A 57079-nucleotide genomic window follows, 5' to 3' on the forward strand; every position below is an offset into this window, starting at 1 on the left:
GCCAGGATCAAACTCTCCGTGAATGTTTTCCCGTAATCGGGACAACACACACGAGAGCGGAACAGCCAGGCGGAATAAGCCCGACCGTTCACAGCGTCCTCGCTGTGTTTTCTTCAAAGGAACCTCGCCCTCCCAAAAGATCGGGAGAGACGGGGTATCAACATATCTGGCGTTGATTTTTGGCACGCTGTTGAGTTCTCAAGGAACGGACGCTTCCTTCGTACTCACCCTCGCAGGCTTTCCTCTGGGCGCTTCCCTTCGGTGTTTCTCAACTCTATCAGGGTTTTCNTGGGCGCTTCCCTTCGGTGTTTCTCAACTCTATCAGGGTTTTCCTGTCTCTCTGACCACGGTCCTGCGGGCACGCAGAACGGGTCCCGAGATAGGATCCGACAAGTTGGGTGCTGCCAGGCAAGGACGCTTGGTCGCGTCACCCCGCCTCAAGCAGGTGTACGACCCTACATGGAGGGGCGGAGCAGGCGCAAATCGTTTGTGCTGTGCTCTACGGTCGCCAACCGGGAACTCTCGCGCGGAACCGTCACTTTTCATGACTTACCCTGCTCAACGGTGTGCCGTCCGGGACAAGCACCGACGGCCCATATGAATCTCCACCCCTGGGAGGCTTCCCATGACCACCGTGACGTCCCCTCTTGCCGGACGCGCCATCGAACTCGCGGCCGTACCCGATCCGGTCTTCTCCGGAGCGATGGTCGGACCGGGCACCGCGATCGACCCCGTACGTGAGGCCTCGGAGGCCGTGTCCCCGGTCGACGGCGTTGTTGTCTCGCTCCACCCTCACGCCTTCGTCGTGGTCGACGAGGAGGGCCATGGCGTGCTCACCCACCTCGGGATCGACACTGTTCAGCTGAACGGCGAGGGCTTCGAGCTGCTCGTCAACAAGGGCGACACCGTGCAGCGCGGGCAGGCCGTGGTGCGTTGGAACCCGGTTGCCGTCGAAGCGGCCGGCAAGTCCCCGGTGTGTCCCATCGTGGCTCTCGAGGCCACGGCCGAGTCCCTCTCCGACCTGAACGTTGACGGCGACGTGAAGGCTGGCGACGCTCTCTTCAGCTGGCACTGAACCCAGTGCCGTCATGGATGACAGGCAGGACGACCATCGCGGTGGCGGGACCCGCCGCTCTATCGGAGACAGGTGACATGGAAACAACGCTGCGAGGCGTCGGCGTGAGCCACGGTGTGGCGATCGGCGAGGTTCGGCATATGGGAACGGCAGTGCTCGAGCCGCCTGCCAAACAGATTCCGGCGGAGGACGCGGAGCGCGAACAGGGGCGTGCTCGCAAGGCCGTGGAAGCTGTGGCGGCCGACCTGATGGCGCGCGGCAATCTGGCGGGCGGCGAGGCTCAGGCGGTGCTCGAGGCCCAGGCCATGATGGCTCAGGACCCGGAGCTCATCGCCGATGTCGAGCGGCGTATCGCGGTCGGGAGCACTGCGGAGCGCGCGGTGTACGACGCGTTCGCGGCGTACCGCGCCCTGCTTGCGGGGGCCGGTGAGTATCTGGCCGGTCGTGTGGCGGACCTCGACGACGTGCGGAACCGTATCGTCGCGCGTCTGCTCGGTGTTCCGATGCCGGGCGTTCCGGACAGCGATGAGCCCTACGTCCTTATTGCTCGTGACCTTGCGCCTGCCGACACCGCCTTGCTGGACCCCTCTCTGGTCCTTGGTTTCGTCACCGAAGAGGGAGGGCCGACCAGCCACAGCGCGATTCTGGCGCGTGCGCTCGGCGTTCCGGCCGTGGTCGCGCTGCCGGGAGCGGGTGAGCTTGCCGAAGGCACGGTGATCGCCGTGGACGGCAGCACCGGCGAGATCTTCGTGAACCCGAGTGCGGAGAAGAAGGCCGAGATGGAGGCCGCAGCCGCTGCGCGCAAGGCGGCGCTGGCCGCGTCGACCGGGCCCGGCGCCACCTCGGACGGGCACAAGGTCCCGCTGCTGGCCAATGTCGGTGGTCCCGCCGATGTGCCTGCGGCGGTCGAGGCCGGTGCCGAGGGTGTGGGTCTGTTCCGGACGGAGTTCCTTTTCCTCGACGACAGCAAGAACGCGCCGTCGGAGGACAAGCAGGTCGACGCGTATCGCCAGGTGCTCGAGGCCTTCCCCGAAGGTCGTGTCGTGGTGCGTGTGCTTGATGCGGGCGCCGACAAACCGCTCGACTTCCTGACGCCCGCCGACGAGCCGAACCCGGCGCTGGGTGTGCGTGGCCTGCGGACGCTGCTCGATCACCCGGAGGTGCTGCGCACGCAGTTGTCGGCGCTGGCGAAGGCTTCCGAGGGGCTGCCCGTCTACCTCGAGGTGATGGCGCCGATGGTCGCGGACCGTACCGACGCCAAGGCGTTCGCGGACGCGTGCCGTGAAGCCGGCCTTCAGGCGAAGTTCGGGGCCATGGTCGAGATACCGTCGGCCGCTCTGCGGGCACGGTCGATTCTGCAGGAGGTCGAGTTCCTGTCGCTGGGCACGAACGATCTCGCGCAGTACACCTTCGCCGCCGACCGTCAGGTGGGCGCGGTGTCCCGGCTCCAGGATCCGTGGCAGCCCGCGCTGCTCGACCTGGTCTCGCTGTCCGCCGAGGCGGCCAAGGCCGAGGGGAAGAGCTGTGGTGTGTGCGGCGAGGCCGCGTCGGACCCGCTGCTCGCGTGTGTGCTGACCGGTCTGGGCGTTACCTCCCTTTCTATGGGTGCGGCGTCGATTCCGTATGTCCGGGCGACGCTGGCCAAGTACACGCTGGCGCAGTGCGAGCGTGCCGCGGCGGCGGCGCGTGCGTCGGACAGTGCCGAGGACGCGCGCAACGCGGCTCAGGCGGTGCTGTCCGGCGAGTAGCCGGCCCGCGTCGTTGATCGGCTGTCGTCGAGGGGCGCTCCACCTCCGGGTGGGGCGCCCCTCGCGTGGTTCAGTGCGTGTGGCCCGTCGTACGGCCGTCGTCCCCCAGGTCGGGTGGTGCGCAGTAGTCGACGCCGGACTCCGGGGAGATCAAATCGCCGGATTCGATGTCGGTGCAGTAGGCGTCGAAGACCTCTCCGGCGGTCAGCGGTTCCAGGCCTTCTCCGCGCAGGCGCCAGCCGAAGACACGGTCGGTCGTGTCGGTGAGGCCGGTGCGCATGACGAGGCCTCCGGCGCTTCGGGTGGCGATGCCGACGGCCAGGACAGTGGTGAATTCGAGGGCGTCCGTCTTGTCGAGTCGGGGCGTGCCGTGGACGTCGTCGTCGGCCCGGAGGACGGCGACGAGGGGTTCCGGCGCGACGGAGACACTGCACACGAGGTGGCGCTCGCCGGGCCCTGTGGCGTCGATGATGCGGGCGAGCAGGTCGGAGGCGCGGGTGAAGGCCGCCCGGCCGATGTCCTCGCCGCAGGACGCGCAGTCGCCGAGGTGGGTCAGAAGTGTGGTCGCGTACTCCCAAGTGGCTTGTCGGACGGCCTCGTCGACGAGGCTCGGGACGAGGTCCGCGAGGGGCTGCCCCTCGTAGGGCACGGTGGCGGCCGTCGCGGCGAGCTCTGCCGTGTAGCGGGTGCGGCTGGACGCGGCGTCCGGGTCCAGGCCGGTGTCTGCGCAGAACTCCGCGTACTCCTCGGGATCGAAGAGTGCCACCGTGGTGTGGCCGCCCTCGGCCGCGCGTGTCCTGAGCAGGGCTTCCACCTGCTGGAGATAGCCGGCGTGGTCGTCGAAGGTGAACGTGCGGTAGCGCCGCATCGCGGTGAAGTCCTGCTCGTCGGTCAACAGGCCGATGGTGCCGGCGATTTCGCGGCGCAGGACGCGTCGCATGGTCTGGTGCTGGGTGTGCGCCATTTCTCCCCCTGCGTGCAGTCGATCAATGCTCACTCACCGTAATCGGCGGCACTGACAATGCCCGTAGAGCCGGAGCGCCGGCGCCACGTCGCTCGGCTGGAAGCCGTTGGAGCCTCGCGGGGTGGCGGCTGATCAGGCCCGTTCGCGGGCCAGGTTCTCGTAGAAGCGCAGCAGTTCGACGCTGTCCACGGAGCCGAGGTTGACGGCCTTCTCCAGCGGGGCGCCTTGGAGCAGGCGCTTGACCGGGACCTCGATGCGCTTGCCGGTCAGGGTGTGCGGGACGCCGGGCACCTCGATGACTTCGTCGGGGACGTGGCGTGGTGAGAGCTGTTCCCGGATGGTCTGCTTGATGCGGGCCCGGAGGGCGTCGTCGAGCACGGCGCCCGGGGCGAGGTGCACGAACAAGGGCATCCAGTAGCCGCCGTCGGGCTGTTCGATGCCGATGACGAGGGATTCGCGGATCTCCGGAAGGCGTTCGACGGCCTCGTAGATGTCGGCCGACCCCATGCGCACGCCCTGGCGGTTGAGCGTGGAGTCGGAGCGGCCGTGGATGACCACCGAGCCGCGTGAGGTGACGGTGATCCAGTCTCCGTGGCGCCAGACTCCGGGGTACATGTCGAAATAACTGTCGTGGTAGCGGCTGCCGTCGGGGTCGTTCCAGAAGTGGATGGGCATGGAGGGCATCGGGTTCGTGACGACCAGCTCGCCGACCTCGTCGGTCAGGGGTTTGCCGCTCGGGTCCCAGGACTGCAGGTCGGTGCCGAGACAGGGGGCCTGGAGTTCGCCGATGTACACCGGGAGTGTCGGTACGGCTCCCGCGAAGCAGGAGCACACGTCGGTGCCGCCGCTGACGGACGCGATCCACAGGTCGGCCCCGCTCGCCGCGAACTCGTCGTGCAGCCAGCGGAACCCGTCCGGCGGCAGGGGCGAGCCGGTGGTGGCGACGCACTGCACGCGGGAGAGGTCGAAGTCGCGGGAAGGATGCACGCCGGCCTTGCGGCAGGCCATGACGTACGCGGCGGAGGTGCCGAAGAGGGTGGCTCCCGTGCGTTCGGCGATGCGCCACTGGGCGCCCGTGTCCGGGTGACCGGGGCTGCCGTCGTACAGAACGATCGTCGTGCCGGTCAGCAGACCGGAGACGAGGAAGTTCCACATCATCCAGCCGGTGGACGTGTACCAGAAGAAGCGGTCCTCGGGCCCCAGATCGCAGTGCAGGCCGAGCTGCTTGAGATGCTCGACGAGGATGCCGCCCTGGGACTGGACGATGGCCTTGGGCAGGCCGGTCGTACCGGAGGAGTAGAGCACCCACAAGGGATGGTCGAAGGGGACCTCTTCGAAGACGGGCTCCGTGTCCGCGGAGGTCAGTGCGGACCACTCCAGGGCGCCTTCGGGCGCTTCGGTGCCCAGCAGAGGGATGTGAACCACCGCCCGCAGCGTGGGCAGTTCGCGGCGCAGCTCGGCAACGGTGTCGCGGCGGTCGTGCTCCTTTCCGCCGTAGCGGTAGCCGTCGACGGTGAACAGCACGACCGGTTCGACCTGCTGGAAGCGGTCGAGGACGCTGCGGGCGCCGAAGTCGGGCGCGCAGGACGTCCAGACGCCACCCACGGCCGCCGTGGCGAGGAGGGCGACGACGGCCTGCGGCACGTTCGGGAGGTAGCCGCTGACGCGGTCTCCGGGGCGTACGCCGAGGGTGCGCAGTTCGGCGGCCAGGGAGCCGACCTGACGGCGCAGCTCGGACCAGCTGACGGGGCGCGGTTCGTGGGTCTCGTCCACGTACAGGAGTGCGGGTGCGTCGGGTCGGGTCTCGGTCGCGCGCAGGGCGTGTTCGGCGTAGTTGAGCGTGGCCCCGGGGAACCACTTTGCGCCCGGCATCGAGCGGTCGCCGAGCACGCGCGCGTAGGGGGTGGGGAACCGTACGTCGAACCACTCCGTGACGGCCTTCCAGAAGGCGTCCAGCTCGTCCACGGACCAGCGGTGCAGGGCCGCGTATCCGCCCTCGGCGGGGGCGCCGTGGTGCTCGGCCGCCCAGGTCTGGAACCGGGTGATCTGCGCCTGGGCGATGCGTTCTGGGGCGGGCTGCCAGAGCGGCGAGTGGTTCGCTGAGGACATGGGGGCGGCTCCCGGACTGTGCGCGTCGTGTGCGTGTGTCGCGCACGGGCTGGGGTGTGCGCGTCACGCGGCTGACACGGACGATGCCATGTGATCGACTTCCGCACCAGAGTGCGCCACACGTCGGCCGGGTCGTGAAGATGTGGTCCTACTGCGGGTGAACGCTAGTTGAACGACTCACCCATACGAGGCGGTCAATGGCAGGCTGAGCAGCATGGACGGTCGTGACCTGGTGCGTTCGGTGAAGGCGGTTGGTTCGACGGGGGCGGCCCAGGGGTGGCGTACCGTGCGGGCGGCGTGGCGCAGGAGGCGTGCCGACGTCGCTGGGCTCACACCGCGAGGTGCCGAGCGCGCGCGTGTTCCCGGGCCTGTGCGGGACGTGGAACCGGGTCCGGGAGGCGGACTCATGCGATTCGCCCGATCGGAGCTGCGCATTGTCGTCACCGTGAGCGGAGCCGTCTTCTGGGGCTGGGACGGCGCCGGGCCCGAGCCGTCGTACGCGCTCGCGGGAAGCTCCCCCGAACCGGATCAGCGGGCTGTTCTGGAGCCGGACAAGGACGGTGCCTGGCGGGTGGTGGCGGAGCGTGTGACGGTCGTCGTCTCGCGGCACGGCGCGGTGGAGGTGTGTACGCCGGGCGGGGTGACGCTGCGCCACGATCTGCCGCCGCGGTGGTGGGAGCCGGTCGGCGGAGGCGCCGCTCGCTGGCTGCAGCGATCCGAAGTCTCCGCGGACGCACGCTTCTTCGGCCTGGGCGGGCGAGCCTCGGGGCCACGGCTGCGCGACGGCACGTACCGGCTGTGGAACACCGATCCGGGGCACGCCTTCGGTCCCGGCGACGACCCGCTGTACATCACCATGCCGGTCCAGATGGTGGTGGCGGACGCGGGCACGCATCTGATGTTCCACGACAGCACGTGGGACGGCAGGGTGACCTTGCGCGAGGGCGAGGAGGGGGCGGGGTCGGGTCACGACCGGGCCGGGACGAGCGAAGTGCGGATGGACGGCGGGCCGCTGCGCTGCTGGGTGATGGTGGGCACCCCCGCGCGCGTGCTGCACACCTGGGCGTCCCTCACCGGGGCGCCCGCGCTGCCGCCGGCCTGGGCGCTGGGACACCATCACGCGCGGTGGGGCTTCGGCAGCGACCAGGAGGTGCGGCGGATCGTCCTCGGCTATCACGAGCACGGGCTGCCGCTGGACGCGGTCCATCTCGACATCGACCACTACGACGAGCATCAGGTGTTCACGGTCGACGGGGAGCGCTTCCCGAAACTGCCGGTGATCGCCGAGGAATTGCGTCGGGACGGGATCCGGCTGGTGTCGATCGTGGATCCGGCGGTCAAGGCCGAGCCGGGAAACGCGGTGTACGACAGCGGCACCGTGGAGGACGCGTTCGTGCGGGACTCCAAGGGGAGGCTTGTGCGCGGTGTCGTCTGGCCGGGCGAGGCGGTGTATCCGGACTTCACGCGCGCGCGTGTGCGCCGTTGGTGGGGCGAGCTCTACGAGGAGCGGCTCGCGAAGGGGTTCGCCGGTTTCTGGCACGACATGAACGAGCCGGTGTCGTTCGCGGCCTTCGGGGAGTCCACGCTGCCCCGGTCGGCGCGGCACGACATGGAGGGACGTGGCGGCGACCACCGTGAGGCGCACAATGTGTACGCCCTCGGCATGGCACGGGCCGGCTACGAGGGGCTGCGTGAACTGACGCCGCTGGAGAGGCCGTTCATCTTCTCGCGCTCCGGCTGGGCAGGTATGCAGCGCTACGGGGGGACCTGGTCCGGCGACGTGGCCACGGGGTGGCCGGGGCTGCGGGCGTCGCTGTCGCTGGTGGTGGGGCTCGGGCTGTGCGGAGTGCCGTACTCGGGCCCGGATGTGGGCGGATTCGACGGCAGCCCGTCACCCGAGCTGTATCTGCGCTGGTTCCAACTGGGCGCCTATCTGCCGCTGTTCCGTACGCACGCGTCCCTGCGGGCCGGTCGCCGGGAGCCCTGGGAGTTCGGCGCCGAGGTCCTCGAGCACGCGCGCGTGGCCCTCGTCGAGCGCCGCCGGCTGTTGCCGTACTTCGTGACCCTGGCACAGCTGGCGCATCGTACGGGGGCGCCCTATGTGCGGCCGGTGTGGTGGGGCGCGCCCGAGGACAGGGCGCTGCGCGACTGCGAGGACGCCTTCTTGCTCGGCGAAGCGCTGCTGGTGGCACCGGTTCTGGACCCCGGCACGGGCCGGCGCGCCGTGCAACTGCCTCGGGGGCGCTGGTACGACACGGTGACCGAGCAGGCCTACGACGGGCCTGCCCAGGTGCTGCTCGACGCCCCCCTGTCCCGGATTCCGGTGCTGGCGCGGGCGGGCGCCGTCATACCCGTACGCGGCGACGACGGCGGCCTGGAGCTGGAGGTGTGGGCGCCCGCTCGCGGACGCGCCGGAGGCGGCCTCGTGGTGCCGGACTCGGCTGACGGGTGGGACGAGCCGGAGATCGAGCGGTATGTGACGCGTTGGAAGAAGAAGCGGGTCGTCGTCGAGCTCGACGGGCGGGACGGCCTGAGCGAGCCGTCCCGTCCCGTACGGGTCCGGGGGCTGGGGCGGCGATGACCCGCCGGTAAGGCCCCTCGGCCTCCCGGTATCTCTCAGATGTACCGGCCCTCGAAGAACGCGCGCGCCGCCGAGGTGTGCAGCGGGAAGGCGAGCTCGGCCGCCGTTCGGAGCAGGTGCCAGCCCTCGGTCTCGTCCGTCGTGGCGGAGGGCGGCAGGCCGGCGACAGGGCGTTCCGGGAGGAGGCCGAAGAGCAGGAGGTGGCCGTCGGGGGTGCTCATCGCGTCCGCGAGCCGTACGTCGCGGCTCGCGGCGTCGATGCCCGTTTCCTCCTTGAGCTCGCGGACGACGGCGTGCCGCCAGTCCTCCCGGTGGTCGATGAACCCTCCGGGCAGAGCCGTGCCCCCGCGCGCGGGGGTGATGGTTCGGGTGATGACGACCAGGGCGGTGCCCCTGGTGTCGTACACGGGCTGCAGGGCCACCGCGACCGGGAGTGGGTTGCGGTAGGCCACGCTGCGACAGGCGGCGCAGGTGCGGGGCCAGCCGGAGACGTCCTCTCCGTAGGGTGCTCCGCAGCTCGAACAGTGGGAGTCCGGCACGGAGTCGGAGGGCGGATTCTGGGATGGGGACACGCCGCGGACCTTATCCGATCACCACACGGGCATCTCCGGGGGCCGCCTCAGTGGGACGAGGTGAGGGACTTCTTGGACACCGGGAAGTCGAAGTAGGTGTCCGGGTAGAGCTCCGGCTTGTACGTGAAGTGCCACCACTCTTCGCGCAGGTTCACGAACCCGAGGTCTTCGAGGGTGTCCTTCAGCAGCAGCCGGTTGGCGCGCTGTTGCCCCTGGATGCGCGGGTCGAGGGTGTGCGACAGGGTGTCGAAGCAGTCGTAGCCGGTGCCCATGTCCACGGAGTTGTCGGGGAAGCGTTGGGTCTGGGGTGCGTAGCAGGGCACGAGGGTCTCCCCGGGGACGTACGGCCGGGTCGGCTTGGCCGGGAGCCGCACCAGCGTGAGGTCCAGGGTCGAGCCTCGGCTGTGGCCGGACTTCTCGGCGATGTAGCCGTCCTCGAACAGCCGGGTCTTGTCGACCCGCGGGTAGAACTCGCCCTTCATGGCCTCGTCGTTCAGGTCCTCGGCCCATCGGACGAAGTGGTCCACGGCGCGCTGCGGTCGGTAGCAGTCGTACACCTTGAGGGAGTAGCCCCGGCGCAGCAGCTTCACCTGAGCCTTGTGGAGTGCCTGTGCGGCGGGTTCGGTGAGGATGCACAGGGGCTGTTGGTAGCCGGCGATGCGGTCGCCCACGAAGTTGTGCGGGGTGAAGTACCGGATCTCCTGGATGATCGTCCGGTCTACGGTTCTCAGGGCCACGAAGCCCTCGGGCGCCTTGGGCCCGGGCTTCGCCCGGGCGGTGGCGGAGGCGGCGGTGACGGCGAGCAGGGCGGCGAGCGCGGTGACGAGGCCGCGTACCGCGATGGGGAGTCGTCTCATGCCTCTTGCGTCTATCAGGCGGGGTTCGGTGAAGGAAGCGGGCGAGCACCGTCCGCGGCCGATCAGGTGAGAGACGGCCGGAACCACCCCCGTGGGCCCCGGCCGCCCCTACCGATACTCCGGACGCTCAGGAGGACCTGAGCGGTTCTCGTGACGTACTGCCCAATCGAACCGGCCCGTGGCAAACTTCTGACGTTCCGTCAGATCCAGTGCGAGGGAGGGACCTTGTCACGCACCCGCACACCCGTGGTCACCGGCTGGTTCACCGGCGAGCAAGACGCCTTCCGGCTGCTCGGCACGCGCTGCTCGGCCTGCGCGACGGTGTTCTTCCCCCGTGAGGACGCCTTCTGCCGCAATCCGGGTTGCCCGGGCGGCGAGCTGGCCGAAGTCCCGCTGTCCCGGCGGGGCCGCGTCTGGTCGTACACCGACAGCCGGTACCGGCCACCGTCACCGTACGTGTCCGACCCGGAACTCGAATGGCAGCCGTACACGTTGATCGCTGTGGAGCTGGAATCCGAGCGGATCGTGGTGCTCGGGCAGACGGTTCCCGGGGTCACCGTGGCCGATCTGACGGTGGGCATGGAGGTGGAGGTCGTCCCGGGCGTGCTGAACGAGGACGCGGAGACGACCTGGACGACGTGGCACTGGCGGCCGACGGGGGTGACGGCGTGACAGGAGAGGTGGCCGTGCTCGGCGCGGGCATGCATCCCTGGGGCAAGTGGGGGCGCGGTTTCGTCGAGTACGGGACGGTGGCGGCGCGCGCGGCGCTGGCCGACGCCGGGGTGGACTGGCGGGACGTCGGTTCGATCGTCGGCGCGGACACGGTCCGTGGCGGCTATCCGGGGTACGTGGCGGGGGCGACGTTCGCGAAGGCGCTGGGCTGGCAGGGAGCGCGGGTGGCCAGTGTGTACGCGGCGTGCGCGTCGGGGGCCCAGGCCGTCAGCACCGCACGGGCGCAGATTCTTTCCGGTATCGCGGACGTGGTCCTCGTGGTGGGTGCGGACGCGGCTCCCAAGGGGTTCTTCCGGCCGGCCGGCGGTGACCGGGCAGACGATCCGGACTGGCTGCGGTTCCGCGTCCTGGGGGCGACGAATCCGGCGTACTTCGGGCTGTACGCGCGGCGGCGGATGGCCGTGCACGGGGACACGGTGGAGGACTTCGCCCAGGTCAAGGTGAAGAACGCCGCCTTGGGGGCGCTCAATCCGAACGCGCGGTACCGCAAGCGGGTCACCGCCGAGGAAGTCGCCGCCTCGGCGGTGGTCGCCGACCCGCTGCGGCTGCTCGACATCTGCGCGACCTCGGACGGCGCGGCGGCGCTCGTGCTGTCCAGCATGGAGTTCGCGCGGCGCCATGGGGCCGGGAATCCGGTGCGGATCCGCGCGGTGTCCACGGTGACACCGCGTTTCCCCAACACGGTCCTCGATCTGCCGGACATCGCGACGGACTCCGCGGTCGCGGTGGAGCCGGCGGCCGAGACGTTCCGCGCCTCGATCGCCCGGGCTGCGTACGAGGAGGCGGGCATCGGCCCCGAGGACCTCTCGCTCGCCGAGGTCTACGACCTGTCCACGGCCCTGGAGTTGCAGTGGTACGAGGATCTGGCACTGTGCGGCGAGGGCGAGGCGGCCAAGCTCCTGCGCGAGGGGGCGACGGGTCCGGGCGGGCGCATACCCGTGAACGTCAGCGGCGGACTCGCTTCCTTCGGAGAGGCCGTTCCGGCCCAGGCCATCGCCCAAGTCTGCGAGCTCACCTGGCAGTTGCGCGGTACGGCGGGCGACCGGCAGGTGACGGGCGCGCGGGTGGGGATCACCGCGAACCAGGGGTTGTTCGGGCACGGGTCGTCCGTGGTAGCGGTCCGGTGACGCCCGTGCGTCCCGCACCGTGGCAGCCGTGGAGGGCTTCCGTACGGTCCTGAACCGTTTCGGCACGCGACCTTGACGGCCCTTCACCCCCGGTGAACACTTCCGGATGTCAGTCGGCCTCGCCGCATTCCGGCGTATTCAGGCACTGCGCCGCGCGGGCCTCGCCTGCGCCAACGGGCCGTTCCCACGGGCGAGTCGGCTGCGACGCACGCTCGTCACGGACGCCGGGCGGGGCACGGGACCTCCTGCCTTCGGCTGAAGTAGCCATGGGAAACGCACCTGCACGGTGGCCCGGGGCGGACCGCCCCGGGCGAGGGCCTAGGAGCCGCCATGAGCAATGGAGACATATTCGTCGGTGAGGTCATCGGCACAGCGATCCTGATTCTCTTCGGCGCCGGGGTGGTCGCCGCCGTCGTACTCAACTACTCCAAGGCGAAGGACGCCGGCTGGGTCGTCATCGCGTTCGGCTGGGGCTTCGGTGTGATGGCCGGGGCGTACACCGCGGCGCCGCTGTCCGGCGGACACCTCAACCCGGCGGTGACCATCGGTATCGCCATCGACACCGGGGACTGGGACAAGGTCCCCATCTACATAGCCGGGCAGATGGTCGGCGCCGCTCTCGGCGCGGTCCTGTGCTGGCTGGTCTACCTCGCACAGTTCCAGGCCAACGCCGAGGAGGACAAGGCGCTCCCCACGCTCGGGATCTTCTCCACCTCGCCCACGATCCGCAATCCCGTGGCGAACCTCATCACCGAGATCATCGCCACCGTCGCTCTGGTGCTGCCGATCCTCGCCTTCGGTCTCACCAAGGGCCTCGGCGAGTCCGGCACCGCGATTCTGATCGTTTCCTTCCTCGTCGTGGGCATCGGTCTGTCGCTCGGCGGTCCCACGGGATACGCCATCAACCCGGCCCGCGACCTGGGCCCACGCATCGTCCACGCCCTGCTCCCGATCCCCAACAAGGGCACCTCGGACTGGGGTTACGCCTGGATCCCGGTGGTGGGACCGCTGATCGGCGGTGCGCTGTCCGGGCTCATCTTCAACGCAGCCTTCTGAAGGATCCGACGAAGGGGACGTCATGACGGACAACGCCCAGAAATACGTCGCCGCAATCGACCAAGGAACCACCTCGAGCCGCTGCATCATCTTCAATCAGGACGGTGCGATCGTCGCCGTCGACCAGCGGGAGCACCGCCAGATCTTTCCCAAGCCGGGCTGGGTGGAGCACGACGCCACCGAGATCTGGTCGAAGGTGCAGGCCGTGGTCGCGGGGGCGATCGCGAAAGCCGGGCTCCGCGCCGACCAGGTCAGCGCGCTGGGGATCACCAATCAGCGGGAGACGACCGTCCTGTGGGACCGCGCCACCGGCAAGCCCGTGCACAACGCGATCGTCTGGCAGGACACCCGTACTTCCGCGCTCTGCAACCAACTCGGCGGCTCGGACGGGCAGGACCGTTTCCGTGAGCAGACCGGCCTGCCGCTGGCGAGCTACTTCTCCGGTCCGAAGGCGGCCTGGCTGCTGGACAACGTGCCCGGGCTGCGGGCCCGCGCCGAGCGCGGCGAGATCGCCTTCGGCACGATCGACTCCTGGCTGATCTGGAACCTCACCGGCGGCACGGACGGCGGTCAGCACATCACCGATGTGACCAACGCCGGGCGCACCATGCTGATGAACCTCGAGACCCTCCAGTGGGACGCCTCGATCCTCGCCGCGATGAACGTTCCCGAAGCGGTCCTACCGGAGATCAAGTCCTCGTCCGAGGTGTACGGGACCGCCGTGGGGCAGCTCGCCGGCGTGCCGGTCGCCTCCGCACTCGGCGACCAGCACGCGGCGGTGTTCGGTCAGGCCTGCTACGACGTGGGCTCGGCCAAGAACACCTACGGCACGGGCAGCTTCCTGCTGCTCAACACCGGGAATCGGCCCGTCGCTTCGAAGAGCGGGCTGCTCACCACCATGGGCTACAAGATCGGCTCCGAGGCGCCCGTGTACTGCCTCGAAGGGTCGATCGCGATTACGGGCGCCTTGGTGCAGTGGTTCCGTGACCAGCTCGGCATCATCCGTACGGCCGACGAGATCGAGACGCTGGCGGCGACCGTGGAGGACAACGGCGGCGCGTACATCGTGCCGGCCTTCTCGGGGCTGTTCGCGCCCTACTGGCGCTCCGACGCGCGCGGTGTCGTCACCGGTCTCACGCGGTACGTCACAAAGGCCCACCTCGCCCGTGCGGTACTGGAGGCGACGAGCTGGCAGACGCGTGAGGTCGTGGACGCCATGTTCCAGGACTCCGGGGTGCGGATCACGACCCTGAAGGTGGACGGCGGCATGACCAAGAACAACCTCCTGATGCAGCACCAGGCGGATGTGCTCGATGTGCCGGTGATCCGTCCGAAGGTCTCCGAGACGACCTGTCTGGGCGCCGCGTACGCGGCCGGCCTCGCGACCGGCGTGTGGAACGATCTCGACGAGCTGAAGTCGCACTGGCAGAAGGACGTCGAGTGGACGCCGTCCATGGAGGCGTCGGTTCGCGACCGTGAGTACCACAACTGGCACAAGGCGGTGGAGAAGAGCCTCGGCTGGCAGGAGGACGGCGCGTAGCGCTCCGCGGGAAAGTGCTCTCGTAAGCTGCGGCTCGGGACCACGGCCCGTACCCCGATCGGCGGGGGTGCGGGCCGTACGCGTGCCGGGCGGGGGCTGCCGGGCGTTTCAGGTGGTGACCGTCTGGCGGCGGGCGGTCGCGTAGGCCATGGCGTGCTTGACGACGCCGATGAGGACTTCCTTGACGGACTCCCGTTCGCGCGCGTCACACAGCATGAGGGGCACTTCGGGGTCGAGGTCGAGGGCCTGACGGACGTCTTCGACGGGGTAACGGGCGGCGTCCTCGAAGCAGTTGACGCCCACCACGAAGGGTATGGAGCGCCGCTCGAAGTAGTCGACCGCGGGGAAGCAGTCCTCCAGGCGGCGGGTGTCGGCGAGTACGACGGCGCCCAGGGCGCCGGTGGCGAGCTCGTCCCACAGGAACCAGAAGCGGTCCTGACCGGGCGTGCCGAAAACGTACAGAACAAGGTCCTCGCGAAGGGTGATACGGCCGAAGTCCATGGCGACGGTGGTGGTGTGCTTGCCCTCCACGCCGCTGGTGTCGTCGACGGGGCGGCCCGCCTCGGTGAGCCGTTCCTCGGTGCGCAGTGGCTTGATCTCACTGACCGCGCCCACCAGCGTCGTCTTGCCCACGCCGAAGCCGCCCGCCACGAGGATCTTGAGCGTGACGGGCTCGACGGGGGCCTTGCCGCGTTCAGAACGCCCGAAGATCATCGGTTTTTTCTCCTGCTTCAGTTGCTTCATTGGTGTCGTGCGGTGGTGGACCGTATCCACCGCCGCCGGGGGTTTCGATGACCAGAACGTCGCCGGGGCCGACGTCCGCGGCGTCGCTTCCGCCGAGTTCGGTGACCGTGCCGTCCGCGCGCTCCACTCGGTTGGCGCCCAGTGCCCCGGGTTCGCCGCCCGCCATGCCGTAGGGCGGGACCCTGCGGTGCTGGGAGAGCGTGGAGACGGTCATGGGCTCGTGGAACCGGATGCGGCGAACGGCGCCGTCCCCGCCGCGCCACCGTCCCGCGCCGCCGCTGCCGCGTCGTACGGCGAACTCGTCGAGCCGGACGGGCAGTCGCCACTCCAGGACCTCGGGGTCCGTGAGTCGCGAGTTGGTCATATGGGTCTGGACGACGGAGGCGCCGGGGAAACCGTCGCCCGCCCCGGATCCTGAGGCCACGGTCTCGTAGTACTGGTACCGCTCGTTGCCGAAGGTGACGTTGTTCATGGTGCCGGAGCCCTCGGCCTGCACTCCGAGGGCTCCGTAGAGGGCACCGGTGATCGCCTGGGAGGTCTCGACGTTGCCGGCGACGACGGCGGCCGGGGGCTCGGGGGCGAGCATCGAGCCGGACGGCACGACGATGTCGAGGGGGCGCAGACAGCCGTCGTTGAGCGGGATCTCGTCGGCGACCAAGGTGCGGAAGACATACAGGACGGCGGCGTTGACGACCGAGAAGGGTGCGTTGAAGTTGGTGTCGAGCTGCGGCGACGTACCGGTGAAGTCGATGACGGCGGACCGTTTGTCGCGGTCCACGCGGACGCGGACGCGGACGATCGCGCCGGAGTCGGTCTCGTAGCTGAACTCGCCGTCTTCGAGGGCGTCGATGACGCGGCGTACGGCTTCCTCGGCATTGTCCTGGACGTGCTTCATGTACGCCTGGACGACGTCGAGGCCGAAGTTCTCGATCATGCGGGCGACCTCGTCGACGCCTTTCTGGTTGGCGGCGATCTGGGCGCGCAGGTCGGCGAGGTTGGTCTTCGGGTTGCGCGAGGGGTAGGGCGCCTCCGTCAGGAGCCGTAGTGTCTCCGCCTCGCGCAGGCGGCCGCCCTCCACGAGCAGCCAGTTGTCGAAGAGGATGCCCTCCTCCTCGATGGCACGGCTGTTGGCGGGCATGGAGCCGGGGGCGATGCCGCCGATCTCGGCGTGGTGGCCGCGTGAGGCCACGTAGAAGAGGATCCGGTCACCGTCCGTGTCGAAGACCGGGGTGATCACGGTGACATCGGGGAGGTGTGTGCCGCCGTGGTACGGGTCGTTGACCGCGTACGCGTCCCCGGGGCGCATCCCGGATCCGCGGCGGCGGATGACCTCCTTGACGCTGGTGCCCATCGACCCCAAGTGCACAGGGATGTGCGGGGCGTTGGCGACCAGGTTGCCTCCGGGGTCGAAGAGCGCGCAGGAGAAGTCCAGGCGCTCCTTGATGTTGACCGACTGGGCGGTGGACTCCAGGCGGGCGCCCATCTGCTCGGCGATGGACATGAAGAGGTTGTTGAAGACCTCAAGGAGGACGGGGTCGGCTTCCGTGCCCAGATCGGAACTCTCCGTGACCGCCACGCGTTCCATGATCAGATGCCCGTCGTCGGTCATGGCCGCCTGCCAGCCGTCGTCGACGACGGTGGTCGCACTGGCCTCGGTGATGATCGCGGGGCCGGTGACGGTTTCCCCGCGGGGCAGCTCCTCGCGGCGGTGCAGGCGTACGTCACGCCAGGCACCACCTGTGTGGAGGCTGACCGTCTCCGGGGCGCCGGGGGTGGTGTCGGGGGTGGCGAGGGCGGAGAGATCGGGGGGTTCGGTGAGACCGGTGGCTTCCACGGAGAGGGCTTCGACGACGACCGGACGGTCGAGGGTGAAGGAGTAGGTGGCGCGATGGCGGTCTTCGAAGGTGCGGGTCATGGTGTCGGGCTCGGTCAGCTCGACGACGAGTGCCGTGTCCGTGCCGTCATAGCGCAGCTGGGCCCGGCGGGTGACCTGGATGCGCTCCTCGGGGACGCTCTCGGAGAGGAGTTCGGCGCGGGCCGCGCCCTCCAGGTCGTCCGCGGTCTTCAGGACAGCGGCCATCGAGGACGCCTTCAGGGGCGCCTCGACGGACTGCTCACGCATGGCCGTCGTGTCGGCGAGTCCGATGCCGAGCGCGGAGAGCACACCGGCCATGGGCGGTACGAGGACCGTGCGGATACCGAGCGAGTCGGCGACCATGCACGCGTGCTGCCCTCCCGCGCCGCCGAACGTGGTCAGGGCGTACCGGGTGACGTCGTGCCCCTTCTGCACGGAGATGCGCTTCACGGCGTTGGCGATGTTGGCCACGGCGATCTGGAGGTAGCCCTCGGCGACCTGCTCGGGCGTACGGTCGTCGCCGGTCCTGTCGCGGATCTCGCGTGCGAGGGCGGCGAAGCGGTCGCGGACGAGGGCGTCGTCGAGAGGTTGATCGCCGTCCGGACCGAACACCCTGGGGAAGTGGGCGGGTTGGATGCGGCCCAGGGCGACATTGGCGTCGGTGACGGTGAGCGGGCCGCCATTCCGGTAGCAGGCGGGCCCGGGGTCCGCGCCCGCCGAGTCCGGCCCTACGCGGTAGCGGGAGCCGTCGAAGTGGAGCACGGAGCCGCCGCCCGCGGCCACCGTGTGGATGTCCAGCATGGGTGCGCGCAGCCGCACCCCGGCGATCTGCGTGGTGAAGACACGTTCGTACTCGCCCGCGAAGTGGGAGACGTCCGTGGACGTGCCGCCCATGTCGAAGCCGATGACGCGGTCGAAGCCCGCGAGCTGCGACATGCGCGCCATGCCGACGATGCCCCCCGCGGGCCCGGACAGGATGGCGTCCTTGCCACGGAACTGCCCGGCCTCGGCGAGTCCACCGTTGGACTGCATGAACATCAGCCGCACGCCCTGGAGTTCGTCCGCGACATGCTGGACATAGCGCCGCAGCACTGGCGACAGATAGGCGTCGACAACGGCCGTGTCACCGCGCGGGACGAGCTTCATCAGCGGGCTGACCTCACTGGAGAGCGAGATCTGCGGGAAGCCGGTGCGGCGGGCCAGGTCACCGATGGCCTGCTCATGGGCGGGATGCAGGTGGCTGTGCATGCAGACGACGGCGACGGCGCGGATCCCGGCGTCGTACGCCTCCTGGAGGGCCCCGGCGAGAGCGTCGAGGTCGGGGGCGCGCAGGACGGTGCCGTCGGCGGCGATGCGCTCGTCGACCTCGACGACCCGCTCGTAGAGCAACTCGGGCAAATCGATCTCTCGGGCGAAGATCCGTGGACGATTCTGATAGGCGATGCGCAGCGCGTCGCGAAAGCCGCGGGTGACGACGAGAAGCGTGCGTTCGCCCGTGCGCTCCAGGAGGGCGTTGGTCGCGACGGTGGTGCCCATACGGACGGATTCCACCGGCAGGCCGCTGTCTTGTCCGGGCAGGGCCTCGCCGGCTTCCGTGAGGAGTTCGCGGATGCCCGCCACGGCGGCGTCGGCGTACCTGGCCGGGTTGTCCGAGAGGAGTTTGCGGGTGAGCAGCAGGCCGTCGGGCCGCTGCGCGACGACGTCGGTGAAGGTGCCGCCGCGGTCGACCCAGAACTGCCAGCCCGTCACGTCTGTCTCCCCGATGTCGCGCTGCTCCGACGTTCCAGCCGGAGGTGCCGGTCGACGATCGGTCAGATCATAACGGGGGCGGCCCCCTCGGCGGCCGATCAAGGCGGCCGCCGCTTCTCGGCGCAGTCTCGGACCCCGGCCAGGGCGCCCAGAACGGGCGGTACTGCCCGGCACGGGGTTACGACCAGGCAGTACGGCATACGTGACCGCGGAGCGTGTCGGGGGGCCATCGTCCGGCTCGGCCAGCCGGTCACAGGGCCCGGAGGCCGTTGATCACGTCGCGCAGAATGCTTTCGTCCGGCAGTTCGGCCGGGGGCACCGGACGCTTCACATGGACCATCTCCTCATCCACGAGATCGCCTATGAGAACACGTACCACCCCAATGGGGAGGTTGAGTTCGGCGGCGAGTTCGGCGACCGACTGGGGGGCATCGCGGCAGAGTTCGACGATGTCCACGTGCTCCGGGGACAGCGTGTTGTCCGCGTCCGAGTCGTCGGTGTACGGCTCCGTCACGACAACCGCGATCAGGTCGAGGCGGTGCTGGGCCGCGCTGGTGGTGCGGCCGCGCGTCATGGCATACGGACGGACCACCGGTCCGGCCTCGTCGTCGAACCAGTGGGACATCCCCTGACCGTCTCCGCTCATGCCATCCCACTACCCGCCTGAGGGCAGATCGGTGCGCGGAGCGGAGGCCAGATGCACGCCGACCCTCTTGACCAGCAACGTCATCTCGTACGCGACCTGCCCGACATCCGAGTCGGCGGCCGCGAGGACGGCGAGGCAGCTGCCGTCGCCGGCGGCCGTGACGAACAGGAAGGCGTCATCGAGCTCGACGATCGTCTGCCGGACACTGCCCGCCTCGAAGTGGCGGCCGACGCCCTTGGCGAGGCTGTGGAATCCGGAGGCGACGGCAGCGAGGTGTTCGCCGTCCTCCCTCGTCAGGTCCTTGGAGACCCCCGTGGCGAGACCGTCGCCGGAGAGCACGACGGCCTTGTGGATGCTGGCGACGCGATCCACCAGGTCGTCGAGGAGCCAGTTGAGTTCGCCGGATGCCTTGACGGTGTGGCCGGCGGCCTTCGGTGCGGTCATCGACCGTCCCCCTTAGTCGTTCCTTGTGCTGTGCCGTCCTGGGCCTCGTCGCCCGCGGCGTTCTCCTCGCGGCCGCGCTGCCAGCCTCGCTGCAGCGAGGCCATACGGCTGCGCACCTGGTCGGCGTCGCGCTCTTCGGGCTCCTTCCCGTCCCCGGCGCCGGCTGTGTCGCGATCGGTGCGCCGGTCGGGGCCGTCCCTCAACTGTGGCGCCAGGCTGGCCTGGCGTACGCGGCGGGGCAGTGGGGCCGTGCCGCCCTCTCCTGCCGGGATGCTGGGGCGGCTGTCGCCCGCAGCGGTGCCGCCGGGCGGTGTGCGGCTGGGGAGGAGCGGGGCGGCGTCACCGGCGGCCGGTTCGGCGTCAAGCCGTGCGGCGTCGCCGGACTCGGCTGTCCCGTCCTGCGGTGCCCTGCCGGGCTCCTCGCGACGGTTCGCCGGTTCGGCGCCGCCGTCGGGCCGGCCATCCGCCTCGCCGCGGTGCGCCGCCGACGAGTCCGCCGTTTCCCGGCGCGCCGGCAGCCGTCGGGCCGCTCGCGAACGCTTGGGCAGCTTCGGCAGCTCCTCGAGCACGCCCGGCCGTTCGACCCCCTCGAGCGCCCCTGAGGCCGATTCCGTCGGCTTCTCGGCTTCCACGGGCTCGGAGGATTCCGCACGCCGCGGCTTCGTCTGGGTCACGGGGCGGCCGTGCGAGCTCACGAGTTTGGGCGTCCTGCGGCGCGGGAGCGGCACGGGGTCGCCCGGATGATCGCCGTCGCCCGGGCGGGCCGGTTCGCTGGGGGCCTCGGGCGCCTGCTGGTGCTGCTCGCCCGGTATCGGGACTCCGGCGATGGAGCGGCGCGGGCGGAAGATGCCGCCGCGTTCGCTGTCCTCGTCGCCGAGGGCGCCCGGGAAAGCGCCGCCGAGGGCACCCAGGTCGACGGGAGCCTCCAGCTCGACCGGCCCGTCCAGGATGGAGGCCGGCAGCCCGGGGAGCTGATCGGAGGCTTGAGGGAGCGCGTTCGTACGGTTCTCGTCGTCCTTTTTCGCGGAAAGCGCGCGGTCGAGGCGGAAGCCCACGCCGTTGGTGTCGGGCACGTCGTCCGTCAGCAGCGCGTCGGGGATGAAGACCACGGCGGTGGTCCCGCCGTACGGGGACGGCTGCAGGGAGACGCGTACGTTCTGCCGCTGGGCGAGGCGGCTGATCACGAAGAGACCGAGTCGGTCGGTGTCCGACAGCTCGAACTCCGGGGTCTCGGCGAGCCGCAGGTTGGCGTCGAGAAGCGCCTCGGGGGCCATGCCCAGACCGCGGTCGTGGATTTCCAGCGTGAACCCGTTGGCGACGCGCTCGCCGACCACCTGGACGGCGGTGTGCGGAGGCGAGAACACCGTGGCGTTCTCCAGAAGCTCGGCCACGAGGTGGGTGAGGTCGGCGACGGCCGGGCCGGTGACGGCCATACGCGGCAGTCGGCGTACCTCGACGCGCTCGTAGTCCTCGACCTCGGCGACGGCGGCGCGGACGACGTCCATCAGCTGGATGGGCTTGCGCCACTGCCGGGAGGGGGCCGCTCCGGAGAGGATCACCAGCCCCTCGGCGTGGCGGCGCATGCGCGTGGTCAGGTGGTCGAGGCGGAAAAGGTCGGCGAGTTCGTCCGTGTCCTCGGTTCTGCGCTCCATGGTGTCGAGCAGGGTGAGCTGCTTGTGGAGCAGTACCTGGCTGCGGCGGGCGAGGTTCACGAAGACCTCGGAGACGCCACCGCGCAGTTCGGCCTGTTTGACGGCCGCCTCGACCGCGGCGCGCTGAAGGGTGTTGAGGGCCTGGCCGACCTCGCCGATCTCGTTCTTGTCGTACTCCAGGCGCGGCACCTCGGTCTCCACGTCGACCTGTTCGCCCGCGGAGAGGCGGCGCATGACGCTGGGCAGCCGTACGCCGGACGCCTCGTGGGCCTCCAGACGCAGCCCGCGAAGGTCGCGGATGAGGCCGCGGCCGATGCGTACGGACATGAAGAGCGAGATCAGCAGCGCGGCGAGGCCCAGCACGCCGGCGACGACTGCCTTGACGATGATGGCGACCGCCACGGGCTGGACGCGGTCCTGATAGCGGTCGTCCGCCTCGTTGCCGAGCTTGCCCAGCCCGTCGAGGACATGGCCTGCCGCGCTGTCCCAGCTTTTCGCGGTCACTCCGCTCGGGGAGCCGCCGGGTGTGGAGGTGATGACGGCCTGCTCCGCCACGCGCAGCGGCGCGGTGTCCGCGTTCTTCCAGTAGCGCACGAAGCGTTCGCGCTCCGAGGAGGGCAGCAGCGGCAGGTTGATGTCGTACATGACGGTGCGCTGAGCGACGAGGTCGGCCACGTCGCGGGCCTCCTCGCGGGTGATCCGGCCGGCGACCAGGGCGGAGCCGAGCAGGGCGTCCTCGCGGGCGAGCAACTCGCGGGCACGCGACACATTGACGAGGGCACGGCCCTGCTTGTCCAGCTCCACCTCGTCGAGGACGTGGAGGTTGCCCATGAAGGCGTAGCAAGGGTCGACCAGCCGGTTGTAGAGGTCGAGCGCCTGGGTGCGGCTGACCGTTCCGTCCTCGACGCTCCGGCGCAGCGAGTCGATGCCGTCGAAGGCGTCCAGGACCGCGGTGAGGCGCTCCCCCAGCTCCGGGCCCATCTCGTCCCGCAGGTCGCCGTCCTTGGCGTTCTTGCGGATCTCCGCCATGGCTTCGTCGGTGGCGGTGCGGGTGCGGCGCAGATCGGCGAGGGCGTCGGAGGCACGTGGGTCCGCGAGGTAGACGAGGGTCTGACGGCGTTCGTCCTGCAGGACGCGGACGACGTCCCCGGTGGGGTAACCGACCTTCTGCACAACGGAGGTCACGTTGAACAGCTGATTGGCCTCACGGCCCGTGAGTACGGTGGCGAAGCCCCAGATCGCCGTCAGGGACACCAGCGGCACGAGGAGTAGCGCCACGATCTTCCGGCGGATGGACTTCCCGCGAAAGCGCATGGCCTCCCCCAGCTCGGCCCCCGGCGGCCGGGGGCACACACGTGCGTCAGCAAACGGCGTGAGCCTACTACTGAGGCACAGGGAACTCGAAGGCCCGTCCGGACGGAGTCCGGCCGCGTTCCCTCCGCGTCGAGAACGGGACATCCGGAGTTGTCCGTTCATTACGGGAGATTGCCTCCCTGCGTACGGCACACAACGCCGGGCTTCAACCCGTTCAAGGACCTGGTCAGTTGGCCGGAATTTTGCGTTCGTCGGGAATCTTCGGGGTACTTGGATCGTCTGTCTGTATGGGAGTTGGACGCGCGATCACATCAGACGCCACATGCCGCACTCAGGTGGCATAAAAAGGCGCAAGCCGGGCAGCCAATGGGAAATCGGAGTCGCGTGAGACCCGGAGCGAAGCTGCTGGGCGGTGGGGAGTGACGAGTTGATGGGCACGGCGGAGCGGCGTGAGACGACCGATGGGGGTCCCCCCGCTCAAGCGGAGACAAGAGCGGGCGCGGGTGCCGCGACAGCCGTGACGGAGCGGCGCGGCGAACGGGCTCAGGCACCGGATCGCGACAATTCGGCGGAGGAGCGCCAAGAGCGGGCGCGCTACAGGACGTTGTGGGTCGAGGAGCCCGCGGACAGACGGCGGCTGCCCGATCCGGTGCGCACATCCGCGGTACGGGCCGTCATCATCATCGCCGTCACCCTGATCCAGGCGATGGTGGCCTTCCTGTCGACGCTGGCCGGTTCCTGGCTCGCGTTTCCCATGGTGCTGAGCAGCGTGGTGAGCACAGTGGTGGCCACCTGGGGTGCGCTGGACGTATGGGTCACACGCCAGGTGTGGAACCAGCGCAACGGCGTGGTGTCCATGCCGAGCAGCACGGCGCGGGCCCTGCGGCGCGAGCGGCGCAAGGCCCGGCGCCAGGAGCGGGCGAGGGACCGGGCCAAGGAGCGGATACGCCGGCAGGGCGGCGCGGGGCAGTTGTCGCACTCCTGAGAGGCGGTGCCGCACTTCCGGGTGCGGCCCCCACCTCACCGGGCCGTCGTTGCCGCCACCGCGCTTGCCCCGCGCCCCAGTTCGCGTCTGGCGCGCAGGAGAACCGGCGGGGGCGGTCCACAAAGAGCACCGCAGTCATAGCGGCCTTCGCGCTCGTACAGGGCGAGGAGGCCGCGCGCGTCCGGCGCCCTTCGTCGCACACCACACCCGTCGTGCAGCGCGAGCGCCAAGCCCGCCGGCCGTGCGGTGTTGGGGCGGGGGCCGATGTGTGGACCCCGGTGAGTAGCGGCCGGAGAGGGAGGCACCGACCACGGTCACGGTCCTCGTGCGCGCGCCCTTTTGAGGCTCGGGACGGCGCGGCGCGCGGGGAGGCACCGCCGTTGAGGGGCCGTCAAGATCCCGGCCAAGGTCTCGCTCAAGGAATTATGGAGAGCCCGCTCGAGCGACCAAGGACCGAGGAGAGCACGATGTCCCCCACATACGACGTCATAGTGATCGGCCTGGGCGGCATGGGCAGCGCCACCGCCCACCATCTGTCCGCGCGCGGCGCCCGCGTGCTCGGCCTGGAGAAGTTCGGGCCGGTCCACAACCGCGGCTCCAGTCACGGCGGTTCGCGGATCACCCGGCAGTCCTACTTCGAGGACCCGGCCTACGTACCGCTGCTGCTGCGCGCGTACGAGCTGTACGACGAGGTGGAGCGGGCCACCGGCCGGGACATCGCGACGCTCTGCGGCGGCGTGATGATCGGCCCGCCCGACTCGCTGACCATCTCCGGCTCGCTGCGCTCGGCCAGGCAGTGGGACCTGCCCCACGAGATGCTGGACGCCCGTGAGATCCGCCGCCGCTTCCCGACCCTGAACCCGCACGACGACGAGGTCGCGCTCTACGAGCGGAAGGCCGGACTGATCCGCCCCGAGAACATGATCGCGGCCCATCTCCAGCTCGCCACCCGGCAGGGCGCCGAGCTGCACTTCGACGAGCCGATGACCCGATGGGAGCCCTGCAAGGACGGTGTGCGCGTCCACACGGCGGACAACACCTACACCGCGGGCCAGTTGGTGATCTGCCCGGGCGCGTGGGCGCCGCAGCTGCTCACCGATCTCGGGGTGCCGTTCACCATCGAGCGGCAGATCATGTACTGGTTCCAGCCGACCGGCGGCGTCCAGCCCTTCGCGCCCGAGAACCACCCCATCTACGTCTGGGAGGACGCCGACGACGTCCAGATCTACGGCTTCCCCGCCATCGACGGCCCGGAGCTGGGCGCCAAGGTCGCGTTCTTCCGCAACGGCACCGAGTGCACTCCGGAGACCATCGACCGGACGGTCCACGAGCACGAGATCCAGGCCATGGCGGACCACATGTCCCGCTGCATACCCGCCCTGCCCGGCTCCTTCGTCAAGGCCGCCACCTGCATGTACTCCAGCACGCCCGACGAGCACTTCGTCATCGCGCGCCATCCCGCGCACCCGGATTCCGTGACCGTGGCCTGCGGGTTCTCCGGGCACGGCTTCAAGTTCGTGCCGGTCGTCGGCGAGATCGTCGCCGACCTCGCCCTGACGGGCACCACCGATCACCCGATCGACCTGTTCGACCCCCGCCGCCTCGCCACCGCGCCCGCCTGAGGAGTACCCACGCGAGGACGACCCCGCTCTCTCCGGGCCCGCTCCGCCCGATGACGGAGGACCGCACGGTCGTCGAGTGCGACTGGATGTACGCTCCCGAGGTCGTCGAATCCGGAGCTGATGTGTCCAAATCAGTCGAACTGTTCCACCGTGTTAGCGTTCAGGACTTCGACGCCCGCGAGCGCACTCAGCCCGCCATGAGTTCGCGGGCCCACCGCTCGGGCGGCGTGCTGGTTCCCAACGAGCACCACATCAGCGCGTTCCGCCACTGGCTGGCACAGCGGCTCAGCACCGCGGACGGCACCGAGGGCGTCCCGGAGAACGCGATGAGCACGGAGAGCGGAGAGCACGGACAACGCGGAGAACGTACATAAGGCGAATGATCCCGTGCCGCTGTGAACCACATCACAGCGTGCCCTGCTCATGAATGACGTGGGCAGTCATGGGCAGGCGCCCCACCCCCGTCTCGCGACCATCCGGTGGCTTCATCGGGCCGGGTACCCTCCCGGCACGCACGACAAGGAGCAAGAAACCGAATATGGCCCAGCAGGAGACAGACGACTACGACTACGTGGTCGTCGGCGGAGGTACCGCGGGTTCTGTCGTCGCCTCCCGCCTCACCGAGGACCCGTCGGTCCGCGTGGCCGTCATCGAGGGCGGCCCGTCCGACGTGGACCGACCGGAGGTGCTGACACTGCGCCGCTGGCTGGGCCTGCTCGGCGGCGATCTGGACTACGACTACCCGACGACTCCGCAGCCCCGCGGGAACTCCCATATCCGGCACAGTCGCGCACGGGTGCTCGGCGGCTGCTCGTCGCACAACACCCTGATCAGCTTCAAGCCGCTGCCGTCCGACTGGGACGAGTGGGCCGAGGCGGGCGCCGAGGGCTGGGACGCGGCGTCCATGGACCCGTACTACGACCGGCTGCTGAACAACATCGTCCCGGTCGACGAGAAGGACCGAAACGCGATCGCGCGCGACTTCGTCGAGGCCGCGCAGGAGGCCGTGGGTGTGCCGCGCGTCGAGGGCTTCAACAAGGAGCCCTTCCACGAAGGCGTCGGCTTCTTCGACCTCGCGTACCACCCGGAGACCAACAAACGGTCCTCCGCCTCCGTCGCGTATCTGCATCCCTTCCTGGACCGGCCCAACCTCCATCTTCTGCTGGAGACGTGGGCGCTCCGTCTGGAGACGGCCGGCGGCCGGGCCACGGGGGTACACGTCCGCGCCGAGGACGGTACGGAGACGACCGTCACCGCGGCCCGCGAGGTCATCGTCTGCGCGGGCGCGGTGGACACCCCGCGGCTGCTGATGCTCTCCGGCGTCGGCCCCAAGCGGGACCTGGAGGCGCTCGGCATCCCCGTCGTCCACGATCTGCCCGGCGTGGGCGAGAACCTTCTCGACCATCCGGAGTCGGTGATCGTGTGGGAGACCCACGGCCCTCTGCCCGACAACTCCGCGATGGACTCCGACGCGGGCCTGTTCGTGCGCCGGGACCCGGCCGCCAAGGGCCCGGACCTGATGTTCCACTTCTACCAGACGCCGTTCACCGACAACCCCGAGCGCCTCGGCTACGAGAAGCCGCGGTACGGGGTGTCGATGACCCCCAACATCCCCAAGCCGAAGAGCCGCGGCCGTCTTTACCTCACCAGCGCCGACCCGGCCGTCAAACCCGCCCTCGACTTCGGGTACTTCACCGACGAGGACGACTACGACGGACGCACCCTGGTGGACGGCATCCGCATCGCCCGCGAGATCGCCCGGACGGAACCGCTCGCCTCCTGGCTGAAGCGGGAGGTGTGCCCGGGGCCGGAACTCACCGGCGACGAGGAACTCGGCGAGTACGCCCGCAAGGTGGCGCACACCGTCTACCACCCCGCGGGAACCTGCCGCATCGGAGCCGGCGACGACCCGCTCGCCGTGGTCGGTCCCGATCTGACGGTGCGCGGGCTGAGCGGTCTGCGGATCGCCGACGCCTCCGTCTTCCCGACCATCCCTGCCGTCAACCCGATGATCGGTGTCTTCATGGTCGGCGAGAAGTGCGCCGATCTGCTCACCCGAACCACCCCCGGAGACGATGCCTGATGTCCACGTCCATGACGAAAGAGGAACCGGTGCAGGACACCGCTCCCGTGTTCTCCGTACGCAATCTGTGGAAGGTCTTCGGGCCCAAGGCCGGGCGCATACCGGACGACGGCGAACTGGCGGATCTGTCGGCCGACGAACTGCGTCGGCGCACCGGCTGCACGGTCGCCGTGCGCGATGTGACCTTCGACGTACGGCAGGGCGAGGTCTTCGTCGTCATGGGCCTGTCCGGCTCGGGCAAATCCACCCTCGTGCGCTGTCTGACCCGGCTGATAGAACCCACCTCCGGCGCGCTGGAGATCGACGGCGAGGACGTCCTCGCCATGGACAAGGCCCGCCTGCGTGAGCTGCGCCGGCACCGGGCGGCCATGGTCTTCCAGCACTTCGGGCTGCTGCCGCACCGCTCGGTTCTCGACAACGTCGCCTACGGCCTGGAGATCCAGGGCGTGGACCGGCTCGAACGCCGTGCGCAGGCCATGAAGGTGATCGCCAAGGTCGGCCTCGACGGCATGGAGCACCGCCGTCCCACCCAGCTGTCCGGCGGCCAGCAGCAGCGCGTCGGACTCGCCCGAGCGCTCGCCGTCGACCCCGAAGTCCTGCTGTTCGACGAGCCGTTCAGCGCCCTGGACCCGCTGATCCGCCGCGACATGCAGGAGGAGGTCATCCGCCTGCACCGCGAAGAGGGCCGCACGATGATCTTCATCACGCACGATCTGAACGAGGCGCTCAGGCTCGGCGACCGGATCGCGCTCATGCGCGACGGGAAGATCGTGCAGTGCGGCTCCCCGGAGGACATCGTCGCCGCCCCGGCCGACGACTACGTACGGGACTTCGTCCGCGACGTACCCCGTGAGCAGGTCATCACCGCCCGCACCGCCATGCGTCCGGCGCGCGACGACGAGGCGGAGAGCGACGGCCCCGAGGTCACTCCGGTATGCACGGTCGCCACCGCCATCGAGGCCGTCGCCCGCTCCGGCGCTCCGGCGCGGGTGGTCGACAACGGCAAGCTGCTCGGTGTCGTCGACCACGAGGCCCTGCTCGCCGTGGTGGCGGGTCTCGACAGATCGCCGAAGGCGGGTGCGGCCGCATGAGCGCCACGACCCCCACCAAGGCGGACAGACCCAACCCGGAGAAGGTCGATTCCCCGCCGGGCGGTCCCGGCTCTGCCGGTGGCTGGACCGGTGTCAGGGCGCGGCTGTCCGTCATGCGTCCCGTGAGCCGCCGGTTGACCGGCCTCGCCGCCCTCGCGATGGTGCTGGTGCCCGTCGCCGCCGTGCTGTGGGGCAGTGGCAGCTGGCCCGGCGCGCTGGGTGTGGACGTCTCGGGGCCGCTCGACGACCTCAGCAAGTGGATCGTCGACAACCGCGACACCAGCCCGATCTTCCTCTACTTCCTGCTGCACATCAGCAACACCTCGCTTGACGCCGTCGACGGCGTCTACCAGCTGCTGGACTTCCTGGGCTGGACCGGTGTCACCGCCGCCGCCGTACTGCTCGCCTGGCGGGCCGGAGGAGCGGGCCGGTCCGGGCTCAAGGTCGCCGCCATCGCGCTCGGTGCCCTCGCCGGCTGCGGTCTGCTCAACATGTGGGAACCGGCGATGGTGACGCTGTCCCTCATGGTCGTCGCGGTCGCCGTCTCCGCGCTGGTCGGTTTCCTGCTCGGCCTCGCCGCCGGCCTCTCGGACCGGGTCGACCGGGCCCTGCGCCCCGTCCTGGACACCATGCAGGTGCTCCCGGCCTTCGCGTACCTCCTCCCCTTCGTGCTGATCTTCGGCACCGGCTCACCCGCCGCCCTGCTCGCCACCGTGATCTACGCGGCACCCCCCATGGCCCGGCTCACCGCCCTGGGTCTGCGGGGCGCCGACCCGGCCGTGCTGGAAGCGTCGGCCTCGCTCGGGGCAAGCGGCTGGCAGCGGCTGCGCACGGCCAGGCTGCCGCTGGCCCGCAAGGAACTGCTGCTGGGCCTCAACCAGACGATCATGATGGCCCTGTCCATGGTCGTCATCGCGTCGGTGATCGGCGCCGGCGGCCTCGGCGACGAGGTGTACTCCGCGCTGTCCACCGTCGACGTCGGTGCGGCGCTCGCCGCGGGCATACCGATCGTGCTGATCGCCGTATGGCTGGACCGCACGACCGAGGCCGCGGGTGAGCAGCTCGGGGCGCCGCCCGCGGCCGACGGCCCGCGTGTGCTGCGTCTGCCGGTGTATCTCGGCGCACGTCCGCTGCGCCTCGGCTCCCGGCTGCTGTACGCCGGTCGGATCCGGTGGATCACGGTCACCGTGAGCACCGTGGCCACCGCCCTCGGCACCGTGGCCGCCCTTGTCGCGGGCAAGATCGCCGGTGCGGCGATGTGGCCCGACGCGTGGACCTTCGACGTCTCGAGCCCTGTCAACGACTTCCAGACCTGGATGGTCGACCACATCCACGCCGGCGTCCCAATCCTCGGCGGCACCGAGGTCTGGGCGTCCAACTTCACCTCCTGGGTGCTCAACCCGCTCCGAGACGTCCTCCAGGGCGCCCCGTGGTGGTCACTGCTCCTGCTGGTCGCGGGCCTCGCCCTGCTGGCCGGCACCTGGCGCACCGCGCTCGGCGCGGCCGCGGCCCTGGCGGCCACCGGTGTGCTCGGTGTCTGGTCGATCACCCTGGACACGCTGTCGCAGGTCCTGGCCGCCGTGGCGCTCACCCTGGTGCTGGGCGTCGTCATCGGCATCCTCGCCGCCCGCGTCTCCTGGGTCGAGCGCGCGCTGCGACCGGTGCTGGACGTCCTGCAGACCCTGCCGCAGTTCGTGTACCTCATTCCCGTCGTCGCACTGTTCGGCGTGGGACGCGCCGCCGCGATCACCGCGGCCGTCATGTACGCCCTGCCCGCCGTGGTCCGCATCACCACCCAGGGCCTGAAGCAGACCGACCCGGCCGCACTGGAGGCCGCCCGCTCGCTCGGCGCCACCGGTATGCAGCAACTGCGCCAGGTCCAGCTGCCGTTGGCCAGGCCCGCGCTGCTGCTCGCCGTCAACCAGGGCGTGGTGCTGGTGCTGGCCGTCGTCATCGTCGGCGGCCTGGTCGGCGGAGGGGCACTCGGCTACAACGTCGTGTTCGGCCTGTCCCGCGGCGACCTCGGGGTCGGCCTGGTGGCGGGCGCCGCGATCGTCTGCCTCGGTCTGGTCCTGGACCGGGTGACCCAGCCCGCCCCGGCGCGGAGGAAGGACGGCTAGACCCCAGTCAGGGTCGGCCGAGCCGGTCGACTCCCTTGCAGGACACGCAAGTTCACCACTGATCCAGCACAGGCAAGCACGCCCGACCGCAGGCAACCGCAACCGGGCTTGAGCAAGCTCTTGAGCAAGCTAAGGAAGAATTCATCGTGCAGACCAGACAGCGTCGCATATTCCGTACCGCCCTCGCCGTCGCCGCAGGCCTCGGCCTGACCGTCGTCGCCGGCTGTGGCGCGGCCGACACCGGCAAGTCCACCTCCGCCGGCGGCAACGACACGATCACGCTCACCAAGCCCTCGTGGGTGGGCGCGGAGGCCAACGTCGCCGTCGCCAAGTACGTGTTGGAGAACGAGCTCGACTACAAGGTCACCACCAAGCAGATGGGCGAGGTCATCGCCTGGGACGCGCTGGGCAAGGGCACCATCGACGCCATCATGGAGGACTGGGGCCACCCCGAGCAGGAGAAGCAGTACGTCGAGGAGAAGAAGTCCGTCGTGGCGGCGGGCGATCTCGGTGTCACCGGCCACATCGGCTGGTTCGTCCCCAAGTACTGGGCCGACAAGAACCCCGACGTCACCGACTACAAGAACCTCGACAAATACGCCGACCAGCTCAAGACCTCGGAGAGCGGCGGCAAGGGCCAGCTGCTCGAAGGGTCCCCGGACTACGTCACCTTCGACGACGCCATCATCAAGAACCTGGACCTGAACCTCAAGACGGTCTACGCGGGCTCCGAGGCCGCCCAGATCACCCAGATCCAGCAGAACGCCAAGGCCAAGAAGCCCTTCCTCACCTACTGGTGGACCCCGCAGTGGCTCAACAACGTGGTGGACATGGTCGAGGTGAAGCTGCCGGCGTACAAGGAGGGCTGCGACGCCGACCCGAAGAAGGTCGCCTGCGCCTACCCCAACACCCCGCTGCAGAAGTACCTCAACGCCGACTTCGCCAAGGACGGCGGTAAGGGCGCCGAGTTCCTCAAGAACTTCAAGTGGACCGCGGAGCAGCAGAACGAGGTCGCCAAGATGATCGCCCAGGACAAGATGTCCCCGGACGCGGCCGCGAAGAAGTGGGTCGACGCCAACCCGGACGTCGTCAAGGCGTGGCTGCCGTAGCCCAGGGCACAGCTGCCACAGCCCAAGGCCCTGCTGCCGTGACCCACGGCACTGGTGCCGTAAGCCAGGCCCTGCTGCCGTGACCACGCGCGCCTCGCTCTCATGAGCGGCCGCGCGAAGCAACGGCGTACCGCGTGCGCCCGCCGCCCCGATTTCCCCCGCCGACCGCTCGCTCCGGAGCCGGAGGCGGAGGCCGGTGGTCGGCGGGGCACGCGGTCGGCCCCCTCCCCCGCCCCCTGGGCCTGTCCCACCCTCTCCCGCCGGACAAGCCCTCGGGTCCCGGACGCGAGTGAAGGAGTCACCATGCCGGACCTGTTCATCGGCGGCGCCTGGACCGCCGCTCTCGACGAGCGAACCCGTGAGATCCGCTGCCCCGCCGACGGCAGTCCGGTCGCTGTGGTCGACGAGGCGGGAGGCAAGGACACGGCCTTGGCGATCGCCGCCGCCCGGCGTGCCTTCGACGAGGGGCCCTGGCCGGGCACCCCGGCCGCCGAGCGCGGCGAACTGCTGCTGCGCGTCGCCGATCTCCTGGTCCGCGACAAGGCGACGCTGGCCCGCGCCGAATCGCTCGACACCGGCAAGCGGGTGGTCGAGAGCGAGTACGACATGGACGACATCGCCGCCTGCTTCCGCTACTTCGGCCGCATTGCGGCGGAGGTCAGCGACCGCGCCGTCGACACCGGCAACCCGGGCGCCGAAAGCCGCGTGGTGTACGAACCGGTCGGCGTCTGCGCCCTGATCACCCCCTGGAACTACCCCCTCCTCCAGACGGCCTGGAAGGTCGCCCCGGCCCTGGCCGCCGGAAACACCTTCGTCCTCAAGCCCAGCGAGCTCACCCCGCACACCGCGATCCACCTGATGCGGCTGCTCGCGGAGGCCGGACTCCCCGCGGGGGTCGCCAACCTGATCCTGGGGCCTGGCCCCGAGGCCGGCGCCCCGCTGGCCGAGCACCCCGACGTCGACCTGGTCTCGTTCACCGGCGGCCTCCAGACCGGCCGGCGTCTGATGGCGACGGCCGCGGGCACGGTCAAGAAGGTCGCCCTGGAACTCGGCGGCAAGAACCCCAACATCGTGTTCGCCGACGCCGACTTCGAGACCGCCGTCGACATGGCACTCACCGCCGTGTTCCTGCACTCCGGGCAGGTCTGCTCGGCGGGCGCCCGGCTGCTGGTCGAGGACTCGATTCACGACCGGTTCGTCGACGAGGTGGTGCGCCGGGCCCAACTGATCCGTCTGGGCGGCCCGTTCGACGACCACGCCCAGACCGGTCCGCTGATCTCGGCGCAGCATCTCGCCAAGGTCGAGGCGTATGTCGCGGCGGGGCTCGCGGAGGGTGCGGTACTGCGCTGCGGTGGCGCCCGCCCCACCGACCCGGCTCTGGCGGACGGCTACTTCTACCTGCCCACCGTTCTCGACGCATGCGACGCAGGCATGTCCGTCGTCCGGGAAGAGTCCTTCGGTCCGGTCCTCACGGTGGAGCGGTTCACGGACGAGGCCGACGCGGTCCGCCTCGCGAACGACACGATCTACGGCCTCGCCGGCGCCGTCTGGACCTCCGACCAGGAGCGCGCGCAGCGCGTGGTGTCCCGGCTGCGCATCGGCACCGTCTGGATCAACGACTACCACCCCTACGTCCCGCAGGCGGAGTGGGGCGGTTTCAAGCAGTCCGGCTTCGGCCGCGAGCTCGGTCCGACGGGGCTGGCGGAGTACCAGGAGCCCAAGCACATCTGGCGCAACATCCACCCGGCCCCTCAGGGCTGGTTCTCGTGATCCACCCGTCGCGGTCGCGCGGCGCGGCCCGGTCGCTCAGGTCGTGCCCGGTCGCTCAGCCGTGGCCGGGCGTTCAGCCGTGGCCGGGCGTTTGAACATCCGGGTCGCCGTGATCTCGCTGTGCACCGCCTCTCCCTCCCCGGCCGGGGCCTGCTGCGGCAGTCCCGGCCGGAGGTGTTCCTCCACGCTGATGTACTTCAGGCCCGCCCGTAGGTCGGCGTCATTGCGGAGCCTGATGACGAGCGGGAACTCCGCGAGCGCGGTCGTGTCGAACAGGCCGGTGGTGTAGAGGAGTTGGACGCCCAGCGCGTCGGACACAGCCCTCTGCAGTTCCAGCAGGTACGTAGCGTTGGCCCGGCCGATGGGGTTGTCGAGGAACAGCGTGCCCGCGTGCCTGTGCCTGTCCCGGCCGCGGTCGTTCGAACGGAGCGCGGCCATCGTGCAGTACAGCGCGATGGCGGCGGTGAGCAGCTGGCCGCCGGAGAACACGTCGCCCATCTGTCCGACGGGGACGCGCTCGGCGCGCAGTACGGCGTCCGGCTTGAGGATCTCCACGGCGACGCCCTTCGGTTCGAGGGCCGCGCTGACCCCGCGCAGCAGCAGCGACATCCCGTCGCGGCGCAGGTCGGAGTTCTTCTTGACGGCCGCGCGGGTCGCGTCGTCGATGACCTCGCCCAGCCGCTCGGTGAGCGTGGCCTGGTCGGGCTCCTCGAAGCGGATGCGCAGAAACTCCTGCCCGGACCACTCACCGAGTCCTTCGGGCAGACGTGACAGCCGCTGGGCGGACCTGAGCGTCGCCAGCGCCGACTCCACGAGCCCCCTCAATCGGTCCACGATCGAGTCCCGGTTGCGCTCCAGCTGCTCCAACTCGTCGGTGAGGACACGCAGTCGGGGTGCGAAGGCGTCCGCCCACTTCTGGGCGTGCTCGGGCAGCGAGGACGCGGGCAGCTCGCGGATCTGCTGCCGGGCCGGGGTACGGACCTGTTCGTAGCGCGTCGAGTTGGCATGCCGTACGAGGACGTCGCTCGCCTCCCGTACGGCGGCCTCGGCGGCGGAGAGATCGGCGGCACAGCCGCGCAGGGAGCGGCGGGTCTCGGCGGCGGACTGCCGGGCTTCTTCGAGCGTGCCGGGGTAGGGCTCGGTCTCCTCCGGCTCGTCGTCCGGCGCGTGCTCGCGCAGGAGGTCCCGCAGCAGGGCAGCCGTCTCGTCGAAGCCGCCGGCCGCGTCCTCGGCGGCGCGGTGGGCGTCGAGCAGCTCGGCGTGGGCCGCCCGGGCCTGGCTCAACGCCTCGGTGCGGGTGGCGAGTTCGGCGGTGGCCGTGCGCAGCAGGCTCTGTGCGTGCTCGGCGTCGCGCGGGACCAGCTCCTCCGGCAGCTCGGTGTGCGCCTCACCGTCCTCGGGGGCGTGCCGCTCGGCCTCGCCACGCAGCCGCCCGAGCTGTTCGCTCGCCGTGGACATACGGGTCTCGAGCAGCTGGACGAGTTCCTCGGCACGGGCCGCCGCGGCCTGCCGGGACGGCCCGTCGGATCCGTCCGGGGACTGAAGGAGCTGTGCCGCGCGCGTGCGCACCTTGTTGCTGAGCCGGTCCAGCTCGGCGAGCGCTGCGCTCTCGTCGCCCTCGGCCCGCGCCTGCTCCGCGCGCAGATCGGCGCCGACGCCGACCTTCTCGTAGAGCTGCGAGGCGGCGCGGTAGGCCTCTCGGAGGGCAGGCAGCGAAGGCTTGGGGTGCGTCCCGTCGGAGGCCTTGTGGCCGCCCTCGCCTTCGCCCTGAGGCGGCCCCTCTCCCGATACGTCGTCGGGGACGCCCGCGATCTCCGCGCGCTCGGCGCGCAGCGTGCGGGCCGTTCGGCGGGCGTCGTCGGCTGCGCGCTGGGCGGCACGCCGGTCCTCGTCGGCGGCCCGGGCCCGCTCCAGACAGGACTGGGCGCGGGCCTCCGATTCCGTTGCCTCGTCGGCGAGTTCACGCAGTTTGACCTGCCAGCCGGCGCGTTCGCGCAGCCGGAAGGCGAGTCCGGCGAGCGCGTCGGCGGCGCGCCGGGCGCGCTGCGCGGCGTCCTGTCGCTCGTCCCGTACGCGGCTCGCGTCGGACGCGGCCTCGTCGACCTCCGCCCGCGCGGTACGCGCGTCGGCGAGCTCGGCCTCGGCCTCCTCGGCGAACGCGCGCGCTTCGTGTGCGGCCGCGGCGAGTTCGGCGAGCCGTCCCGCCGGGCACCCGGTCCGCCAGGACGCGAGCCGGGCCGCCAGCTCCCGGTCCTTGGCCAGCCGGGCCGCCAATTCCCGGATCTCCTCGTCCCGTTCCGTCGCGCGCGTACGCAGCGCCTGCCGCTCCTCGTCGGCGGCGTGCTCGTCGTGCATGGCCGGGTTCGGCGGTACGAGGAACACATCACCGCCCCCTTCGCCCGCTCCGGGCGCCGGGGTCGGGGCGAGCAGCGCTGCGGCCGTGCCGACGGCCACGGCGGACCGGGGCAGGAGCGCGGCGTCGGCGAGGGCTTCGCGGGCCCGCGCGTGTGTGTCCGGGTCCGTGATGATCACGCCGTCCACCAGCTCCGGCCGCGCGGCCAGCACGCGCGCGTGGTCGACGGGGTCGACGGCCTGCGCGAGATAGCGCCAGCCGGGGAGCGCGGGGATGCCGTGCTCGCCCAGGTATTCCACGGTGGCCAGGACGTCCGGACCGGGGGGCAGCAACCCGCCGTCACCGAGTGCGCCGAGGATCCTGGCGTCATCGGCCGCGGCGGTCCGCAGGTCGAAGAGCTGCCGCTCGGCGGAAGCCACCCCGTCGTCGAGCAACTGCCGCAGCTCGTCGGCGTAACGGTCCAACTCCTCGGCGGCGAGGGGACCTTCGGCCGACGGCCGTGCGTCGGCGTGGACGACTGCGCCGGCACCCTCACGCGCGGCGGCGCTGTGGCCGTCAGCGGCGCCTGCGTCCCGGGCGGCACCGGTTTCACCCGCCGCCTCGGCCCCGCCCCGCGCGGCAGCCGCGCCGCCGTGGGCCGCCGCGGCACCAGCCCGGCCGTCCCCTCCCGATCGGGGCATCGGCACCCCACCGCGAGCCGGGTTGGGGGCACCCGGCAGGCTGAGCAGCTCCGCCAGCCGCTCCTCACGGGCCAGTGACTCGGCGGTCCGCCGCTCCGCGTCGTACGCGCGCTCGGCAGCCGTGGCGGCGTCTGCCGCGCGCGCCGCCGTGAGTTCGGCGCGGGACTCGGCGGAGGCCGCCTCCCGGGCCTGCTCCGACGCCCGGTGGGACGCTTCGCGGGCGCTGTCCCACGCGGCGACGGCGGTCTTCTCGGCGTCGCTGGCCGCAAGGGCCGCGCGCGCGGGGTCGGCGTCGGGCGCGGTGTCGTCGAGCCAGCCGGCCCGGACCGCCTCGGCGGTCTCCTGCTCGACCTCGCTGAGCCGCTGCCGCAGATGGCCGGCCTCGCTGCGGGCGCGCTGCGCCTCGGTGGCGGCGGCCGTCGAGTCGCGGTGGGCGGTCTCACCGATCTCCTGGAGCGCGGCGGACCGCTGCTCCTCCTCGTTGGCGACCGTCTCGGCCCCTTCGGCCGCGCCGTGCAGCGCACGCACGAGGTCGACGGCCGCCTTGGCGCGCGCGGCGAGTGCGGGCGCGGCGTCCCGCTCGGCCTCGCGGATCGCGGCGGCCACCCGCGCGGAACGGTCGGCGGCGGCACGGTGGCGCAGCACGGCCTCGGCGGCCTGCCACGCGGAGTGCAGCGTGCGCGCGTCGGCGAGCTCGCGCTTCTGCGCCGCCGCTGCCTTCTCGGCGCCGGCGAGTGCCAACGAGGCGTGGCGGTAGGCGAGTTCGGCCGCGATCAGCGCACTCCTGGAACTGGCGCTGTCGGCCTCGGTGACCGTGTGCGCGGCGCCGGTGACCTGCTGGGCGAGGTCGGCGGCGCGGGCCCGCTCGCGCACGGCGCGCGCGGAGAGCCGCCGGGCCAGCGTGCGCGTACGCCGCTCGGCGGCGGTGTGGATGTCCCGCGCGCGGGAACGCGTCCCGGCCGCGTCGACGATCCGTCCGAGCAGATCCACGGATCCGGCCGTGAAGTCCCGCTCGGCGATCAGCTCGGCCCGCCGCCCCAGCTTGTTGCCGAAACCGCCGACCAGGTCGGCGAGCCCGTCGGTGTCCCGGGTGTCGGTGACCGCGCGCAGCAGCAGGTCGGTGAAGTCGGAGTCCTTCTTGACCGCGAAAAGTCCTGCCGCCTCGCCCTCGTCGGCGTTCATCTCCCGCTGGTAGCGGAAGAGTTCGGGGTCGAGACCGAGGTCGCCGAGGTGCTCGTTCCAGCGGTCGTGGATGTCCTCCCAGTGCACCGCGAGGTGCGGGTACGCCTTGCCCGCCTCGGTGATCGCGTCCCGGAAGCCCTTCATCGTGCGGCGCCGACCCTGCGCACCGGACACGCCCTCGACGGAGCTCCGTACGGCGGTGGCCTCGGCGACCGGCAGGTTGTCCAGGCTCAGGCCCGGCCCGGGCCGGAAGGAGTACCAGGCTTCCGCGAACTTCCGCGGGTCGTTGGACACTTGGCGCCCGCGCCACTCACTCACCTTGCCGACGACGACGCACTCACCGGTCAGGGTGTGCTGCCACTCCAGCGCCACGTGCCCGCAGTCGTCGGCGAGCAGGAACTTCCGCAGCACACCGGAACTGGCGCCGCCCAGCGTGTTCCGGTGTCCCGGCAGCATCACCGAGAAGATCAGCTTGAGGAGTACGGACTTGCCGCCGCCGTTCTCCAGGAAGAGCACGCCCGCGGGCGCGGGACGGCGCGGCGGGCCGACCGGCTCCTCCTCGAAGAACTCCGCCTGGGTGGGCGCGGGGGCGGGCACGGGGTCGCCGACGCCCCGCAGGTCCAGCACGGTGTCGGCGTAGCGCGCACCGGCAGGCCCGATGGAGTAGAGGCGGACCCGGGACAGCTCGTACATGGCGGCGGACTCTCGTCATCGGAAGGGGAAGTCGGGTTCGGTGGGGTTTCGCCCGGCGTCGGCCGAGGGCGGTCGGGGGTGCAGTCGGTCAGGAGTGGAACGGCAGTCCGGCGTCGGCCACCAGATCCAGGTCGTCCGTGTCCTCGGCGGGCAGCAGGCTCGCGGTTCCGTCGGTGACCGGCACGATGCCCAGTTCCAGCAGCTCGGCCATCGCGGCGCTGCCCGCCATGTCGCGCACCTGGAGCTGGTAACGGGCGGTCGTGCGGTACGTCCCCCCGGCGTCGTCCCCGGTGCGCTGCAGGAACCCGGAGTCCGTGAGGAACGCCACGGCCTTGCCGACGATGCCGGTGGTCGAACCCGCGAGCCGGCGCGCGTCCTTGGTGGCTCCGGTGGCGCTGCGCCTGGCCCAGATCCGCCAGGCGGCCTCGAGGCCGGGCGCGTCGGTGGCCGGGTCGGTGTTCGCTCCCTGCTCGTCGGCCCGCTCCTCCAGGCGGCGGCAGGCCTGCCGTACGAACGCGTCGACTCCGTGGACCGACACCCGCCCGATGTATCCGTCGTCGGCGAGGTCCTCGGGCCGCGGGAACGCCATCGCGGCCACCGCGAGATGCGCGAGCCCGTGCAGGAACCGGTCCCCCGAGTCCGCGGACGCCCGCCGCGCGTAGTCGCCCATGCGCACGGCGAACACCGAGTCCTCGGCGGCGGTCACCGCCATCCCCGCGCGCGGGGACACCTCCAGGACGACCAGCCCGAGCCCTGCGGCCACGGCGTCGGCGAGCCGCGCGAACGCCGGGTCCTCGCGATACCGCCGCAGCAGCTCGGCGTACTCCTGGTCTCGCGCGGGCTGCAGCTTCGGCTGCAGCCCGAAGGCGACGAGCCGCGCCGCGTCGGCGGCATCGGCGGGCGTGACGGCGCTGCTCGCCGGGACGACGGCAGCCTCCGGCTCACTCCACTCGACGTGCTCGCTCACGGCTGGGGCTCCTTGCTCTGCATAACGAGGGTGAGGACGAGCGCCCCTTCAGGGGCGCGGGGCATGACATCATGCGGCTCCGCCGCGTGGGCGCGACAAGCCACAATCGGCCCGCACCCAAAGAACGACCCGCAGTTCACCGGTGCTCCAAGCGGAGCGTAGCCGTGCCGACTATGAGGTCCGCCCCACCGAACTCGGAGTCGTCCAGCTCGACCCCGTCATCCACCGAGAACAGCAGCTTCTCCTCGCCCTGCCGGTGGGCAGTACCCACCGGTGGGCTGGCCGCGTGGACGGCCAGCAGGGCGACGAGATACGGCAGTTCGGGATCCTGACGGCGAGCGTCGTCGAGCAGCCCGGACAGCCGGCGCGGCGCGTCGGCGGGCAGGTCGAGCAACTCCATGGCGGCAGCCAACTGCTCCTCGCTGAACCGGCTGTCGTCCGGCGTGGCGATCAGATCCGGCTCGGGCATCTCGGCGCCGAGGTGCTCGCGCTCCAGGGGCGGCGTCAGCAGTATGTCGACGAGGTCCCCGACCCGTACGGACACAGGAGTCCGCAGGCCCGTCCCGCGCGCGAAGAACGCGTCCGTCACGCGCAGCGCCTGCTCCACGGGCAGCGGCAGTACGGGCGCGACGAGATGCCCGTACAGGTCTATCCCCGACGTGGTCATGGGCGTCGCGAAGGCCTGCCGGTCCTGCTCCGCGCGGAACAGCGGGCCGGCCTCGAGGAGGCGGGACTGCAGCTGCGTATGGCGGCGGATGCAGTCCTTCACGATATCGACGAGCTCGGCGGCGCGGCGCTTGTGCTCGGGGTCCTCGGACTCGTCGCGCGCCTTGCGGATATTGGTGAGGATCGCGTTCTCGTGGCGATAGCGGTCGGCCACGTGGTCGAGTGCCTCGGCGATCATGTCGGGGACGGCCTGCAGCCAGTCCACCGCCCGTACGTTGCGCCGTGTCGCGTCCAGGGCCCTGCGGAGCGTCTCGGAGTACTGCACGGTCCGGTAGCGGGCCTGCTCGGCGGCGAGCTGCGCGTCGGCGAGCCTGCCTCGGCTGATCAGCACCTCCAGCTTGACCTCGGCGGCGATCTGCGCGCTGGTGACGTCCGTGTCGAGGGCGCCCACGAGGACGTTGACCGCCTCGTCCGTCGTACGGAGATACACGCTCCCTCCATAGCCGGGCACCTCTTCGAGGAGCTTGAAGTCGTAGTCGCGGCGCACATAGGAGCCGTCGGGCGCGAACGTGCCGTACACAGCCCGGAAGCCGCGGTCGACGCTGCCGACGTTGATCAGGTTCTCCAGGACCCAGCGGGCGACGCGCTCGTGCTCGGCGACGGGCCGGCGCGGGGCCTGCGCGGCGATGCGCGGGATGAGCCTGGCCACGATCTGGTCGTGGTCGGCGCCCGTGTCGAAGTCCATGTTCAGCGTGACGAGGTCGATGGCGGCCAGGGCCACCTCCGCCATCCCGTACACCGAGTACTCACCCGCGAGGTTCGCCTTGCGTACGTCGAGGTCGTGCAGCGGCGCCGTGCAGGCGAGCGCGCGCAGCCGCCGCGCCAGTCCCTCGTCGGCGGCCGGGCCCAAGGCGGGTCGCGGCCCCGCGCTGAGCTGGGGCGGAACGCTGTCCGTCGATGCAGGCGAAGTCACGGTGCACAGACTAGGTCCTCGGTCTGACAACGACGGAAACGCTCCACTGGGCGAGCCGGGGAGCTGGGGGTTTGCCTCTTCGGTGCGGGCCGTCCCTGGCTGCCCGCGCTCCCGCGTTCAGCCGATCCCCTGCGCCCCGTCCGCCACACGCCGCGCGTAGAACTCCACGACCCTCTGGCGCGAGTCGTCGAGGTACACCGCGAGCAGCTCCTCGGCCTCGTCCCGGCGCCCGTCCCGCAGGGCCCGAAGGATCTGGCCGTTGCGAGCGAGATACGGCTCGTGCAGGCGGCGCGGGTCGTCCACCAGGTGGAAGGCGAGCCGGAGTTCGGCGAAGACGCTGCGCATCAACTCGTCGGTGCGCGCGCTCCCGGCCAGCGCCACCAGCTCCCGATGGAAGTGGATGTTGGCCGTGCCCAGGCCCTTCCAGTCGCTTCCGTGCGTGGCCCGCCGTCCGTCCTCGACGGCCCGGGCAAGACCGTCCAGCGCGTACGGAGGTTCGCCGAGCCCGCGGACGACGGCGCACTCGACGAGGCCGCGGGTGCGGTAGATGTCCTCGACGTCCTCGACGGTCAGGATCCGTACGAAGACACCTCGGTTGAGCTCGTGCACCAACAGCCGTTCGTGCGTGAGCAGCCGGAACGCCTCGCGCAGTGTGTTGCGGGAGACGCCGAGCGCGCCACTGATGCTGTCCTCGGACATGCGCGTACCGGGTGGGAAGTACCCCTCGGCGATCCGGCTCCTGAGGATGTCCGAGACCCGCTCGGCAGTGCTGGTACGCCCCAACAGCGCGCGATCGTCCGCCAGTTCGTTCAGTTCGGCCACGCCCGAATTCAATCGCAGATACAAGAACGAAACAACATGGGTATTGAGGGATCGTTCAACGATCCTTTACCTTGCTTGTCAGGCGCCGACGTTCTCCCCGGCGTCGACCGCTTGCGCACGGCACGGCTCAGTCCCCGAGCACCCTCCCTCCGTCCTAGCGAGGTGCCATGAGCACGACCCCTCCACCGCAGTCCCTGACCCCCGGTACCCATGCCGACCCGGGTGAACCGACCACCGACGAGGGCGCCTTCGCCTGGCTGCGAGCCCTGGGTCCGCGCGGCCGCCGCGCCTTCGTCGGCGCGTTCGGCGGCTATGCCCTCGACTCGTACGACTACTTCACGCTGCCGCTGACCATGGTGGCCCTGTCGGCGTACTTCGGCCTGAACAGCGGCCAGACCGGGCTGTTCACGACCGTCACGCTGGTCGTCTCCGCCGTCGGCGGCGCCGCCGCGGGCGTGCTCGCGGACCGGATCGGGCGCGTCCAGGCCCTGATGATCACGGTGATCACCTACGCGGTCTTCACCGTGGCCTGCGGCTTCGCGCCCAACTACGAGACGCTGCTGGTGTTCCGGGGCCTTCAGGGGCTCGGTTTCGGCGGCGAGTGGGCGGTCGGCGCGATCCTGGTCGCCGAGTACGCGAGCCCGAAGCACCGGGGCCGCACGCTCGGCGCGATCCAGAGTTCCTGGGCCGTCGGCTGGGGGCTCGCCGTGATCGTCTACACGCTGGTCTTCCAGTTCCTCGACGAGGACATCGCCTGGCGCGTGATGTTCTGGACCGGGGCGCTGCCCGCCCTGCTCGTCGTCTGGGTGCGCCGTCAGGTGAAGGACGCGCCCAAGGCGACCGAACGCCGCGAGGAGAGCGGCGAGAAGGGCTCGTTGGCGGCGATCTTCAAGCCCGGCACGGCCGAGGCACCCGGGCTGCTGCGGACGACCCTCTTCGCGGTGCTGCTCTCCACCGGTGTCCAGGGCGGCTACTACACGCTGGCCACCTGGGTGCCCACCTACCTCAAGACGGAGCGTGAACTGTCCGTCGTCAACACCGGCGGCTACCTCACGTTCCTGATCAGCGGCGCCTTCATCGGATATCTCACCGGCGGCCATCTCACCGACAAGCTGGGCCGCAGGCGGAACATCTGGCTCTTCGCGGTCCTCTCGGCGATCTGCATCCTCGTCTACGCGAACATCCCCAGCGGTGCCAACACCCTGCTCCTTGTGCTCGGTTTCCCGCTCGGCTTCTGTATGTCGGCGATCTTCAGCGGCTTCGGTTCGTTCCTCAGCGAGCTGTACCCGACGCAGGTGCGCGGCACGGGACAGGGCTTCACGTACAACACCGGCCGGGCCGTGGGCGCCGTCTTCCCCACACTGGTCGGCTTCCTGGCCGACAGCTGGGGCGTCGGCGGCGCCCTGGTCTTCGGCGCGATCGGCTACGGTCTCGCGGCACTGGCCCTGTTCGGACTGCCCGAGACGCGTGGAAAGGAGCTTCTGTGAACCGCACTCAGGACCGGCCGCTGCACCTGCTCGACGATCACGATCACGACCACGCGCGTGCGTGGAGCCCCAACGAGGCACGCGCACACTTCCGTTCGGGTCTGTCGGGACCCACCGCGGGCCACGCGGCGGGCCACACCCAGGCGAACCTGATCTCGGTGCCCGCCGACTGGGCGTACGACATGCTGCTGTTCTGCCAGCGCAATCCGAAGCCGTGCCCGGTCCTCGACGTCACCGACGCCGGCTCCTGGACCACCGTCCTCGCCCCGGACGCCGATCTGCGCACCGATGTGCCGCGCTACCGGGTGTGGGAGGACGGGGAGTTGGTCGACGAGCCCACGGACGTGGTGGCCTACTGGCGCGAGGACCTCGTCTCGTTCCTCATCGGGTGCAGCTTCACCTTCGAGTGGGCGCTGAGCGAGGCGGGCTGCCACTGCGCCACATCGAGCAGGGGCGCAACGTCTCCATGTTCGTGACCAGCCGTCAGTGCCGTCCCGCGGGGCGGCTGCACGGCCCCATGGTGGTGTCCATGCGCCCCGTCCCGCCCACGCACCTGGCCGCGGCGATCCGCGAGAGCAGTCTGCTGCCCGCGGTGCACGGCAGCCCGGTGCACTGCGGCGAGCCGGACGGACTCGGCATCGAGGACCTCGCGCGCCCCGACTTCGGCGACGCGGTGGATGCCGAGCCGGGCGACATCCCGGTGTTCTGGGCCTGCGGTGTGACGCCGCAGGCCGCGGTGATGGCCTCGCGCCCGCCGTTCGCCATCACCCATGCACCGGGCCAGATGTTCATCACCGACGCCCGCGACGAGCAGTACCGCGTGGCCTGACCGGAGGAATCGACACCGTCACCGTCACCGTCATGCGGCGTCCGGCTGTTGCGTCAGCTCCGTCACCGTCAGGGCCGCAAGGGCCGCCGATACCGCGTGCGAGGTGCGGACGTCGAGGCGGGCGCTGGTGCCGCGCGCCCGATGGCGTACTTCGGACGCGGCGAGGGTGAGGAGTTGGGGCAACAGGTCGGTGCAGCGACGGGCCACCCAGGCGGTGCCCGCGGTGGCCAGCCACCGCAGGCTCGCCAACCGGGTGGGCACGGGGAACTCCGGGTCGGCCGAGGGCGCGACGCCGGTCGCGATGCCCTCCTTTGCGAGCACCGCATGGAAGCGGAGAGCGAGCTGCCGGTGCCCACGCTCGCCGGGGTGCAGCCGGTCCGCACTCCACATGGCGCGGTCCTTGAGCCACGCCCCCTCGGCCGCGTGCAGGTGGACGGCCCCGTGGCGCTCGGACAAGGCGTGCACCACTGTGTTGACGGCGCGCTGCCGCCGGGCCAGCGGTTTGGCCATCGCGCCGGGCAGCCCGAGCATCGAGCCGGGGTCGGGCAGGCACACGGTGAGCAGTACCACGTTCTGGGCCCGGAAGGCCGCGTACACCTTGTCGAGGCGGGCGGTCAGGGCATGGATGTCGAAGGTGCAGCGCAGGGTGTCGTTGACGCCGATGACGACCGAAGCGACATCGGGCCGGACGGCCAGCGCGGCCGGGGTCTGACGTTCGAGGACATCGCGGGTCTGCGCCCCGCTGACCGCGAGGTTGGTGAACTCCACGGGCGCGTCGGCCGGTGCGAGCCCGTCGGCGAGCAGCGCGGCCCAGCCGCGCCACGCGTCCCCGACGGGATCACCGACCCCTTCCGTCAGCGAATCGCCGAGCGCCACGAACCGCAGCGGTCTCATCGCAGGCCCTCCCGCGCGGCCGCGGCCGCCGTCGGCACGACGGCGGCCGGCCCGGCCGACCTGTCCGCTCCGTGCGCCCCGTCCGCCCCGCTCCACCCGTCCGGCCCGGCCGGCTCCACGTCGTGCGCCGCGAGAAACGCCTCCACCGCGTTCTTCCATCCGAAAAGCTCCGCACGCGCGCGTGCCGCCTCCCGGCGCTCACGCTCCGGGCGCTCCAGGATCATCCGCACCGCGTCGGCGAAGGCCTCGCCGTTGTCCGCGGCGGTGGCTCCGGCGGAGCCGACGACCTCCGGGAGGGCGGACGAGGAGCTGGCCACGACAGGGGTGCCGCAGGCCATCGCCTCCAGAGCGGCCAGCCCGAACGTCTCGGCCGGCCCCGGGGCCAGCGCCACGTCGGCGGTGGCCTGGAGGGAGGCCAGCACGGCGCGGTCGGCGATGTGTCCGAGGAAGGTCACCGGCAACCGCCGCTCACGCGCCCGCCGTTCGAGCCGGGCCCGCAGCGGGCCCTCGCCCGCGACGACGAGCACTGCCCGCCGTCCGCGGCGCAGCAGCGCCTCCAGGGCGTCCAGCGCCGTGCCGGGCCGCTTCTCGACGGACAGCCGGGAGCACATGACGAGCAGCGTCTCGCCCACGCGCGCGTGCCGGGCGCGCAAGTCCGGGTCCCGCAGCGCGGGGTACCGGTGTTCCAGGTCGACGCCCAGCGGTGCGCGTACGACATTGCGCGCACCGATGCGCACGAACTCGCGCTCCGCGAACTCCGTGGTGCACACGACGCGCGCATAGGTGTGCGCGGTACGGGTGTTGAGCACGTCGGAAGCCCGCCGGGACATGTTCTCGGACAGGCCCCAGGTCCGCAGTACCCCGTCGGCGGTCTCGTGGGAGACCATCACGGCCGGCACGCGATGGCGGCGCGCCCACGCGCCGGTCCACCGCAGCGTCGTGCGGTCGGATACCTCCAGACGGTCGGGGGCGAGCTCCTCCAGGAGCCGGGCCACCCGCTTCTTGTCGGTGAGCACCCGGTAGCCGCCGGTGCCGGGGAGCAGCGGCCCGGGCAGCGTGATCACCCGTCCCTGCTCGGTCTCACGGTCGGTGGCGCGTTCGCCGGGCACAATGAGCACAGGCTCGTGCCCGGCCTCCTTGAATCCCTTGCCCAGCTCACGCAGCGCCGTCCGCAGGCCGCCCGAGGCGGGCGCCACGAAGTTCGCGAGCCGCACGATCTTCAGCGAAGAGCTCATGCCGCGACCACCGTCCGGTCGGCGAGCACCTGGTCGTAGTGCCCGATGAGCTGGTCGCCCACGGCCTCCCAGGTGCGGCCCTCGACCATGGCACGCCCGGCGGCCCCGTACGCGGCCCGCAGTGCGGGGTCCGCGGCCAGCGCCGCCACCGCGTCCCGTACGGCGTTCTCGTCGCGCGGCGGCACCAGGAACCCGGTGCGTTCGTGCGCCACCAGGTCGAGCGGCCCGCCGACGGCGGGCGCGACGACCGGGACACCGCTGGCCATGGCTTCCTGGACGGTCTGGCAGAAGGTCTCGAAGGGGCCGGTGTGCACGAAGACGTCCAGCGAGGCGAAGATCCGGGCGAGGTCGTCGCCGGTGCGGCGGCCCAGGAAGGTCGCGCCGGGCAGTGTCTCCTCGAGTCCGGACCGGCTGGGGCCGTCGCCCACGACGACGACCTTCACGCCGTTCAGGCGGCAGGCCCCGGCGAGCAGTTCGATGTGCTTCTCGGGGGCGAGCCGTCCCACGTAGCCGACGATCACCTCGCCGTTCGGAGCGAGTTCACGCCGCAGCGCCTCGTCGCGGTGCTCGGGACGGAAGCGGACGGCGTCCACGCCACGCGGCCACAGCCGTACCCGGGGCACACCATGTGCCTCCAGGTCCTGCAGGGCCGCGCTGGACGGGGCGAGTGTGACGTCGGCGGCGGCGTGGACGGAGCGGATACGCCGCCACGCCGTGGACTCACCCGCGCTGATGTAGGTGCGGGCGTAGCCCGCGAGGTCGGTCTGGTAGACGGCCACGGCCGGTATGCCCAGCCGGGCGGCGGCGGCCATACCGCGCACGCCCAGCACGAAGGGGCTGGCCAGATGGACGATTTGGGCCCGGTGTGCGGTGATGGCCGCGGCCACGCGCCTGCTGGGGAGGGCGACGCGGACCTGGGGATACCCGGGGAGCGGAAGGGAGGGGACACGGACGACGGGGCACGGCGCGGAGGCGTCGGCGTCGTTCGCGGCAGAGGTGGCCGGAGCCACGACGAGGGGGGCGTGACCGCGCGCGACGAGGTGTCGGGCGGTCTGGAGAGCGCAGTGGGCCACGCCGTTCACATCGGGGGGAAAGGACTCGGTCACGATGACGACACGCATACCCGTGTTGTCGTCGGGCTGGACGTGGCCGGGTCAACGTGGATCTTTCCGTACGAGGAACGTCCCATGAGCGTTGTGCGCCGCCGCCCTCGCAAACCCTCCAGGTCAGCGCGTGTGTGTGTCCTCCTGGCCTACCAGTCACCCCGTGTTCACACGACAGCCCCGTCCGGGTCGCGGCACGGCATGCGGCCCCGGACGGAAGGATGGGCGCGGACCGTGTCACACGGCGGACGTGTCCGGGCCGATTCTGCTGCGCACGGCCGTCTGTACCTCGGCCTCCTCGGCCGGATCGGCGGCGAGCCGCCGTAGCTGGTCGACCACACGGGCATCACCGGTCTCGGCGTGCCGGGCGGCGATCTCTCTGGTGGTCTCCTCGCAGTCCCAGAGGCATTCCACGGCGAATCCGGCCGGAAAGGACGGGTCGGTGGCGGCCAGCGCGCGGGCGGCGCGTCCGCGCAGATGGGACGAGGCCGTCTCGCGGTAGATGTGTCGCAGCACGGGGGCTGCGCAGGCGATGCCGAGCCGTCCGGTGCCGTCGACGAGGGTCCACAGGGTCGGCGCGTCGGGCCCGTCCCCGCGTACGGCCTCACGCAGGGCGCCCAGCACGAGTTCGCTGTCCTGTGCGCCGCCCTGGCAGGCGAGGACCCGCCCCGCGGCCTCTCCGAGCGCATCGGGCCGGTGCACCCACGTGCGCGCCCGCTCCACGGCGGTGACGCTGCGCATCCGCTCGAAGGCGTCCAGGGCGGCGTCCACGACGAGTCGCGAGCCGGAGGCCTGGGCGGCCTCGATCAGGTCGAGTACGTCGGGATCCTGGCCGTCGGCGAGATAGCGAAGGGCCGTACAGCGCGCGCCGTCGTCGCCGTGGCGGGCGGCCTCGACGATCTCGGCGCGGTCGTCGGGCCCCGCGACGGCCGTCAGGCAGCGTGCGGCCGGGACATGGAGTGCCGCTCCGCGTTCGAGGCCCTGCTGGGCCCACTCGAAGACGGCCCGCACGCTCCACCCCGGACGGGGCCCGGTCGGTCGCATCTGCCGCTGCCAGCGGTCGAAGGAGCCGGTCTCCTGAGCGGCGCGCACACGCGGCCCGACGGATGCGCGGGGATCCTCGGCCCACAGCCGCCAGGGCCGGGGTTCGAAGGCGTCGCGCACGGCGGCGGCGAGTTCGGCATCGCCCTCGGGATCGGCGGGGAACCGGGCGAGGACCGGCGCCGCGAGGGCGCTGAGGCCCGCGTCGTCGTCGCGCAGCGCCAGTTCGTCCAGGGCCCAGGCCCAGTTGGCGCCGCAGGCGGCGTACCGCCGCAGCAGCTCCAGCGCGTCCCGCCTGTCGTACGAGGCGAGGTGCCCGAGGACGGCGAGCGCGAGTCCCGTGCGTGACTCGTCCGTGTCGAGGACGTCGTCGGCGTCGAAGAGGTGACGCTCGATCTCGTCGAGCTCACCGTTCAGATCGACGTAGAGACGGGCGTAGTAGAGGGAGCGGTTCTCCACCTGCCAGTCGTGGCGGGGATCGCTCAGCACGCAGTGGTTCAGCGCCGCGAGCGCCTCGGCCCGCGGTGCGGTGAGCGCGTGCAGTGTGCCGTCGCCGCGGCCCCGCTGGAGCAGGCCGAGCAACGTACCGCTGGGCGCTATGACCGGATCGAACATGGGAAGCAGCCTCACATCAAGCGTCGACGCGACCGGGGATCGTGCGTTACCTGGCCGTGTGACAACACGTCGGGGCGCCCGTCGTCTCTTGCTTGCTGTAGCCCATCTTCCTCTGCCTCTCGTCGTTGGCCCGTCGGGCCCTCACGGCCCACGCGGTGCGGCAACGCCTGCCCAGCCATCGCGTCCGTGAATCACGACGTCATGATGACTCAGCAGTTCTCGCTGCCGCGACCGCATTTCCGGCGTCCCCGTACCGCCTCCCCCAAAATCACTGTCTCGCCTGGTCAGGGCGGGTGCTTCAGTTCGCTCCGAAGAGTTCGAGCAACTCGGACTTCCCGAACATCCGAGCCGTGTCCACGGCGGACGGCGTGCCCGCTTCAGGGTCGGCGCCGGCGTCCAGGAGGACCTGGACCACCGCGTCCTCCCCCTTGAAGACGGCTCCGGCGAGCGGAGTCTGGCCCCGGTCGTTGACACGGTCTGCCTCGGCGCCGCGCTCCAGAAGGGCGCGCACCGCGTCGGCGTGACCGTGATAGGCGGCGAGCATCACGAGGGAGTCGCCACGGTCGTTGGTGAGGTTGGCCGGAACGCCGGCGTCGACGTACGCGACGAGCGCTTCGGTCTCGCCACGGCGCGCCAGATCGAAGATCTTGGTCGCCAGCTCCACGACCTCGGGGTCGGGGGCTTCGCTCATCGGCCGGACCACCTCTCGCTGCGAGAACGTGCGGACTGCGGGTGCGTACGACCGCGAGCGGTGCGCCCGTACGAGTGAATCGCCAGCGTACTGGCTCCGCGGGCACATGACCGGGCCCGCCCTAGGCAAAGATCATCGCGAGCCCGGCAGACCGCCAGGTGAAGGCCCTGTCGGCCAGAACTCCAGAACCTTCGGGGCGAAATGCCAGGAAATTCACTCAGTTGCACCTTTTATCGTATGGATACATGCTGTGACCCTGGAAGCACTCATGGTGACTGTCCCCACCTACCAGGAGAACCTCATGATCCTGTCCATCTCAGGCGTCGTCCTGCTCGGCATCGTCGTCTTCCTCTTCTTCCGCAAGGACGGCCTCAAGGCCTCGCACATGCTGGTCTGCGCGCTCTTCGGGTTCTACCTGGCGAGCACGGCCCTCGCGCCGAGCATCAAGGCCGGCGGCGAGAGCCTGGCCAGCCTCCTCGGCGGGATCAAGTTCTGACGCCCCACCCCCGCACACGCACCCTCAGGAGACATCAGTGGCCCGGCGCCCTCTCCCCCGCATTCTGAGCCACGGCAGCGAGCGGATCGTCCGCAGCCGCGAGCTGGCCCGGACGGCCGCCGCAGGCGCCACCGACGTCCTCCACCCGCTGATCACGATCACCCGTGGACTGCGCCGGCTGGCGGCGGCCGGGCGGCGCAAGTGGGCCGACACCCCCAAGGACCGGCACGGGCCGCTGTTGTTCCTGGTCGCCTCGATCGTCCTCGTCGTGGCCCTCCTGCCCTACGGGCCGCTGCTCGCCGGCATCTCGCTGATGGCGGCGGCCGCGTGGCACGGCCGGGACCGCACCGGGGCGCGGCCGACAGGACCGGACGACGCGCAGACCAAGCGTCTGCAGTCGCTCTACGAAGCGCTCGTCCCTTACTTCTCGGTCCCCGAGGACCCCGCCCCGCTCTTCGCGCACGGCGGGGAGTGGGCGAAGGCCTTCAGCTCCTACGCGTTCGACGACACCGGCCGCCTCTCGCACCTGACGATCCGTTACCCCGCCTACTTCACGGACGGCGAGGCGGCCTCCCGCACGCGCATCGAGCAGGTGCTGCACGCTAAGTCTGGCCGTGGCCGCGAGTACCGCTTCGCGTGGGACGAGGAGGGCAACCAGCTCACGGTCACGGTGCTGCCGCCCCTGCCCACCGACATCTCCGCCCAGCGCTTCGTCACCGCACCGGGCGAGATGGTCCTCGGCTTCACCGACCCGACCGGCGTCCAGCGCACGCTCCCCCTCACCTTCGGTGAGGAACAACGCGACGTCCCGCCGGTCGTCTGGCGCACCGGCGTGCGCTCCACCGAGCCGCATCTCCTCGCGATCGGCGGCCCCGGCAGTGGCACGACCACCCTCCTGCGCTCGATGGCTCTGCAGGCGCTTCAGCACGGTGACGTCCTGATCATCGAGGGCGGCGGCACCGGCGAGTACGCATGCCTCGCGGACCGCGCCGGAGTCCTGGCCGTCGAGTGCGGCCTCGCGGGGGCACTGGCCAGCCTGGAGTGGGCGGCGCACGAGACGGAGCGCCGCCTCATCGCCGCGAACCGCGCACGTCAGGCGGGCCACCCCGCGCCGGACGACACGAAGCGTCCCCTCTGGATCTTCCTGGACCGCCCCACCGCCCTCGGGCACCTCGCGGCGGCCGACGACCGCCCGGACCCGCAGGCCCTTCTCCAGGTGCCGCTGCGGCACGGTCGCGCGGCCGGTGTCACGGTCGTGGTGGCCGAGCAGTTCGACGGCATGGAGTCCCTCGCCGACGGGGTACGACAGCACACTCGCGCGCGTGTCGTTCTCGGCCCGGCATCGGCGCAGCAGCTCGAAGCGGTGCTCGGTTCGGCCCCGCCCACCACACCGACCCCCGACGTGCCCGCCGGGCGCGGCTACGCCCGGCTCGGCGCGGGCCCGGTGCACCGTCTCCAGGTTCCGGCGACCCCGGACCCGTACGACGAGGCGACGAGCGAGACCCACCGTCAAGCGGTCCTGAGCCTCCTGCCGGAGCGCGCGGTGCCGGCGGACGCGGAGCCCGTGGGCGTCGCCGTGGAGGGCTGAACGCGAGCCGGCTCAACGTGGCGGGGGGGGTCACGCCACGAACGTACGCGGTGTCTCCGTCATCCCGTTTCCGTTCGCCCCCGTCTCCACCAGCCGGGCGGCCGCGGCCAGCCGTACCGCGGCCTCATCGGCCACCGCGCCGCCGACCGTGAACGGCAGCCGCACATACCCCTCGAATGCCCCATCCACGCCGAAGCGGGGTCCCGACGGCACCCGCAGACCCACGCGCTCGCCCGCCTCGGCGAGGCGTGACCCGGACAGCCCTCCGGTCCGCACCCACAAGGTGAGCCCGCCCTGCGGCACGTCGAACTCCCAATGGGGCAGCTCACGCCGTACGGCGGCCACGAGCGCGTCGCGGTTCTCGCGCGCCTGGCCCCGGCGCACGTCCACCGCCTGCTCCCAGCCTCCGGTGCTGAGCAGCCAGTTCACCGCCAGCTGCTCCAGAACGGGCGTGCCCATGTCGGCGTACGCGCGCGCCGCGACCAGGCTGCGGATGACGTCGGGGGCGGCCCGCACCCAGCCGATCCGCAGGCCGGCCCAGAACGCCTTGCTGGCCGAGCCGACCGTGATGACCGTGGATCCGGCCGGATCGAACCCACAGACGGGCCTCGGCAGTTCGAGCTCGTCGTCCAGACACAGTTCGCTCATGGTCTCGTCCACGACCACCACGGTGCCCGCGGAGCGCGCCGCGTCGACGAGCTGCCGCCGCCGGTCCTCGTCGGCGAGCGCGCCGGTCGGATTGTGGAAGTCCGCCACGACGTACGCGAGCCGGGGCGCGGCGTCGCGCAGCACGTGCCGCCAGCGCTCCATGTCCCAGCCCGCGAGCCCCTCGGCCATGGCGACGGGCACCAGCCGGGCTCCGGCCTCCCGCATCAGCTGAAGGATGTTGGCGTACGAGGGCGACTCGACGGCGATGCGCTCACCGCGCCCGGCGAACAGATGGCAGATGGCGTCCATGGCCCCCATGGCCCCGGTCGTCACCATGATCTGCTCGGGCATGGTGGGGATGCCGCGCGCCGTGTACCGCTCGGCGAGCATCTGGCGCAGTGCGGGCAGCCCCGCCGGATAGTCGCCGTGCGTGTGGGCGTACGGCGGAAGCTCCTCCAGCGCCCCCTGGACGGCCCGGGTGAGCCAGGGCTCGGGCGCGGGCAAGGCGGCGCAGCCCAGGTCGATCATGGAGCCGAGCGCCTCGGGCGGCAGCGGTTCGAGGCCGCGTGCGGGCAGCGGGTTGCCGGCCGGTACGGCCGTCCAACTGCCCGCTCCCCGGCGGGACTCCAAAAACCCCTCGGCGCGCAGCGCCTCATAGGCGGCGGCCACGGTGGTGCGGCTGACGGAGAGGGCGAGGGCCAGCTCGCGCTCGGCGGGCAGCCGTGCGGCGACGGGGACGCGGCCTTCGAGCACGAGCAGCCGGATGCCGTCGGCGAGGGCGCGATAGGCGGGCGGGCGGCGCGTGCCGGGGCCGGCCGGGCGCTTCTGCTGGGAGTTGAGCAGCCGGGCGAGCTGCGTCGCACCTACGGCTGAAGTCCACTGCGCCATGATTCTCAGTCCACCTTCGCCGAATTGGCCCTGGATGACGTGACTTTCCAAGCCACAGGGTGACACAGGTCAGGCCACTACCACCACAGGGGGCACCTCTTGTCGGACTCACCTCGGCTGTCAGGATCGCCGGCGCCACTTCTCCCCCGGCGGCTCCTGCAGCTGTACGCGGGGCTGGTGCTGTACGGGATCAGTTCGGCCATGCTCGTACGGGCCGGTCTCGGGCTGGAGCCCTGGAACGTGCTGCACCAGGGCCTGGCCGGGCGGACCGGGCTGTCCATCGGTGCCACCTCCGTCCTCGTGGGTGCGGTCGTGCTCCTTTTGTGGATCCCCCTGAGACAGCGCCCCGGCCTGGGGACGATCTCGAACGTCGTGGTGTTCGCCGTGTCCGTGGACGCGGCACTGGCCGTCATGCCCGCCCCCGGCTCCCTTGCGATACGGGTGCCGCTCATGGCCGCGGGAGTCGCCCTCAACGGCGTCGCGACCGGCCTGTACATCGCCGCCGGCTTCGGACCCGGCCCGCGCGACGGCCTGATGACGGGCCTGCACCGGCGCACCGGCTTCTCGGTCCGCCTGGTGCGGACGGTCATTGAGCTGACAGTGGTGGCCACCGGCTTCGCCCTCGGCGGCACCGTCGGCATCGGCACGGTTGTGTACGCGGTGGCCATCGGCCCGCTGGCCCAGCTGTTCCTTCGCCTGTTCGCCGTCCCCTCGGCCGTGGGCCACAGTACGGTCGTTGCCGCCGGTTCACCTGAACGGGCGATACTGCGGGAGTGACCCCGCGGATACGCCATCCCTATCTCGACCATCCCGGTCCGATCGCCTTCGCTCACCGGGGCGGAGCGGCGGACGGCCTGGAGAACACCGTGGCCCAGTTCCGGCGCGCGGTCGAGGCGGGCTACCGGTACATCGAGACCGACGTACACGCCACCGCAGACGGCCGGCTCGTCGCGTTCCACGACGCGACGCTGGACCGGGTGACCGACGGGGCGGGCCGGATAGCGGACCTCCCCTGGGACGACGTACGGCACGCGCGCGTGGCGGGTGCGGAACCGGTGCCCCTCTTCGAGGAACTCCTGGAGACGTTCCCCGACGTCCGCTGGAACATCGACGTCAAGGCGGAGCCCGCGCTGCACCCCCTGCTCGATCTGATCCGCCGCACCGACTGCTGGGACCGCGTCTGCGTCGGCTCCTTCTCCGAGGCGCGCGCGTCCCGCGCCCAGCGACTGGCCGGACCGCGCCTGGCGACCTCGTACGGGACCCGGGGTGTTCTGGGCCTGCGTCTGCGGTCCTGGGGCGTCCCCGCGGCACTGCGCCGCTCGGCGGTCTGCGCCCAGGTGCCCGAGTCCCAGTCGGGCGTCCCCGTGGTCGACCCTCTCTTCGTGCGCGCCGCCCACGCGCGCGGGCTGCACGTCCATGTGTGGACCGTCAACGAGCCCGAGCGGATGCACCGCCTCCTGGACCTCGGCGTCGATGGCATCATGACCGATCACATCGAGACGCTGCGCGGGGTCCTCAAGGACCGCGGCGCCTGGGTCTGACCGGCCAGGCAACACCGCGCGGAGTCCACGTACGGGGACTGCGACGGGGAAGCGAGGGCACGGGTGGGCACCGACACCGTGCGGGCGGGAGCGGCCGCCGAGGCGGCCGAGCGGCGCCGCGAACAACGCGGCTGGTACTTCTACGACTGGGCCATCTCCGTCTATTCGACGAGCGTCCTGACGGTGTTCCTCGGGCCCTATCTGACGTCGGTCGCCAAGGCGGCGGCGGACGCGGACGGATTCGTGCACCCGCTGGGGATACCGGTCCGCGCGGGCTCCTTCTTCGCGTACTCCGTGTCCGCGTCCGTGATCCTGTCGATCTTCCTGATGCCGTTGGCGGGCGCGGCGGCCGACCGCACGGGCCGCAAGAAGCCGCTGCTCGCCACCGCCGCCTATCTGGGAGCGGCGGCGACGACGGGCATGTTCTTCCTCGACGGCGACCGCTATCTGCTGGGCGGCTTCCTGCTGATCGTCGCCAATGCCTCGGTGGCCGTCTCGATGGTGCTCTACAACGCCTATCTGCCGCAGATCGCCCCTCCGGAGGAGCGCGACGCGGTCTCGTCCAGGGGCTGGGCCTTCGGTTACGCGGCGGGCGCGCTGGTCCTGGTCGCGAACCTGGTGCTGTTCACGGCTCATGACAGCTTCGGTGTCGCGGAGTCGACCGCGGTCCGCATCTGTCTGGCGTCGGCGGGCATCTGGTGGGGCGTCTTCACACTCGTCCCGCTGAGGCGGCTGCGCGACCGCCGTACGACGTCCCCTTCGGGGAAGTCCGATTCCGGGACATCCGCCTCCCCGACATCGCGGCACGGCTGGCGTCAACTGGCCGCCACGGTGCGGGACATGCGACGCCAACCGCGGACGCTCGCCTTTCTGCTGGCCTATCTCGTCTACAACGACGGCATCCAGACGGTCATCTCACAGGCCTCGGTGTACGGCTCCGAAGAGCTGGGCCTCGAACAGTCGACCCTCATCGTCGCGGTGCTGCTCGTCCAGCTGCTGGCCGTGGCCGGGGCGCTCGGCATGGGCCGGCTCGCGCGCACCTACGGCGCGAAGCGCACGATCCTCGGCTCGCTGGTCGCGTGGACGGTGACGATCGGGGCAGGGTACTTCCTGCCGGCGGGCTCGGCGGCGTGGTTCTTCGTCCTCGCCGCCGGGATCGGACTCGTGCTCGGCGGGAGCCAGGCGCTGTCCCGTTCGCTGTTCTCGCATCTGGTGCCGAGCGGCAGGGAGGCCGAGTACTTCTCGGCGTACGAGATGAGCGACCGCGGAATGAGCTGGCTCGGCCCTCTTGTGTTCGGTCTCACCTACCAGCTGACCGGAAGTTACCGGGACGCGATCATCTCGCTCGTCGCCTTCTTCGTCCTCGGATTCGTGCTGCTCGCGCGGGTTCCGGTGCGGCTGGCGGTGCGTGATGCCGGCAACCCCGTTCCGGACCGGATTTAGCACTCGGGGCCAAAGGGCGGTAGTGTACGCGTTTGGCCTGCCTGGCGTACCGTTACTGCGCGTCAAAGATAGCGAAACGCTGGGTGACATCTGCTCTCAGATGTGACAAACCGGGCGCCGGTGGGTACAACAAGGGGCGGCTACGACGGCGACACATGACCCGCAACGGGAATCTTTACCGCCGACCGGACGTTGACCGGATGACGACGACAGCGACACCTGTCCTGTGGGCGACAAGCCCGGGAGGCACGATTCATGAGTGAGCGAGCTCTTCGCGGCACGCGCCTCGTGGTGACCAGCTACGAGACGGACCGCGGCATCGACCTGGCCCCGCGCCAGGCCGTGGAGTACGCATGCGAGAAGGGGCATCGTTTTGAGATGCCCTTCTCGGTGGAGGCGGAGATCCCGCCGGAGTGGGAGTGCAAGGTCTGCGGGGCCCAGGCACTCCTGGTGGATGGCGATGGCCCCGAGGAGAAGAAGGCCAAGCCCGCGCGCACGCATTGGGACATGCTGATGGAGCGGCGGACACGCGAGGAGCTCGAAGAGGTCCTCGAGGAGCGCCTGGCCGTTCTCCGCTCCGGCGCCATGAACATCGCGGTACATCCGCGGGACAGCCGCAAGTCCGCGTAGCCCCTCCGGGGCTGCGGCGGCATACAGAGCGCACCCGGAACCGCGGGTGCCGTACGTACGCGTACGGCA

Annotated in this window: 40 protein-coding genes and 2 pseudogenes; 23 read left to right on the forward strand and 19 right to left on the reverse strand. The window is 71.0% G+C overall.

Annotated features, from left to right (window positions below):
- Positions 1-625 precede the first annotated feature (625 nt).
- Together FGD71_RS04535 and ptsP are read left to right on the forward strand one after the other, a co-directional pair.
- Positions 626-1075, forward strand: a complete 450-nt coding sequence (locus tag FGD71_RS04535; RefSeq protein ID WP_119099073.1) for a PTS sugar transporter subunit IIA — start codon at positions 626-628, stop codon at positions 1073-1075.
- A gap of 77 nt (positions 1076-1152) precedes the next feature.
- Positions 1153-2823: a phosphoenolpyruvate--protein phosphotransferase gene (ptsP, locus tag FGD71_RS04540; RefSeq protein ID WP_119099074.1), complete on the forward strand. Its 1671-nt coding sequence runs from the start codon at positions 1153-1155 to the stop codon at positions 2821-2823.
- A 70-nt stretch (positions 2824-2893) separates the two neighbouring features.
- On the opposite strand, the gene FGD71_RS04545 is transcribed toward ptsP, so the two are convergent.
- Together FGD71_RS04545 and FGD71_RS04550 are read right to left on the reverse strand one after the other, a co-directional pair.
- Positions 2894-3787 (reverse strand): hypothetical protein, encoded by an 894-nt coding sequence (locus tag FGD71_RS04545; protein WP_119099075.1) that lies wholly within the window; start codon positions 3785-3787, stop codon positions 2894-2896.
- A gap of 132 nt (positions 3788-3919) precedes the next feature.
- A complete protein-coding gene (locus FGD71_RS04550; RefSeq protein ID WP_119099076.1) occupies positions 3920-5896 on the reverse strand; it encodes an acetoacetate--CoA ligase in 1977 nt (658 codons plus the stop codon).
- A 214-nt stretch (positions 5897-6110) separates the two neighbouring features.
- Here FGD71_RS04550 and FGD71_RS04555 point away from each other — a divergent pair, with 214 nt between their 5' ends.
- A complete protein-coding gene (locus tag FGD71_RS04555) occupies positions 6111-8477 on the forward strand; it encodes a glycoside hydrolase family 31 protein (protein ID WP_119099077.1) in 2367 nt (788 codons plus the stop codon).
- 35 nt (positions 8478-8512) lie between these two features.
- Here the strand turns inward: FGD71_RS04555 and FGD71_RS04560 are convergent, their stop codons facing one another.
- Together FGD71_RS04560 and FGD71_RS04565 are read right to left on the reverse strand one after the other, a co-directional pair.
- Positions 8513-9049: an NUDIX domain-containing protein gene (locus FGD71_RS04560; protein WP_119099078.1), complete on the reverse strand. Its 537-nt coding sequence runs from the start codon at positions 9047-9049 to the stop codon at positions 8513-8515.
- Positions 9050-9096: 47 nt separating this feature from the next.
- The gene (locus tag FGD71_RS04565) at positions 9097-9906 is read right to left on the reverse strand and encodes a M15 family metallopeptidase (RefSeq protein ID WP_119099079.1); all 810 of its coding nucleotides are present in this window, start codon (positions 9904-9906) and stop codon (positions 9097-9099) included.
- Between the two features lie 246 nt (positions 9907-10152).
- Here FGD71_RS04565 and FGD71_RS04570 point away from each other — a divergent pair, with 246 nt between their 5' ends.
- The 4 genes from FGD71_RS04570 (at position 10153) to glpK (ending at position 14361) form a co-directional block, all read left to right on the forward strand.
- Entirely contained in the window at positions 10153-10578 is a 426-nt protein-coding gene (locus FGD71_RS04570) for a Zn-ribbon domain-containing OB-fold protein (protein WP_119099107.1), read from the forward strand.
- Positions 10575-11765 carry a lipid-transfer protein gene (locus FGD71_RS04575; protein WP_119099106.1) on the forward strand — a complete coding sequence of 397 codons (1191 nt, stop codon included), beginning with the start codon at positions 10575-10577 and terminating at the stop codon, positions 11763-11765. Before FGD71_RS04570 ends, FGD71_RS04575 begins: the two co-directional genes overlap by 4 nt.
- Before the next feature lie 330 nt (positions 11766-12095).
- Positions 12096-12821, forward strand: coding sequence for an MIP/aquaporin family protein (locus FGD71_RS04580; RefSeq protein ID WP_119099080.1), 726 nt, complete (start codon positions 12096-12098; stop codon positions 12819-12821).
- Between the two features lie 22 nt (positions 12822-12843).
- A complete protein-coding gene (gene glpK / locus FGD71_RS04585) occupies positions 12844-14361 on the forward strand; it encodes a glycerol kinase GlpK (RefSeq protein ID WP_119099081.1) in 1518 nt (505 codons plus the stop codon).
- A 108-nt stretch (positions 14362-14469) separates the two neighbouring features.
- Here glpK and FGD71_RS04590 read toward each other — a convergent pair whose 3' ends face one another.
- The 5 genes from FGD71_RS04590 to FGD71_RS04610 all read right to left on the reverse strand — a co-directional run bounded on the left by FGD71_RS04590 (position 14470) and on the right by FGD71_RS04610 (position 22765).
- Positions 14470-15075: a GTP-binding protein gene (locus FGD71_RS04590; RefSeq protein WP_119099082.1), complete on the reverse strand. Its 606-nt coding sequence runs from the start codon at positions 15073-15075 to the stop codon at positions 14470-14472.
- Entirely contained in the window at positions 15056-18709 is a 3654-nt protein-coding gene (locus FGD71_RS04595) for a hydantoinase B/oxoprolinase family protein (RefSeq protein WP_119099083.1), read from the reverse strand. Before FGD71_RS04595 ends, FGD71_RS04590 begins: the two co-directional genes overlap by 20 nt.
- Before the next feature lie 250 nt (positions 18710-18959).
- Positions 18960-19355: a DUF742 domain-containing protein gene (locus FGD71_RS04600; RefSeq protein WP_119099084.1), complete on the reverse strand. Its 396-nt coding sequence runs from the start codon at positions 19353-19355 to the stop codon at positions 18960-18962.
- Between the two features lie 9 nt (positions 19356-19364).
- Complete coding sequence (locus FGD71_RS04605; RefSeq protein ID WP_119099085.1) at positions 19365-19799, reverse strand: roadblock/LC7 domain-containing protein; 435 nt, start codon at positions 19797-19799, stop codon at positions 19365-19367.
- Complete coding sequence (locus FGD71_RS04610; protein ID WP_119099086.1) at positions 19796-22765, reverse strand: sensor histidine kinase; 2970 nt, start codon at positions 22763-22765, stop codon at positions 19796-19798. Before FGD71_RS04610 ends, FGD71_RS04605 begins: the two co-directional genes overlap by 4 nt.
- Positions 22766-23195: 430 nt before the next feature.
- On the opposite strand from FGD71_RS04610, the gene FGD71_RS04615 reads away from it, so the two are divergent.
- From FGD71_RS04615 to FGD71_RS04650, 8 genes and pseudogenes are all read left to right on the forward strand, one after another.
- Positions 23196-23750, forward strand: a complete 555-nt coding sequence (locus FGD71_RS04615) for a hypothetical protein (RefSeq protein ID WP_119099108.1) — start codon at positions 23196-23198, stop codon at positions 23748-23750.
- A 467-nt stretch (positions 23751-24217) separates the two neighbouring features.
- A complete protein-coding gene (solA, locus tag FGD71_RS04620; protein ID WP_119099087.1) occupies positions 24218-25372 on the forward strand; it encodes an N-methyl-L-tryptophan oxidase in 1155 nt (384 codons plus the stop codon).
- 47 nt (positions 25373-25419) lie between these two features.
- Positions 25420-25746 (forward strand): annotated as a pseudogene (locus FGD71_RS04625) (SRPBCC family protein); the annotation flags it as partial.
- Positions 25747-25910: 164 nt separating this feature from the next.
- Complete coding sequence (locus FGD71_RS04630; RefSeq protein WP_119099088.1) at positions 25911-27455, forward strand: GMC family oxidoreductase; 1545 nt, start codon at positions 25911-25913, stop codon at positions 27453-27455.
- Positions 27455-28546 carry a quaternary amine ABC transporter ATP-binding protein gene (locus FGD71_RS04635; protein ID WP_119099089.1) on the forward strand — a complete coding sequence of 364 codons (1092 nt, stop codon included), beginning with the start codon at positions 27455-27457 and terminating at the stop codon, positions 28544-28546. Before FGD71_RS04630 ends, FGD71_RS04635 begins: the two co-directional genes overlap by 1 nt.
- Positions 28543-30666: an ABC transporter permease gene (locus FGD71_RS04640; RefSeq protein WP_119099090.1), complete on the forward strand. Its 2124-nt coding sequence runs from the start codon at positions 28543-28545 to the stop codon at positions 30664-30666. Before FGD71_RS04635 ends, FGD71_RS04640 begins: the two co-directional genes overlap by 4 nt.
- A gap of 146 nt (positions 30667-30812) precedes the next feature.
- Positions 30813-31775, forward strand: a complete 963-nt coding sequence (locus tag FGD71_RS04645; RefSeq protein ID WP_162931025.1) for an ABC transporter substrate-binding protein — start codon at positions 30813-30815, stop codon at positions 31773-31775.
- 303 nt (positions 31776-32078) lie between these two features.
- Positions 32079-33545 (forward strand): aldehyde dehydrogenase family protein, encoded by a 1467-nt coding sequence (locus tag FGD71_RS04650; protein ID WP_119099091.1) that lies wholly within the window; start codon positions 32079-32081, stop codon positions 33543-33545.
- 36 nt (positions 33546-33581) lie between these two features.
- Here FGD71_RS04650 and FGD71_RS04655 read toward each other — a convergent pair whose 3' ends face one another.
- From FGD71_RS04655 to FGD71_RS04670, 4 genes are all read right to left on the reverse strand, one after another.
- On the reverse strand, positions 33582-38453 hold the full coding sequence (locus FGD71_RS04655) for a hypothetical protein (protein ID WP_119099092.1): 4872 nt from the start codon (positions 38451-38453) through the stop codon (positions 33582-33584).
- A gap of 88 nt (positions 38454-38541) precedes the next feature.
- A complete protein-coding gene (locus FGD71_RS04660) occupies positions 38542-39420 on the reverse strand; it encodes a hypothetical protein (protein WP_119099093.1) in 879 nt (292 codons plus the stop codon).
- 136 nt (positions 39421-39556) lie between these two features.
- On the reverse strand, positions 39557-41059 hold the full coding sequence (locus FGD71_RS04665; protein ID WP_119099094.1) for a hypothetical protein: 1503 nt from the start codon (positions 41057-41059) through the stop codon (positions 39557-39559).
- A 117-nt stretch (positions 41060-41176) separates the two neighbouring features.
- The gene (locus tag FGD71_RS04670; RefSeq protein WP_119099095.1) at positions 41177-41881 is read right to left on the reverse strand and encodes a GntR family transcriptional regulator; all 705 of its coding nucleotides are present in this window, start codon (positions 41879-41881) and stop codon (positions 41177-41179) included.
- A gap of 167 nt (positions 41882-42048) precedes the next feature.
- Here FGD71_RS04670 and FGD71_RS04675 point away from each other — a divergent pair, with 167 nt between their 5' ends.
- Positions 42049-43368: an MFS transporter gene (locus tag FGD71_RS04675; protein ID WP_119099096.1), complete on the forward strand. Its 1320-nt coding sequence runs from the start codon at positions 42049-42051 to the stop codon at positions 43366-43368.
- Positions 43365-44197 (forward strand): annotated as a pseudogene (locus tag FGD71_RS04680) (putative hydro-lyase). The gene FGD71_RS04675 and the pseudogene FGD71_RS04680 overlap by 4 nt, the downstream one beginning before the upstream one ends.
- A gap of 30 nt (positions 44198-44227) precedes the next feature.
- Here the strand turns inward: FGD71_RS04680 and FGD71_RS04685 are convergent.
- From FGD71_RS04685 to FGD71_RS04710, 5 genes are all read right to left on the reverse strand, one after another.
- Entirely contained in the window at positions 44228-45091 is an 864-nt protein-coding gene (locus FGD71_RS04685; RefSeq protein ID WP_119099110.1) for an SGNH/GDSL hydrolase family protein, read from the reverse strand.
- On the reverse strand, positions 45088-46326 hold the full coding sequence (locus FGD71_RS04690) for a glycosyltransferase (protein WP_119099097.1): 1239 nt from the start codon (positions 46324-46326) through the stop codon (positions 45088-45090). The genes FGD71_RS04685 and FGD71_RS04690 overlap by 4 nt, the downstream gene beginning before the upstream one ends.
- Positions 46323-47447, reverse strand: a complete 1125-nt coding sequence (locus tag FGD71_RS04695; protein ID WP_119099098.1) for a glycosyltransferase family 4 protein — start codon at positions 47445-47447, stop codon at positions 46323-46325. The genes FGD71_RS04690 and FGD71_RS04695 overlap by 4 nt, the downstream gene beginning before the upstream one ends.
- 219 nt (positions 47448-47666) lie before the next feature.
- Positions 47667-49085, reverse strand: a complete 1419-nt coding sequence (locus FGD71_RS04700) for a HEAT repeat domain-containing protein (RefSeq protein ID WP_119099099.1) — start codon at positions 49083-49085, stop codon at positions 47667-47669.
- A gap of 298 nt (positions 49086-49383) precedes the next feature.
- A complete protein-coding gene (locus FGD71_RS04710; protein WP_119099100.1) occupies positions 49384-49776 on the reverse strand; it encodes an ankyrin repeat domain-containing protein in 393 nt (130 codons plus the stop codon).
- A 301-nt stretch (positions 49777-50077) separates the two neighbouring features.
- Here FGD71_RS04710 and FGD71_RS04715 point away from each other — a divergent pair, with 301 nt between their 5' ends.
- Positions 50078-50272 carry a hypothetical protein gene (locus FGD71_RS04715; RefSeq protein ID WP_119099111.1) on the forward strand — a complete coding sequence of 65 codons (195 nt, stop codon included), beginning with the start codon at positions 50078-50080 and terminating at the stop codon, positions 50270-50272.
- A 37-nt stretch (positions 50273-50309) separates the two neighbouring features.
- Positions 50310-51860, forward strand: a complete 1551-nt coding sequence (locus FGD71_RS04720) for a P-loop NTPase family protein (protein ID WP_119099101.1) — start codon at positions 50310-50312, stop codon at positions 51858-51860.
- Positions 51861-51890: 30 nt separating this feature from the next.
- On the opposite strand, the gene FGD71_RS04725 is transcribed toward FGD71_RS04720, so the two are convergent.
- A complete protein-coding gene (locus FGD71_RS04725; protein ID WP_119099102.1) occupies positions 51891-53396 on the reverse strand; it encodes an SCO1417 family PLP biosynthesis transcription factor in 1506 nt (501 codons plus the stop codon).
- Positions 53397-53495: 99 nt separating this feature from the next.
- Here FGD71_RS04725 and yczE point away from each other — a divergent pair, with 99 nt between their 5' ends.
- The 4 genes from yczE to FGD71_RS04745 all read left to right on the forward strand — a co-directional run bounded on the left by yczE (position 53496) and on the right by FGD71_RS04745 (position 57010).
- Positions 53496-54173, forward strand: coding sequence for a membrane protein YczE (yczE, locus tag FGD71_RS04730; protein ID WP_119099103.1), 678 nt, complete (start codon positions 53496-53498; stop codon positions 54171-54173).
- Positions 54170-54937, forward strand: coding sequence for a glycerophosphodiester phosphodiesterase family protein (locus FGD71_RS04735; RefSeq protein WP_119099104.1), 768 nt, complete (start codon positions 54170-54172; stop codon positions 54935-54937). Before yczE ends, FGD71_RS04735 begins: the two co-directional genes overlap by 4 nt.
- Before the next feature lie 63 nt (positions 54938-55000).
- Positions 55001-56380, forward strand: a complete 1380-nt coding sequence (locus tag FGD71_RS04740) for an MFS transporter (RefSeq protein ID WP_119099105.1) — start codon at positions 55001-55003, stop codon at positions 56378-56380.
- Between the two features lie 255 nt (positions 56381-56635).
- The gene (locus FGD71_RS04745) at positions 56636-57010 is read left to right on the forward strand and encodes an RNA polymerase-binding protein RbpA (RefSeq protein WP_003977404.1); all 375 of its coding nucleotides are present in this window, start codon (positions 56636-56638) and stop codon (positions 57008-57010) included.
- Positions 57011-57079 lie beyond the last annotated feature (69 nt).

The organism is Streptomyces sporangiiformans (assembly GCF_005768555.2).
Classification (GTDB): domain Bacteria; phylum Actinomycetota; class Actinomycetes; order Streptomycetales; family Streptomycetaceae; genus Streptomyces; species Streptomyces sporangiiformans.

Excerpts from the sequence above, each read along its gene's own strand:
- FGD71_RS04535 (WP_119099073.1), top strand. The coding sequence starts at position 626 with ATGACCACCGTGACGTCCCCTCTTGCCGGACGCGCCATCGAACTCGCG.
- ptsP (WP_119099074.1), top strand. The coding sequence starts at position 1,153 with ATGGAAACAACGCTGCGAGGCGTCGGCGTGAGCCACGGTGTGGCGATC.
- FGD71_RS04545 (WP_119099075.1), bottom strand. The coding sequence starts at position 3,787 with ATGGCGCACACCCAGCACCAGACCATGCGACGCGTCCTGCGCCGCGAA.
- FGD71_RS04550 (WP_119099076.1), bottom strand. The coding sequence starts at position 5,896 with ATGTCCTCAGCGAACCACTCGCCGCTCTGGCAGCCCGCCCCAGAACGC.
- FGD71_RS04555 (WP_119099077.1), top strand. The coding sequence starts at position 6,111 with ATGGACGGTCGTGACCTGGTGCGTTCGGTGAAGGCGGTTGGTTCGACG.
- FGD71_RS04565 (WP_119099079.1), bottom strand. The coding sequence starts at position 9,906 with ATGAGACGACTCCCCATCGCGGTACGCGGCCTCGTCACCGCGCTCGCC.
- FGD71_RS04580 (WP_119099080.1), top strand. The coding sequence starts at position 12,096 with ATGAGCAATGGAGACATATTCGTCGGTGAGGTCATCGGCACAGCGATC.
- glpK (WP_119099081.1), top strand. The coding sequence starts at position 12,844 with ATGACGGACAACGCCCAGAAATACGTCGCCGCAATCGACCAAGGAACC.
- FGD71_RS04590 (WP_119099082.1), bottom strand. The coding sequence starts at position 15,075 with ATGATCTTCGGGCGTTCTGAACGCGGCAAGGCCCCCGTCGAGCCCGTC.
- FGD71_RS04600 (WP_119099084.1), bottom strand. The coding sequence starts at position 19,355 with ATGAGCGGAGACGGTCAGGGGATGTCCCACTGGTTCGACGACGAGGCC.
- FGD71_RS04605 (WP_119099085.1), bottom strand. The coding sequence starts at position 19,799 with ATGACCGCACCGAAGGCCGCCGGCCACACCGTCAAGGCATCCGGCGAA.
- FGD71_RS04610 (WP_119099086.1), bottom strand. The coding sequence starts at position 22,765 with ATGCGCTTTCGCGGGAAGTCCATCCGCCGGAAGATCGTGGCGCTACTC.
- FGD71_RS04615 (WP_119099108.1), top strand. The coding sequence starts at position 23,196 with ATGGGCACGGCGGAGCGGCGTGAGACGACCGATGGGGGTCCCCCCGCT.
- solA (WP_119099087.1), top strand. The coding sequence starts at position 24,218 with ATGTCCCCCACATACGACGTCATAGTGATCGGCCTGGGCGGCATGGGC.
- FGD71_RS04630 (WP_119099088.1), top strand. The coding sequence starts at position 25,911 with ATGGCCCAGCAGGAGACAGACGACTACGACTACGTGGTCGTCGGCGGA.
- FGD71_RS04635 (WP_119099089.1), top strand. The coding sequence starts at position 27,455 with ATGTCCACGTCCATGACGAAAGAGGAACCGGTGCAGGACACCGCTCCC.
- FGD71_RS04640 (WP_119099090.1), top strand. The coding sequence starts at position 28,543 with ATGAGCGCCACGACCCCCACCAAGGCGGACAGACCCAACCCGGAGAAG.
- FGD71_RS04650 (WP_119099091.1), top strand. The coding sequence starts at position 32,079 with ATGCCGGACCTGTTCATCGGCGGCGCCTGGACCGCCGCTCTCGACGAG.
- FGD71_RS04655 (WP_119099092.1), bottom strand. The coding sequence starts at position 38,453 with ATGTACGAGCTGTCCCGGGTCCGCCTCTACTCCATCGGGCCTGCCGGT.
- FGD71_RS04675 (WP_119099096.1), top strand. The coding sequence starts at position 42,049 with ATGAGCACGACCCCTCCACCGCAGTCCCTGACCCCCGGTACCCATGCC.
- FGD71_RS04685 (WP_119099110.1), bottom strand. The coding sequence starts at position 45,091 with ATGAGACCGCTGCGGTTCGTGGCGCTCGGCGATTCGCTGACGGAAGGG.
- FGD71_RS04690 (WP_119099097.1), bottom strand. The coding sequence starts at position 46,326 with ATGAGCTCTTCGCTGAAGATCGTGCGGCTCGCGAACTTCGTGGCGCCC.
- FGD71_RS04695 (WP_119099098.1), bottom strand. The coding sequence starts at position 47,447 with ATGCGTGTCGTCATCGTGACCGAGTCCTTTCCCCCCGATGTGAACGGC.
- FGD71_RS04700 (WP_119099099.1), bottom strand. The coding sequence starts at position 49,085 with ATGTTCGATCCGGTCATAGCGCCCAGCGGTACGTTGCTCGGCCTGCTC.
- FGD71_RS04710 (WP_119099100.1), bottom strand. The coding sequence starts at position 49,776 with ATGAGCGAAGCCCCCGACCCCGAGGTCGTGGAGCTGGCGACCAAGATC.
- FGD71_RS04715 (WP_119099111.1), top strand. The coding sequence starts at position 50,078 with ATGATCCTGTCCATCTCAGGCGTCGTCCTGCTCGGCATCGTCGTCTTC.
- FGD71_RS04725 (WP_119099102.1), bottom strand. The coding sequence starts at position 53,396 with ATGGCGCAGTGGACTTCAGCCGTAGGTGCGACGCAGCTCGCCCGGCTG.
- FGD71_RS04745 (WP_003977404.1), top strand. The coding sequence starts at position 56,636 with ATGAGTGAGCGAGCTCTTCGCGGCACGCGCCTCGTGGTGACCAGCTAC.